Origin of the sequence: Thermodesulfatator atlanticus DSM 21156 (assembly GCF_000421585.1) — a bacterium.
Classification (GTDB): Bacteria; Desulfobacterota; Thermodesulfobacteria; order Thermodesulfobacteriales; family Thermodesulfatatoraceae; genus Thermodesulfatator; species Thermodesulfatator atlanticus.
In genome coordinates this window covers 1-55,273 of the sequence record NZ_ATXH01000016.1, presented here as the reverse complement: position 1 = coordinate 55,273, position 55,273 = coordinate 1, and the positions used below count along the sequence as shown (strand labels likewise).

Here is a 55,273-nt window from a genome sequence, read left to right as displayed (position 1 = left end):
AATCGAGGAGAAGCGGTGGCGCTAGTGGGATTAGATCCTGAGACCAAAGAATCAGGGAATACGAAGAAGGCGGCGCAGATAAGCAAGAAGGGGGACAAGAGGCTAAGGGGACTACTTTACATGGGAGCCCTTAGTGCGATAGCGAGCGGTAAAGGGGTATTGAGGGAATTTTACGACAGATTGGTGAAGAAAGGTAAGCCGAAAAAGGTAGCGGTGACGGCCTGTGCGCGTAAGCTCCTGTTATTTGCGTTTGCCAAGTATAAGAAAGCGATGGAGGAGTTGCAGTTACAAATGGCTTGACAAAATCCACAGTATCTCGCGAGGCGACTTGTATATGAGATTGATTCGCTTTGCTCGCGATGGCCGCGAAGGCGTCATCGCGAGGAGGCCCGTTAGGGCCGACGAAGCGATCTCTTGAACGATGTCGATTGTTTAGAGCATCCAGTAATATGAGAAACTTTTGCAAAATACATAGAGCCGTTCCCTTTTTGCGGAAAAAACAGGAACGGCTCCGTTGAGGCTGTGCTTGCAACACTGAGCCTGGCAATTTTTTAAAAGTCTCTTCTTAACTTAAACTTTAAATTGATCCATAATCTCTTTAAGCTTTTGAGAGAGCTTGGCCAACTTTTCGCTTTCTTGCTTGACTTTAATCATGCTTTCTTGCGTAAGTGTGGAAGCCTTCTCCATCTCAGGCACAATAGAAGAAAGATTTTCAGCCTCACCGGACACGTTGTCCATATTCTCAGAAATGCCTGACACCGTGGCAGTCTGCTCTTCAACCGCGGCAGCGATATTGTTTGAAATTTCGCTAATCTGAGAAATTACGTCCACAACTTCATTTACCGCTGAAATTACTTCATCTGAAGACTCCTGGATGGCTTTTATCTTGCGGGCGATATCTTCGGTGGCTTCACTTGTCTGGTTTGCAAGGGCTTTAACTTCGCCTGCCACCACGGCAAAGCCTTTGCCTGCTTCTCCAGCTCGCGCCGCTTCAATAGTGGCATTTAAGGCCAAAAGGTTGGTCTGGTCAGCAATAGAATTTATGAAATTTAGCACTTCGCCTATTTCCTTAGAGCTTGCCCCTAACGATTGAATAGTATTAACCACGCCTGTTACTTTTTGGTGAGCCTCTTCGGTCATGTTCGCAGCGTTAGCCGTTTGGTGAGAAATCTCTGCCACTGCGTTTTCAAGCTCTTTAATCATCTGTTGCACTTCTTCTGCCCGTAAGCGCAGGGTTTCACTTACGTGTGATATCGAATTAGTGTGCTTTTGAAGAAGTTCAACTCCTTTATCTAAGTTCGCTGAGGCCTCATCAAGATGGACGGAAGCTTTAGCTATTGAATTGGTTTCTCCTTTAATTCGGCGTACCATGCGGCGAAGTTTTTCAAGGAAAAGATTAAAAGCCTCACCCAAACGGCCTATTTCATCCCGCCCTGAAACATGAAGAGTTTTGGTTAGATCACCTTCGCCCTGAGCTATGTCTTGCATGCGACTTACTGCCTGTTCGAGATAGCGGTGTATCTCCCATCCTATGCCCAGCGCCACTATAACCGTCAACACAAAGGCGCCAAAAATCAAAATCGCAGTGTGTACCAGCCTGTTACGAATGTCATTGATGTAGTGACTGATGTCGTGTTGCATCACAAAGGCGCCTATTTCTTTGCCACGAAAATCTTTAAAAGGCCTTAAACCGATACCGTAAATATCATCAAGTACGACTTTTTTATCAGGTGAGGCAAGAAGTTTGCTGAGACCTTTTAGATCAAGGGCATCGGCCCCGGAGATGAGAACCATACTGCCAATATGTTTGGGATTTTTGAGCTTGGTCATCAAGGAAGCCGCTTCTTGGGTTACAAGAACCCCATAAAATTCATCTTCACTTTTGGCAATTTTCATTATTTCTTTAAGGGGAATGGCAGCTTCTACGCTTCCTACGTATTCGCCTTCAAAGAAAATGGGAGCAATAGCACGTACGGCAAGCCCTCCGCGCCCGGCTTCAATCCCTCTTCGGGGCTTATGGTTCTTGATAATGTCAACCACCATAAACCTGAAGCTTTTGAGATCATCACCATATTTGTCGGGCTTCCAGGTGCGCAAAAAAGAATGGCCATCAGGGGTATGAAAATGCAAGAAAAAAGGAAGCCTGCTTTCTTTCTTAGCTTTTTCAACCACTGGCAAGACGGCCTCAAGTAATACTTCACGGTTTCTGGCATCCATGGCAGCCTGGACCTCTGGCATGTTGGCCACCATGCTAACCAAAATCATCTCGCTTGTTTCAGCCTGGTCTATAAGTTTTTCCAGCGTGTCAAAACCGTCGTTAACCTGAGTTTTAGCTGATTGGTATATCAAAGAACTCGTGGTGCGTGAAAAATGCCACAATGTCACTGCACAAAAAAGCAATACCCCTGCAAGAAATGGAAGTAAAATTTTCCATTTTAAGGAAAGATTCCGCCAGATACTTAATCCGGGCATAAGGGCCTCCTTTTAGTTTTTTGACCTAAAAGGCTTTTCGGAAAATACTCCGTCGGGCTTAAATCCTGGTTTTGGGGTAGGATTAACTAGTTATTGATATTGCTTGGAGCTCAAAACAGATGAAATTTTGAACATTGTCACCGCGAGCGAAGCGAAGTAATCCCATAAGATCGCGCGAGCGTACAGGTCGCCTCGCGATAACTCTTTGTCGGATAAAATGTGCTCCCATTAATAACTTCTAGAACTTCTACAACCTCTAGAACCTCTAAGACTTAGAGCTACATATCACTGATCACAGATTACAGAACACTATTACAGCAGAACGACGTGTCAGGGTCTGGGGATAATAGGAATAAGGCGTTCGTGGCTTCCCGAGGTAATCTTCAAAATCAAGTTGTCTTCCCTAGAAGGGATTCCCTGCCAGGAAGAGAGCTCTTTTAAACCCTCCTCGGTTTTCTGGAGAATAGAGATCTTCATCCCGGGCAAATAAAATATAGGCGGGTTTGGTAAGTCTTTGGCCTCTGCTAAAAGATTGGGTGACAAACGTTTGCCCGTATAAATAAGCTCTGCGTAAATAAGGCCTTCTTTGGCATTGTGATAGATGGCAATAATTTTGCCCCCGGGGCCAAAGTTCGTAAGAAAAGCCAGGGTGTTGCCTCGAAAGGAAAAGAGCTTTCCCGAAAGCCCGCCTATGTTTACCCGGCTTTCGTCCAGGTGCTCAAGCTGCCGCCGTAGACCCTCGCTTACCTTGATAAAAAGAGCAAAGTCTTTTCCTTGCTGAAAAACCAAAAAATCTTTGGCCACCTTGCCAAATACCTGATAAATCAAAAGAAGCAGCAAGGTACCCAAAAGAAGGGTTACCAGCAGCTCAAGTAGGGTGAATCCCTTATGAGACCTTTGCAAAACGCCTTTTCTTAAGGCCCGTTCAATGCGGTTGTGCTTGCAATTACTCAAGTTCTTGTTTTTCAAGACGCTCACGAAGGGCCCTGATTTTTTCTTTAAATGCATGCATTACCGCTTCAGCTTCCTGATAATTACGCACCACCCGTGGGGTTATAGCCACTAAAAGCTCCGTGCGGTCCCTGGTGCGTTTTTGCCATTTAAAAGCATGCCCGATAAACGGTAGGTCTTTTAAAAGGGGGACTCCTGTTTCGGCAAACTCCTGGCGATTGTCAATCAAGCCGCCAAGCACAATGGTCTGGTTGTTTTTCACTACCAGAGAAGTTTCTATCTTGCGTTTGGTGATAAGAGGGGTGTTTTCAAGCCCCAGGTAATTTTTCTGAGCAGAGCTTATTTCCTGGACAATGTCTAGCTTTACCAGGCCGCTTGAATTGATATGGGGCTTTACGTCGAGAATGATCCCGGTATCTCGGTATTGCACGGTAGAGGTAATATTCGGTTCAGTAGCTGAGGTGTTGGTAACCTGCTGGGTTATGATGGGGACTTCCTGGCCAATTTGTATGCGGGCTTCTTTGTTGTCTGTGGCAAGAATTACCGGAGATGAAAGTATGTTTATCTGGGAAATTGATTCTAATAAGTTAAAAAGAGAACCAAAATCTCCTACGCGGTATAAACTTAAAGTCAATCCTTTAAGCTGCTGAGCATTTTCAAAAAATGCTGGTGTTCTCCCTTCTTGTTTAGCGAAACCAGCTCCTAAGTTATATAAGTCCCCTTGATATTTGGTGCGGTTTTTCAGAAACCACTCCACACCATGCTCAAGCTCTTTGTTAAGGGTTATTTCCATGATGAGCATCTCGATAACAACCTGGCGTGGGAGCACGTCTATCTGTTCGAGCAGGCGCTTGATGGTGAGATAGTCCTGCCTCGTGGCCTTGATAACTAATAAGTTGTTGGTTTTGTCCGGTATGATGCGGACCTCTCCGCTAACCTCTGAAGAATTTGGTTTGGTTTTTTGGGCAGGGACAATAGTCTTGCGATTGGACTTTTTAGTGGTGCCGGAGAAGGCCTGTTGCAAAATGTCTGCAATCTCTTCGGCATCGCCGTTTTCCACCTGATAGATGAATACTTCTTTTTCCGCAAGCTCACCCTTATCAAGCTCGTCAATCCAGCGTTTAATTCGCTTGATGAGCCCCTCATCCCGCGCCACAATAAGAAGGGCGTTTATTTCTTTCATGGGAATAAAATCCACAAAGGAAGTAAGCCTTCTTTCCTTCCAGGGCGTGGCCTGAAAAATGGATTTGAGATAGCCAGCAAGCGTATCGGCATCAAGGACTTTGGGCTTGTAAAGGGCAAGGGTCATATCCGCCAGCACGTCTTCGTCAAGAAGGCTTACCACCCGGCTTACCTTTAAAACGTTTTCCGGGTTGTCAAAAACAAGGAGCGTGTTAGTGGCTTTATCAATGAGGATTTTGGCCCCCTGGGAAACAAGGGGCTGCAAAAGCCCTTTTATTTCGAGAACCCTGAGATATCTGGGCCTGAGAAAGGCAAAGGAAATGTCGCCTGAAACCCCTGCGAGCTTACTTGCGGGTAAAATCCGGTATAAGTCTCCGTCTTTCACAAGGCTTAAGTTGTTAAGCGCAAGCACCTGGCCAAGCATATTGAAGATTTGATCCCTGGTGAAACTCCCGTGGATGTGAAGGGTCACCTTGGCGCGCGCGGCGTTATCAACTACGTAGTTCACTTTAAGGGTCTCTTTCAATAAAAGATCAAGAAAATCGAGTAAATCTGCCCCTTCCATGTCAAGAGAAAGCTCTATCTGGCCGTCTTTTTTTATTTCCGGGCGATATACCCTGGTAATCTTTTGGGGTTCTTTTTCAGGGGCCTCAAGGATTACGAAGCTTTTCACTTCAGGGGTTGGCTTGGCTGTGGGGGGCTCTTTTTCTTTTAAGGGCCTGGGTTTTTCGCTGGGCAGGCTTGGTTTAGCTGATAAGGTAGGGGAAAGAAGGGTTTCTGTTGCAACACGTGGCTTTTTTGTTTGACAACCTGCGAGCAATATCAAAAGAATAAGAAAAACATAGCCCCTGCGCATGATTTCCCCCCTTTTAAAAAAGACCTTTGCAAAATACAAGGGATCCGTTCCCATTTTTCGTTCCGAAAAATAGGAACGGATCCCAAGCCGATCTTGGCAGTCTTACAAAGGTCTCAAAAAGTAAAATTAAAAAGAGAATTTCTTTTGCCATTTTTATACCGAAAGATCTCTAGATATTTGAAAGATTTATCGCCTTCTTTCCGGTAAAGTTCAAGGCGATAGACGTTATCATCCCGTAAAGTTATGTCTTCATCTTCAATAGCATTTTTCGTTGTTTCAGTATAGATGGTAATCCACTGGTAAATACCCGGGGTAAACCAGAACCGATACGGGTTAAAACCGCGTACAAGGGCAATTTCAGAAAGGTCCTTAAAAGGGCCGTTTGCCGGGGAGTAGCCATAGGGAAGATAATAATCCTTTTCGGCGCCGTTTAAGCGGTGGAGGTTGTCTTTATCACGCCAGTCAAGCAGGCTGTCAACCATGATGTGAGCTTCCTCACGGGAAATGCCGTGTTCCAGGAAAAGATTTAGGAGCTCTTCTTCGCTTGCCTTGTTTACGTTGAGCCGCGAACTTTCCCTTGAAACCACAAGCTTTGCGGTGATAGCGGGGGAGCCTTCGATTTTAAGTACTATTTCGTGCGGGAAAAATCCTGTTTGTTTCATGTCTTCCAGGCCCTTTTGCCAGAGAATATGCATAAGTGATGCCCTTTTAAAGTCTTCGTTAGCGCTATTCAACGCGGTATAAATAAGGCTTTGGGCGCCCTTTTGTTGCCAAAAAAGCATCCCCACCATAAAAGAAATAGCGAGCACCAGCACCAGTGTTATGGCAAGCACGTAGCCCCTGTTATTCAGGGATCACCTCCACCAAAAACTGGCTCCGTGCCAGCCGACAGGTAAGCCTTCTTTCAGCCACGCGATCGATAATCTCCACCGAGCCCCCTGTTGAGGCGCCGTTTGCCAGAAAAAGTATGCCCCAGCACCCATCCGGGAGTTCAACAAGCCCCTCGGCCTTTATTTCTATTTCTTCTGGGATGGACATACCTTTGCCAAGGTCTTTCATTTCGCCGTTAGCAAGGCCTTTAAGGGTTAGGGTGCGCTTTTTGGCGTCAAAAACTACCATTACTGCCTCATGGCGCATAAGAGCTCGCGCCCGTGCCCCTTCGATAAAATTGGCTGCTTCCACTAAAAAGACATTCCCTTTGGGCAAAAAAGCCACTATGCGGGGCAGAACAAGCGTGGCAAGAAGCCCAATTAAAAGAATCACCACCAAAAGCTCAAGCAGGGTAAAACCTTTTTTCATGGCTGCCCGTCTTGCCATGAATAAAACTGCCAAAGAAGGTGGACGGCAAGGTCTTTATTTTGAAGAATTAAATTATATTCCTGCAAGCTGGCCTGCTTGCCTGAATTTTCAAAGAAAATATTCTTTTCTTTACGATTTATTTGCAGGGCTACTTTTCCCTCAGGTAAGGTGGTATATGAAGAAAAGGTAAGAGGGTCGTCAGAGAAGTTTTCAAGTTCGTCCAGGTTGATGGCGCCTTCTTTTAGCTCTGTTAAAAGATAAGCCCTAAAAGGTGACACGGCGTCAAAAAGTTTTAAGCGTTCAAAAAGCCTTGCTGAGGTGTAATACGAATGAGAAAGCACATAAAGAAACCAACTAAGGCTTATACCTGCGATTACCAGTGCTACCAGAATTTCAATAAGACTAAATCCCTGTGGGGGCTTTTTCATGTTCTCTGGATTTTAACAGCTTTTTTCTTTACTTCGACCCTGACCATGGCCGAAGAATATCAACCTATGGTGGAAAAAAACTTGTTTTCACCAGAAAGACGCTACGAACCATATTTTACGGAACAAAAAAAAGACATCAAAAAAGACGTGTTAAAAAGATTTATTATCCTACGCGGCACTCTTATCAAAGATAATAAACGCTTTGCGGTGATAGAGGTCCTTCCTGCAGGCAAACGCCAACTGGGGCTTGAAGACAACCAGAGGCGCTTTGTTGTTGCTGAAGGTGAGGCCCTTGGGGAGTGCCAGGTGGTGAAGGTCCGCCCTGAGGAAGTAATCCTTGGGGGTCGGTGTGAAGGGCTGGTGCTCACTTTAAAAGATTCTCCTGAGCGCCAAAAAGAAGTAAAGCCACAGGTGGCACAACCGCCCAAGGTCCACAAACCGCCTCTTCCCCAAAATCGTGAGCCAAAGAAACTTCCTTTTTTGAAGCGTAATTTTCCTAAAAAACACTTTGCGCCTAAAAAACCTCCTGTAAAATAAGCCCCATGAATTTGCGCGCTCGCTTTTTTAATTTTTCACCCCGTATCAACTTTTCCCGCCTTTTTATATACGGGCTTCCTCTGGTGCTCAGCTTATATTTTGCGTTAACGGTTCTTTGGCCTGCCTGGCAGGATTATCAAACGAAAAAGACCCTTTATGAAGAAAAAAAGGCCCTTATTTCCCGTTATCAGGAGCGCCTTACCAAAGATAAACCCAAACTTGAAAAAGAACTTGCCCAGACCAAAAACCTCGGAGAAAAAGTCTTTGTAGGGCTTGACCCTTACATAATCATTTCAGAGCTTGAAAAGGACATCAAAGATATTCCCCAGCTCAACCTGCGCAGTTTCAGAATTATTAAACGCAAGAAACTAACCCCTCAGGTGGAAAAGATTAAGCTTCTTTTAGTACTTGAGGGAGATGTAAAGGGCCTTCTCTCTTTACTTGAAAAACTAAACAAAACCGAAAAGGCTTTGCGCATCAGTCGTATGACGATTTCAAGCAGATTTTTTAGAAGGGCCTATATCATAAATCTTAACCTGGAAATCGAAGCCCTTTATTCCCAGGAGGCTCTCTAATGAAAGGGCTTTCTCGGCAACTGGCGCTTTTTCAGGAGTGGCTAAGGCCAGCTACGGTAGGCGCTTATTTTGACGGTGAGGCGTTTTACCTGGCCGAGGACGAACGCTCCCCAAAAAGGCGCCCTGCCCGGGCTTTTTTGGCTTTTTCCCATAAGCTGCTTATGTTTCATACCTTCAAAGTCCCGGAGAACCTTTCTCCTGATGCCTTAAGATCCGCGGTGGCCCTTGAGGCGCAGCGGATTTTTAGTCTGCTTTACGAAGAAAAACCAAAAGACCTTACCAGTGCCTATTTCTTTCGTAATGCCAAAGAGCTCCGGATAATCTTTCAGGAAAAAGAATTTTTTGAAAAAGCCTTTGAGAGACTTCCTGAAGGCCTAATCCCCTGTGGGGTTGTGCCCGCGGGCATAGCTCTTCTTTCTTTTTTTTATCACCAGCAAAGGCGCTTACCAGACGGGGCCTACTTTGTAAAAACTCCTGACACTTACGAAGGCGCCATAGTCGCAGATGGTCGTCTGGTGGACCTTCTTCCTTCATCGCCAAAGGCAGCAGAGGCCTTTTTAGAAGAATGGGAAGGCGAGGTTTTTGAAGCCAAGGGCACTCCAGAAGAAGTACTTGCTCAAGGGGCACGTCATCTTACAGGCCTTCCCAGGAAGTATCTGGTCACTTTTGATGCCTTTCCCCTTAAACCGCGCCCCAAGCCTTCTATCGCACTTTTAATTATCTGGCTCCTGCCTTTTATGATTTTTGTCTCTGGAAAGACCTTTGAGTATAAAACAAATGAACTTCAAAGAGAGCTTGCCTCTCTTAATGTGGAATTAAAAGACCTTAAAAAATCACTGGCCGAAATAGAGGCCTTTCAAAAGAAAAAAGAATCCTATCAGAAGATTAAAGAAGTCATTACCACCTGGGAAAAAGAAAAAATAGACCTTGTTTCTGTGTTAAATAAGCTTGCTGAGCTTATTCCAGAACATACCTGGGTTAGGCGTCTTGAGTTTCGCGCACCAGACGAAATCCGCCTGTGGGCAGAGGGGGACAACGCCCTTGAAGTGTTAAAAATACTCAACACTGAGCCCTTATTTGCCGAGGCCAAGTTCATGACTACGGTCACGAAAAATACCCGCACAGGGAAAGAAGTTTTTTCAATAACCCTTAAGATTAAACATCAAAATGCGTTATAAATATGTTGCCACTACAGGAGACGGCCTTTTAAAGCGTGGCGAGATCGAAGCGCCAGAGCTTGCCGAGGCCCTTGAAGCCCTGCGCGCCCAGGGCCTTATTCCCCTGGAAGTAAAACCCACCAGACGAAGCCTTCGCCTAAGGATTTTTGCCTCTAAAAAACAAGAAGACCTGCTTCTTTTTACCGAACAACTGGAACGCCTGCTGGCTTCGGGAGTTTCGGTGGATAGGGCCCTTGGCATTCTGACCCGCGTCTTTAAAGCAACAGGCAAAGTCTTTCTTGCTGAAATAACCGAAGACTTAAAACGCAAGCTTGAGCAAGGGGAAAGCCTTTCCACAGCGCTTGCTGAAAGTGGAGTGTTTCCGGAATTTTACGTGAGCCTTGTAAAAGCCGGGGAGATAAGCGGTGCCCTGCCAGAGGTGCTAGCTGATCTCTGTCGGTATTTAAGAGAAGAACGCAACTTTCGCCGGGAGCTTCAGTCGGCCCTTCTTTATCCGGCTTTTCTGGTGATTTTTGGCCTTATCGCCGTGCAAACAGTGCTTGTTTATATCCTTCCGCGTTTTGGTGTTATTTTTGACGAAATAGGGGTAGAACCCCCTTTGATAACACGAATACTCTTAAAAGTGGGCTCATTTTGGCATGATTGGGGCTGGCTTTTTTTGGTTGCCCTGTTGGCGCTGTTTTTCTTCCTGAGGTGGTATGTAAGAAAACCTGAAGGCCGTAAAAAGACCGAAAAAATCCTTTTGCGGCTCCCTTTTTTTGGGCCTCTTTTCTTTTTGGCGGACATGGCGCGCACTTTCCGTGGCCTTGCCGTGATGGTAAAAGGCGGGGTCTCTATCCCTCAGGCCCTTTCACTTGCCGCGCGCATTCCCAGTTTTCACATTCTTAAGGGCTTTTTCCTGAACGCAGCCCAGGAATTAAAAGAAGGCGCACGCCTTCCGCGGCTTTTTTCCCATTTTCCCGGCAATTTTGATTTTGTGGTAAACTTTATAAGCCTTGGTGAGGAAACAGGCGATATGGCCCAGGCCTTTGAAGACATGGCTTTTCTTTGTGAAGAAGAAGTAAAAGTTGCCTCTAAGAGATTTCTCACCATAATCGAGCCGGTAACCATTCTCTTTTTCGGGCTTTTGCTTGGGGGTATGATTATCTCAATACTTCTTGCAATTTTTGATATCCGTTTGGGGGTTTAAAGGAGGCTTTATGAAAACCAAAGAAAGACGCGCTTTTACTTTGCTGGAATTATTGGTAGTTCTGATTATTCTTGGCCTTTTAGCAGCCCTGGTTGGCCCGCGCATAGTGGGCAAGGTTGGCAAGGCCAAAAGCGAAATAGCCAAAAGCCAGATTGCTCTGCTTGAGTCTGCTCTTGACCAGTACCGCCTTGATATGGGGCGTTATCCCACCACGGAGGAAGGCCTTAAGGCCCTGGTTGAACCACCAGCCAACGAAGAGGAAAAGGACAAATGGCAAGGGCCTTATCTTAAAAAACGGAAAGTTCCCAATGACCCCTGGGGGCGTCCTTATCATTATCGCTCACCCGGGGAACACGGTGATTATGACCTCTGGACATACGGGGCTGACAATCAGCCCGGGGGCGAAGGCGAAAATGCCGACATCACGAGTTGGGACTAATGCGGCGTTTTGACAAAGCCCTTTTTGAAGAACGTGCAGAAGGCCCTGTGCCTGTTGAAGGTCTTAAGGCCGCTTTTTTGCGTGCGGTAAAGGGCTTCCCCTTTTACCTTGGCGAAGATTTTTATTTGCTGATCCCAGGGGAAGACCATCTCTTTTTAGCTGATATGCTTACCCGCCAGCTTGGTCGTGCCCCTGAGGTCTTTCTCGCCGATGAAGACTACATCTTTGAGCTAATCCAGAAATATTACGAGGCCCCACCTGAGATAGAAAAAGAGCCCCTGGAAGATGAGCCTGAAGACCTTGAGCTCTTAAAGGATCTGGCCTCAGAGGCACCGGTTATCCAGCTTGTTAACCGCACTATCCGCGAAGCAGTGGAGATGCGGGCCACTGACATTCATTTTGAGACCCTCCGCCAGGGGCTAAGGGTACGCTTTCGCATTGACGGCATCCTGCACGAAAGAGGCATGCATCCGCGCAAGCTCGCTGCCCCTGTTATTTCCCGCTTAAAACTCATGGCAGGGCTGAACATTGCTGAGCACCGGCTACCTCAGGATGGGCGTATTCGTTTTCGGGTTGGGGGCGAAGATTTTGACATTCGTGTTTCCACTATCCCCACGGTTAATGGCGAAGGGGTGGTTTTAAGGCTTTTAGTGCGTGAAAAGGGGCTGCTTTCCCTTGAAAAACTTGGCCTTGAAAAAGACCATTACGAGCTTTTCCGCGAGCTCATAGCCCAGCCAAACGGCATTATTCTGGTAACCGGACCTACTGGTTCTGGAAAAACCACTACGCTTTATGCGGCCCTTTCCATTTTAAACCAGCCTGACAAAAAAATTATCACCATTGAAGACCCGGTGGAATATCAATTGCCTGGCATAAATCAAATTCAGATTAAGCCTGACATAGGGCTCACCTTTGCAAGGGCCCTTAGGTCTATCCTGCGTCATGATCCGGATATTATCCTGGTGGGAGAAATAAGAGACCTGGAAACCGCAGAAATAGCTATTCAGGCTGCCCTTACCGGGCACCTTGTTTTTTCTACCCTTCACACCCGGGATGCCCTGGGAGCTGCCGTGCGTCTTACCGACATGGGGGTTGAGCCCTATCTTATTGCGGCTTCTACCGTTGGTTTTGTGGCCCAGCGCCTGGTACGGGTGCTTTGTGACGCCTGTGCTGAAGAAGCTGAACCCCCGCAGGTTTTTCTGGAAGAGATAGCTAAACTCCCTTCACGGCCTAATGGGATTCGTTACCGTAAGGCAGTGGGATGCTCCCGCTGTGCAGGTACGGGTTTTTTAGGGCGCATTGCCATTTATGAAATTTTTCCCATTGATAGCGCTTTAAAGCGATTAATCTTGCAGCGTGCCACTGAAGAAGAACTAAAAACCTGGGCCAAAGAGCGAGGGTATCTTTCGCTTTTTCAAGATGGGCTGCGCAAGGTAGCCCAAGGCCTGACTACTTTTGAAGAAGTACTTCGGGTCTCAGGTAGATAAGTTTTAGAAACCTTGCTTCTATTCCAGGAACCCATTCCTATTTTTTAACGAAAAAGTAACGGACTTGTGCTTGCAATTCCGAGCTCGGTAATTTTGGAAACTCCCTCTTGGTACTTTTCTGCTTGTTACCTAATTCTCTTTCGCTAAGACTGGTTCTTTTCTTAAAGACGAAATTAAAAACGAATGTTTATCTAATTAAAAAGAAAATTTTTTCTCAAAAATGGAAAAATTTTTCTTATTTTATTTGCTCTTGAGATAACTTTGCTATTCAGGACTTTTCCTAAGTCACGTTTTTAGGGATCCGTTCACAACTTACACCTACTCTCCTTTAGCCTTTAGCCTTTAGCCTTTTGCCTACGGAAGGAAAAAGGTAGGTATCAGTTTTTTTAATTATTTTCTTCAGTTATTCTTAATATTTGGCATGCTCTTTGCATCTAAAGGCTTTTTAAACAAAGCGGGAGGGGCAAAAATGAAAAAATTTTCCTTTTTAAGTTTTGTTTGTTTGTTGGTGATGTCGGGGATGTTTTCTTTTTCCTTGGCCGGTCCCATGGACGGGGAAGAATACTTTTCCCTAGATGCTGACACCAATGGTGGAGGTGTAGTTGGTGATGTTTATTATTCAGACGAAGATGGAACTTTTGAAAAAGACATTGTCACCATAAATACTTCGCAGGACTTAGATGCTCTTAGTACAGCACAGCATCCGCCGGTCACTCCTAGAGACATTTACTGGGGAACTTTTAAAATGACCTTTTCCATAGACGGAGATTCAGACATATACGAATGGACGGTAGGTGGCACTCCTATTGATATTCAAAATAATTATTTAGGCCCAAGGGATGTTTGTATGGATGGACATTTTGCCAATCAGGCTCCGCATCAAGTCTATTCCTTGGTGCATGATGATGAAAATGATCTAGGCCTTGCCGACTACGATTTGGATGCCCTTGAGCACGGCATACACTATCCCCCATATCCTGAGCCTTTCCCCACCCATGCTTATGGTGGGGCATATTTTTCAGTGGAAGGTACAGGAAATTTTGACGAAGGAGATGTTTATTTCGATGACTTTGTAAATCCTGTTTGGCATTATTTCGACGACACCTTACTTTCGCTTTATCTTGATAGTCAGTTTGATCCCGATGAAAACCAGATAGACGCCCTGGTTGTTTTTGACATTGTCCATGCTGATAGATATTTTGAAGTCGGAGATCCCAATAATCCCTACGATGCTGATCTAATTCTCTTTTCTCTGGCGCCAGGGTCGTACGATCCCGTGGGAGATAATATTTACTGGGTAAATGCCAACGGATATGGGGGCCTTCTTTTTGATCCTGAGCTTGATTACAACGTTGATGCAATTGACGTGCACAATGTTCCTGAACCCACCACCGGCATTTTACTGTTGGCGGGTCTGGCAATTGGGTTCTGGTTTAAGAGAAAGACTTCTAAAAAAGCGCTTTCAGACTGAGGAATAAAGCGCTACTGCCTCTGCTCCAAAGTTTCGGCTAAGAACGGTGTCTCAAGATGACAAAACGAGTTGTTTATTATGGGATCATGTTTTAATCGATAATGCTTTAAGGGATCCGTTCCCATTTTTCGGAACGGAAAATGGGAACGGATCCTCCTCAACAATCTCGGGCGTTGTATGCCCGCGTGGTCCCAGCTACACCGTACGAGGCGACGCAGTCGCCGAAGTGATCTTATGAGATTGCTTCGGCACGCTCGCAATGACTGACAAAAATAGTGCTCTCGATACCCATTCAATCCAAACCTTTAGAACCTCTAGAACCTCTAGAACCTCTAGAACCTCTTGACATCGTTTAAGTGTTGCCTGTTTTGCGTCCTAGGATTCAGTTCGGTCGAGATTCTCATAAAAGACTTTGCAACGTTTTCGGATCCGTTCCTGTTTTAGTTCCGAAGATAGGAACGGATCCCTTATAATTTGCAAGTGGCTCCATAAGCATTAGCCCTTGTTTAAGGGCTTAATGCTTATGGAAAGATTTAGATTTGCAGCCATAAGGGTCACAAAGATAACTACTCCCAAAATAAGTTGAGCCTTATCAAAAGGCATATGGTGCAACTGGTAGAACTTCTTGAGCCATAAGTAGGTTTTTACCCATTCAAGGCTGCCAAGATAGAGTCCCAGGCTCAAAACAAGTCTTATTTGTCTTTTTTTGAAAAAAAGACCAAGGGGTAAACAGGCAAGTAAACCTGCAAAGATAGTTTGACCAGCCCTTAAAAAATGTGCTGCCAGAAAAATGTAGGAAATTGCTAGTAAAAATGAAGCCAAGGCACGAATCATACAAACACTTCTACTCGATTTTGATCCGCTTTTCTAGGATTGACATTTAAAGAGCTTTGCAAAATTCTCGCGCTTATAGTTGCAAGCCCAACTGCAAGCAACCATTCCTGTTTTTCGTCCCGCAAATAGGAACGGTTGCTGAAAGTAATGTGTCATTCTGAGGGAGCGAAGTGACCGAAGAATCCACAGGTCGATTAGTCATTTGTAAGCCTTGAAAGTTGTCTCATGGATCCGTTCCCATTTTTATTCCGAAAAATAGGAACGGATCCCCTAACTGAAGCGTGAGGATCCCAAAAATTTTGATTTTTTAAGGGAAAGGGCTATCATAATAGCCATGAAGTGTCCCTCTTGCCAGCATTTTGAAACTAAAGTTATTGATAGCAGGGTTACCAAAGACGGCACAGCCATTAGAAGGCGCAGGGAATGCCTTTCCTGTGGTTTTCGCTTCACCACTTATGAACGCGCTGAAATACAGCTTCCCATGATCATTAAGCGCGATGGTCGCCGCGAGCCCTTTATCAGAGAAAAAGTCATCGAAGGCCTTAAAAAGGCTTGCCAAAAAAGGCCCATTAGCATGGAGCAAATAGAAGCCTTTGTTAACCAGCTTGAAAGAGAGCTTGCAGAAACCGGCGAAAAGGAAATCCACTCAACAACCATCGGCGAGAAGGTCATGGAAAAGTTGCACGAGTGGGACGAGGTTGCTTACGTGCGTTTTGCCTCGGTTTACCGTCAGTTCCAGGACGTAACAGAATTTATAGAACAAATTCAGCAGCTTCTTAACAAGAAAAAACGCCCGGGCAATTAGCGTTTTTTCCAGACTTCCCAATTGTGTTCCGGAAAAATCGGCCTGGTGAAGATGATCTCCTGGGCAAGCCTTTCGTCAAAAGATTTCCCATCCATGCGTCTTCTTGCCATTTCGTAAAGTTGCCAAAAGCGCTCAAGGGCCTCGAAGAAAAATTCTTTCATTTTGTCCACAAAATGACCGTTTGAGATTACAAAGCCAAGGTCGCTATTCATAGCCCAGAGGACTTCGCGGCCAGCCTGGGTGAGAAGCTGGGAAAGCACCGGGTCATTATTCGGGGCTTTTTTTGCAAGCTCATGTAAAGCACAAATGGCTTCGTGAATATGGCGATACATCCATGAGACCGAGCCATACATCCATTTATCAAAGGTGCCTTTATCTCCCCAGGAAGAAGGAGGCGGCAAAATTTCCTGGTTAGTAGGATGGCGTGCCAGGTAATCGCTGGGGGTAATGAGTTCGGTTTGGTTCTGGTCATAGTAGAGTTTTTTCAGGAAATAATAGATAAAAAGTGGCCCTTCAAACCAGTGATGGCCAAAGAGCTCTGCGTCGTAAGTGGCCACAGACAAAGGCTTTTTCCAGTACCAGCCGCGCACGTACTCAAAACGGAAGTTGCGGCATTCCATAAAGTGCTGGGCGTGCCTGGCGGCCTTTTCCCGGGCCCAGTCAGGATTGTAAGGTTCTTTCTGCAAAGTATAGCGATTGGTTATGCGGCAATAGCGAAAGGGACCGCCTTTAATATGAAAATCAAGGTAGTCCGGATCTCCTGGATAGCCTTCATCTGCGCTCCAGACCTGTTTTCCCGTTTCAGGGTCGCGGCCAAAAACTGCAACGTTTGAGCCGCGTACAAATACCGGAGCATGCACCCCAAACTCAGAGGGGCTATCTCCATTTAAAACCGTATGCGTTTCGGAGAAAAAGTAGCGCAGACCGTATTCTTCAAGGAACCTTTCAAGCCCGGGCACGTATGCGCACTCGGGAAGCCAGATCCCCAGGGGCTTGCGCCCAAAGGTGGCTTCATAATCCCGCACCGCGGTTTCTATTTGTGCGCGGACTGCTTCAGGATACATGGTATAAAAAGGAAGGAACCCGTGGGTGGCGGCACAGGTTGAGATTTCAAGTTTGCCAAGATCCTGAAAGCGCCTAAAGGCTTGGGTTAGATCTTTTCCGTAGCGCAGAAAAAGCTCGCGGGCCTCTTCAAAGCGACGCAAATGCATCCAGGCCGCGGCTTCAAAATGAGGGGCCTCCCGCCTCACGCGTTCTATCTCTGCCCGGGCAAGGCTTATTAAGCCTTCTACGTATTTCAGGAACTCCTCCTGAAGCAAAGGACAGCGCATCATGTTGGTTAGGGTGGGGGAGATGTCCATGGAAAGTTTGAAGTCCACGCCCTCGTTCAACAAGTCTTCAAAAACTTTGATAAGGGGAATGTATGTATCCACCAGGGCTTCGTGATACCACTCTTCGGGGAAGCCCAAAGGCTGCCAGATGCCTGCAGCTCCATAGACCACCCGCCGTCTGATATAAGGCAGGTGGGCGTGTAAGTGAAAAATAAGGTAACCGATAGAGTGTTCGGCCGTACCCATTTTGGATTCGATGGGACGGATCGTGGGATGTTCTGCCTGAAGTTCGTGCGTGGCGTAAGAGGGTGGAGCGCCTCCAGGGGCGGTGCGGGCAGTGTGAGCCAGATTCGAAGGAGCGGTGAGTTCAAGGAGCTTTCCGTCTTCACGTACGGCTACCAACTGCACCCGGTACGCCTTATCAGGATCAACCCAGAGATACCAGTTGTCTGCGCTGGAAAGATCAACAGCCACATCTTTGTCAGGATGGTGGTAAAGATTTCCGAAAAAGTCATGGAAAACTTTGATGTAAGTAGTTATGCGTTTCCCTGCGGCAAAACGGCCAAGGCGTGTGGCAAGGGCCTCGCGATCAAGATGCCAGTAAGTAAAAAGCCTGCGTCCATCAATGGGCATGAGGACTATTTTTTCTTCCCGCCTGGGGACGTAGAGCTCCTCTGAGGCGGCGATTTCTTCTATTTTTTTATTTCTGCGCTTATCAAAGATAACGAGCTTTGCCAGGAAGTAAGTATCGTCAGGTACCGCGTTGATAATCCAGTCTTTGGCAAGGCCAATGTTTCGTTTTTCTTCCGGGCGAAAAAGGGAAAATTCGTTTTCTTCTTTTTTTCGGGCATAGACTTCAAGGCGGACCTCTACGTCATTCCAGGTAAGCTTTCTGGGTTCAAGGAGCTTGCGGGATAAATCTTCCCAGAAAGAATCTGTAAAGTCCCAGTAAACTTTGAGATTTACCTGGTCTGGTTCAATAACCTGGCGTGCTAGGAAAATGCCCGTTACTTCTTTAACTTTAAAAGACTCTTCAGAAAGGATAGCTACGGTTTCCTGAGGCAGGACTTCAACGCGCAGTATTTTTTTGAGGCTTTTCTGGCCTTTTTGGTCGCAAACGTGGAATTCAAGGGCGCGCAACGCACCAAGCACCAAAAAGTAGTCTTTGAAGTCCGCGCGCTGCCACTCCTCAAGGGGAAAGTTGGTTTCAGGATCCTCGTAACGCAAAATACGCAGAAAAACCGAGGTATCCTTCCCAAAGTGAAGCCCTTTTCCAATTTCGATTTCTCGCCTTATGTTTTCCCAGTCTATTTCTGAGATGCTGAGGTGATGACGCCTTTCGTTTTCTGAAACAAGAACAACTTTTGGGGTGTAGTGGAAACAAGAAGTAAGCTTAAGAAGCGGCTTTTTCTTGCGTAAGAGCTTTGCCTGATATGTGCCCGGGGCCAAAACTTCTTCTGTCTGGTTAAGAAAGTTTACCTTGCGCGAAAGAATGCAATTCTCATTAGTATAAACTTCAAGAAATAAATCTTCTTCTGGGTAATCTACACGACGGTGGATTTCCTCGTCCCAAGAGAAACGTGTTAAGCGGCGGGCAACTTCAATAATCATACTTCACTCCCAATTTTTGGTTTGCTTTTAATTTAGCACAATCTAAGCGAAATTATCAGCTAAAAATCCTGTCTTGATAAAGAATTGAAATCCGTTTGACCTGAAAAGGTAGTTTCATGGCTTGTTTCATGATTTTTTGCAAGGCCTTAGGGCTTATTTGAGGAATGGTATGCGGCCTTTTAGGAGCAAAAGGGCAGGGGGGCAGTTTCATTTCTGCCAGATCGCGCAGGCCAAAACGGGTAAGCTCTTCATAGACCTCTTCTTTGGTAAAGCCAAGCAGCGGCCGAAGAGGGGAGATCTCTTCTGCCACAAAATTAAGGGCAGGAAGAGTCTGGCTTGCCTGTTCCTCCAGTATGTCTCCGGTAACCAGGGCCTTGCATTTTTCTTTGTGGGCAAGGCGTTCCGCAAGCTTAAGCATTAAGCGCTTGCATAAAAAGCATCTTTCCCGCAAAGGGGCCTTTTGGACTAAAAAATCAAGAAAATTGCGGTATTTTACGCTGAAAAGTTCGACTTTTGTATCAGGAAAAAGATAAGAAAGCCCTGAGGCTATTTCACGTACCTTGGCGGCTCTTTCTTTTTCACCATCGTCAAAATAGATAAGCGAGACGTTTAGTCCGCGTCTTAGCATCAAACAGGCCGCAAGCAAAGAATCAGGCCCTCCAGAAAAAAGTACCAATACTTTCTCGGAAAAGGCACCTGGCGGAAAGCCACCAAGGCCCTTTTGAGGGTTAACCAATAGGAAAGAACCTTCTTTTTTGGCCTCAAGCTCAAGGCGCAGATGAACTGGTGGATGGTTATCCCAGTATTTAAGCCGGGCTTTTGCTTCTTTGGTAAGGAGCTTAAGCCAGGCTTTTTTTATTTCCAGGGCCTTTTCAAAAAGATTTTTTTCTTCGGCCTTGGTGACATAGATTTCAAAGGTAAAAGGCCTTTTAGGCAGAAGAGATTTGACATCAAGGTTTTCATCAAAGGGGTAAAACTCTCCAATTTTTCCCACGCCACCGTGGGTTAGCAAGCATTCTTTAAGTTTTGTTTCTCCTGAAACAAGAAAACGTGGGGAAGAAAAGGCTTCAAAAGCAAAACAGTAGCCAAGGCTTTTCAAACGGGTCTTTAAGCTTTCTTCAAGCTTTTTAAGTAAGAAATTTCGGGTAGCAGGCTTTTTAACGCTTATCTCCCCGGAGGGGCTTAACAGGAATCTTTTTTCCGCCACAGACCGTCCTTTACTTTTCTTTTGTTAGATACATCTGCCTTAAAAACATAGACAAAGGCAGAGATAGTACTTCCGTCTTCCATCGTTACGGGAAGTAGTTTGCGTTCGTATTCTTCTCCTTCGTCTTCGATTAGGTCAAGAATCATGAGTGTCTTGAGGTCAATCTCATAGACTTCGCCAAAGACCTCGCCCTTGCCAGGGACAATCCCTGGATACCAGCCAAGGTCATACATTTCAAACCCCAAAAGCTTACCATAGCCCAAAAACCTGGCAGAACTAAGATGTTTGTGGAGTGGAAAGCCTCTTTTAAGGGTTCCATAAACAAACACCCGCAAACGCATGAAGCCATATTTAACCGTTATTGTGAGATTAGTCGATTGGTGATCTTTCCCTTCGCTAATGCAGGGCTCGGAAACCAAACGGGCAAAGGCTATAAAAATTGTTTTCAAAAAGACAAACAAGCGTAAAAAAATCTTTTAAAGATTTTTACTACATAAAACCGAAATAGATTACAGATCTAAAAATTTTGAAAGGAGCTGGGCATGTTTGATAGGGCAAAGCTAAGCGAAGAAAATTATAGCAAAACTTCAGATATTATCCCCCATGCTACCGAGGCCACCGGCTTTGAGGCCAAGCTTAAGGCGGAACGTGAGGCCTTGCTTGCCGCCTGGATTGCTTTTCTTGAGCTTCAGCGGGCGAAGAAAGTCCCTTTCCCTCCACAGTATGCCGACGCCTTTTATGCGGCCACCAAGGTCAAAAAGAAAGACAACTACATTTTGAACCTCCTTTTGGAAGGCAAGGGGCTTTTTATTTCTTTGCTTGAAAAACTTGATCCCAGAATCGCAAACCGCATTGGCCTTGCGGAGGAAATAACCAAAATTGCTAATTACATTCGCAGAATAGAAGAACTGGAACGCGAACTTTCTTTCCTCAAAGAAAGTTTTTTGCGTGATAAACTAACGGCCCTTTGGAACAAGTATGCCCTTGAGAAATTTTTCAACGAAGTGGTGATGCAGAATATTTTTGAGGAAGATTACCTTCTTTGCTACTTTGACCTTGATAATTTCAAATCCATAAACGACCGGTATGGGCACAAGTGGGGAGACAGGGCCCTTATTGCCTTTGCCGAGGTGCTGAGAAAAAACCTTAAGCCCAAAGATTTTCCCTGTCGTCTCCATGGGGATGAATTTTGTGCGGTAATCGTAGGGGTAACCCTTGATAAATTTTTACCTTTTGCTGAAGAACTTTACGAACAAGGCTTTGCCCTTAAATTTCCCGACGATATCAGGCAAATCAGATTTTCTATCGGAATAACCAACATCATTGCTTCGGACAATCTGGAAAAGGTCCTTGAGCGTGCAGACTTTTCCATGTACTGGTGCAAAGAAAACGCAAGCTTAAAGCCGGTGCGCGTCTAAGAATTTCTTCGCTTCCTCCAACATTTTTTCCTTTTCCTGAGGGTGGAACCACTTTACCTCGGGGTCTTTTTTGAACCAGGTAAGCTGCCTTTTGGCGTAGCGCCTGGTGTCTCTTTTCATAAGGCGCTTGGCTTCGGAAAAGTCAAGCTTTCCCAAGAGATAAGCGGTCATTTGTTTGTAACCAATAGTTTTTAAAGGCTTAAGCTCCGGGCTATAGCCCTTGGCAAGAATAGCTTTTATTTCTTCAAGAAGGCCTGCTTCAAGCATTTTTTCAACTCGCGCGTCGAGTTTTGCGTAAAGTTCTTCCCGGGGAAGGGTAAGCCCAATTTTAAGACAAGGATAGCGCCTTTTGCGAAAGGCGTGTTCTTTGGCAAGCTCAGAAAAAGGCCTTCCTGTGGCGTAGTACACCTCAAGGGCCCTCAAAATCCGCACCCAGTCATTTTTTGAAATTTTCGCAGAGGTCTCAGGGTCGATTCTTTTTAACTCCTGGTAAAGGGTATCTAATCCTTCGCGCTCAAGTCGCTTTTTTAGTTCTGCCCTTGTCGCGCTTACGTCTCCTACTTCGAAAAGCCCGTGAAGTAGGGCCTTGAGATAAAGCCCTGTGCCTCCTACCAAAATGGGAACCTTTCCCTTTTCGGCAATTTTTGCGATAGCCTGATCAGCAAGTTCCACAAAGCGCGCGGCGTTGAATTCCTCGTCAAGTTCAAGGATCCCGATGAGGTGATGCTTTGCCCTTTTTAATTCTTCTGGAGTTGGCTTGGCGGCTCCAATATTCAAGTGTTTATAAACCTGAACAGAATCAAAATTTACGATTTCTCCGTTCAGTCTTTCGGCAAGAAAAATACCAGCTTCTGTTTTGCCAACACCAGTGGGCCCAACAATGGCGATTAAAGGGATGTTTTTCTCAAATTTTGCGGCCAAGTTTTTTGCGCACATCTTCAGGGCTTATTTTTAGGTAAAAAGGTCGTCCATGGGGGCAGTGGGTCAAATTCATCTGGCGGACTTCTTTAAAAAGACTCTTTATTTCTTGGGAGCTAATTTTCTCCCCAGCTTTTTTAGCCGCCTTACATGAAAGCCTTGAAATAATTTCCTCAAGCATATTTTCTGGGAAGAAGTTTTCTTCTTCAAGAAAAGCCTCAAGGATTTCTTTCGCTTCTTTACCAAGAAGCGCAGGATAGGCACGCAAGATCAACTTGTCTTCGCCAAAAAAGTCTATTTCAAAACCTACGGCGTTAAGGGCTGGGAGCAGTTCTTCGATTTTGGAAGACCGCACCTTAAGAACCTGAGGGATAAGGAGTTTCTGGGTGTTAAGGCCATCTTTTAATTCCTTTTTCCATTTTTCAAATAAAAGCCTCTCGTGGGCTGCATGGTAATCAAAAATATAGAGCTCGTTCTCAAAAAGAATAAGAAAGAACTCAGGGCCAAAGGGGGAAAGTACTTCCAGGTTTTCTTCCTTTTCCCAGGAAAAGCTAGTGATGGCCTCAGCAACTTTGGTGGCCAAAAAGCTCTCTTTTGTGGTTTCAGGATCAGGCGTTTTGTAGATCGGGATGTCTTCATCTACGTTTTCTAATTCTTTTTTTGTAAAACTGACCGATGGTTTAAATAGCTTTTCAAAAGTATTTTTGACGAGAGAAAAGACTTCTCTTTCACGACGAAAACGTACTTCCCATTTGGCAGGGTGCACGTTTACGTCGACAAGTTCTGGCGGAAGAAAAAGCGCCAGGACTAGGGCCGGGTAGCGGCCTTTTGGAAAAAGGGCCTTAAGGCCCTCGAAGGCTGCGCTCATCAGGAGCTTGTCCCTTACCACGCGGTTATTCACCAAAAGATAAATATAACGTGCAGAAGAAAAGAATGCTTGGGGTTTGCTAATGATGATGCTAAGAGAAAGCTCTCCTTGCTGGATTTCTTCCACTAAAAAATCTTCTGGACAAAGCCCTGCGAGTTCGGCAAGAAGCCCTAGGCGCCCTTTTCGTGCCTGGTAATTAAATATTTCTTTTCCCGAGGTTTTAAGCGTTAAGTTAACCTGAGGGTTTTCCAGGGCCAATAATTTGCTGATCTCGCTAACACGCATAGTCTCTGCGCGCGGGCTTTTTAAAAAAGCCCTTCTTGCTGGTACGTTGGCAAAAAGATTGGCTACTTCTACGATGGTTCCCGGTGCTAAGCCGCGTTCAACGAAAGATATTTCCTTGCCAAAACGCACCTTTAGCCTGGCTCCGATAAGGGCGTCTTTTTCGCGAGAAGAGATAGTAAGCTCTGATACCGCAGCAATACTTGACAGGGCTTCTCCCCTAAAACCCCAGGTTTTTATCCGTAAAAGATCGTCTTCTTTTTCAATTTTGCTGGTGGCGTGCGGCAGGTAGCAGATCTTAAGATCCTCAGGGGACATCCCGCAGCCATCGTCTCTTATTCTGATGAGACTTAAGCCTCCATCCCAGATTTCAATCTCGACAGAATTAGCCCTAGCGTCAAAGGCGTTTTCGCAAAGTTCTTTGACCACAGAGGCCGGGCGTTCGATTACTTCGCCAGCTGCGATTTTTCGGGCGACATTTTCTGGAAGGACCTTGATTTTTGGCATATTCTTTGGCAAATGTTCGTTTGTCTTATTATGCTAAATTTGAACATTTTTACGAGGAAAAATCCATGGGAAGCATTAAAAAATGGTGTGCTGAGTGGCGTACTTTAACCCTTTACGAAAAGTTCGAACAAATAGTAGCCCTTATTTTAACTACCGTTATTGCTGTTATCATTGTTTGTGCGCTTTATGACTTAGTAGTGCAGACATTTTTCATTCTGTTTAAGCTCGGCTTAAATCCCTTAGACCATAAAGTTTTTCAGACCCTTTTTGGTATGTTTATGACCGTGCTTATTGCCCTTGAATTTAAGCATTCGATTTTGAAAGTTTCCCTGCGCCAGGGTGAAGGGGTTGTGCAGGTCAAAACCGTTATTTTAATAGCCCTTTTGGCTTTGGCACGAAAGTTTATCATCCTTGATTTTAAGACAGAGCCGCCTCTTAAGCTTTTTGCCCTTGCTTTTTCAGTCCTTGTTCTTGGCGGGATTTACTGGCTGTTAAGAGAACAATACTTAAAGTACGGAAAATAATGAAAAAATGCCTCTTAGTTTTTCTTTTTTGTTTGCTTTGTGCCTGTGGTTATCAACTTGAGGGCAGACCTTCTAATTTCAATCCTTCCTGGCATACAATTTACATCCCTGTTTGGGAAAACCCTACGGCTGAAATCCGCCTGGGGGAAATTATAGCCCAGGAGCTTCGCAAACGCGTTGAGCTTGCCGGAGACTTAAAAATTGCCCCAAAAGACCAGGCAGACCTTATCCTTGAAGGTGAGATTGTATCAGTATCAGTTGGGGGCTTGTCTTACGATGTCTACACCAAAACCCTTGAACGCAGAGTTTATTTACGAGCCAAAGCCATCTTAAAAGACCGGGAAGGCCGTATCATCTGGCAAAATAGCAATATCTCTCGCTATGAGGACTATCCGGTAGAGTCAGAAAATGTAGGCGAAGAAGTTGATCCGGGACGAGAGATTGCCTTAGAAAAAATATGCCGCGATCTAGCAGAAATTATCTATCACCAAATTATTTCTTCTTTTTAGGTAAGGTAGGAAGCCCCGCGAAAGCGGGGCTTTTTTATTAACCAGCAAAGGCCTTTTCAAGGTTGGGTACTACCTGTTTTTTTCGACTCATAACGCCAGGGAGCCATACTGAACGCCCCTCGGGCTTAACTCCCCAGGCTACTTCTACTACAGCGGGATTGTCAGAGACAATGAGAAGTTCGGTTCCTTCTTTCATGATGTCCGTGAGCATGAAGAAGATGCTGTGGTAGCCGCCTTCCTGCTTAATTTTCTGGAGTTCTTCATAAAGAGCATCTTTAATGGGCTCTACCAGAGAAAGATCAACTACTTCAAGCTGACCAATGCCTACTTTGTTGCCGCTCATATCAAAGTCTTTGTAGTCACGATACACAAGATCGCGGATCGGAGTGCCTTCAATGGCACTTTTTACTTTAAACATTTCAAGACCAAGAGCTTTGAGGTCATCAATGCCGGCTATCTTTCCAAGGGCTTCGGCTGCTTCCACATCCTGAGGGGTGCAAGTAGCAGATTTGAAAATAACGGTATCACTTAGAATTGCGCAGCACATGATGCCAGCTATTTCTTTGGGAATCTCAACCCCGTAGAAATCATACATTCCTTTTAAAACAGTGCAGGTGCAGCCTACCGGCCAAACCCAGATTTCAATCGGGTTGGGAGTGGTGATGTCTCCGAGTTTGTGGTGGTCAACAATGCCGAGGATTTCACCTTTTTCAAGGTTATCAAGGCTTTGGGCCTTGTCGCTGTGGTCCACGAGAAAGATTTTTTGGTCAGTGGCGTCGGTTACGATTTCTGGTGCAGAAAAGCCAAATTTTTCTAAAACAAACTTTGATTCAGGATTAATTTCGCCTTGAGCTACGGGTTTGGCTTCCACTCCAAGTTTGCTTTTGAGGTAGGCCAAAGAGATTGCGGCGCAGATGGAGTCGGTGTCGGGATTTTTGTGTCCTACTACGATTGCTGCCATTTTCTCCTCCTTTAAGAGTTATTTTTTGTCTTTTCAGTAAAAGTCGTTTAAACATAGCCCAACTAAAAAATTTTTGCCAAGTAGTAATATTCAGGAACTCTAAGAGAAAAGGGCATTTTAAGGTAAAAATCTTTTTTAAACCTGAATTTTTGGTATTATACGTGTAAAATTCTAGCTAAAGAGGTCTTTATGAACAAATTTTTGCGCGAGGATTTTCGCCTAGAGCCGGCTTCTTGCTATGTAGATATGCGCTGCCCGCGCTACCGGGCTGTTATCCCGGCAGAAGAAGACTTAAGCCCTCTTATGCCTTATATCAACCGTAAAGCCCAGGTTGTTTTTTATGACCCAAAAGAACCCGTGATAATTTTCAAGTTGGAGGGCAAAAAAGTAGCCCTTAGGACTTATGAGGCTCAAATTGCAAACATCAAAGACATCGAAGAAGGTAAAATTTATCGCGAAAAACTTGCCGAATACCTTGATAATATTTGGCTATTAAAAGATAGCATTTCCCCTCTTTATGAGCCTAAAGAAAGGCCTCCGGCACTGACTATTTATAAATTGCTTCCCAAAACAAATTGCCGTGCCTGTGGCGAGGCAACTTGTTTGGCCTTTGCCAGCAGGCTTGCCACAGGTGAGGCCGAACTTAGCGCCTGCCGTCCACTTTATGAGGATAAGGCCCATGCGGCGACCAGAGAAGAACTCGAAAAGATTCTTTAAGGCAGAGATATAACAGGAGCATTAAAAGCCTGACGTAGTAAGGGATCCGTTCCAATTTTCACGAAAAATGGAAACGGATCCCGGGTGTTTTCAAAGGTTTTATCTAGTCTATAAAATCTCCATTCTTAATAGGAACCAATCCTACGGTTGCTTTTTCAACTTTATGAATGACCCTTGTAGAAACACTTCCCAATACGATTTCTCGAAGGCCAGATTTCCCAGTTCGACCCATCATTATCAAAGGGAATCCTTCCTCGTCTGCAATGCGGGCGATTGTTCTTCCTGGATCGCCAAATTCTAGGTAAGAGTTTATTTGGCCATCATTAAGCCCTTCGTCTTTTAAAATTTGGCGGGCTTTTTCTATGATTTTGTGTACTTCTTTTTCTTCATCTGAATTTTGATCAAGATAAATGGGATCTAGCACAGATATTATTGAAACTTGTACCATTCCTTCAGGAAAACAATTGGCAATTGCAGCAGCTTCTTTTACCGCACGATAAGAAGGCCTTGAGCCATCAACTGGAACCAGTATTTTATTTACCGGGCAACCTTCTTCCCGCACTTCCTGTCCCACAATAAAGATGTTTTGCTTTTTAGCGCGATGAATTACAATATGGCTACAGCTGCCTAGTAGTGTTTCCGCCGTATGAGAGCGTTTTCTCCTTCCCATAATGATGCTTTCTATATTATTTTTTTCGGCGAAGGTTACGATTTCTTTGCCAGGTTCACCTTGGGAAATATGCTTTTCAAGTTCTCCTGAGAACTTGTTTTCCTTGAAAATTTTTGCGAACTCTTCCAGGAAGGGATTTACTTCTTTTTCCACGTGCTGTTCAAGAATGCGCTTAAAAAGAGGGCTTTCTAGAATATTTTTAAACCTAATGTCTATGTTTGAGGCCATTTTTTCTAGATAACTATAAGCAATTATGTGAATAAGGGTAACTTTTTTGGTTATTTCTGGAGAGATAGGGGAAACCAGCCTTGCAGCAAATTTGACCGCCCTTTCTGAATGTTCCGTTTTATCAACGGGGATTAAAACACTTTGTAAATGAGGACGAGTTTTGGTGTGCATAAATCCTCCTGTTATTTAAGGAAAAATATGAGCCAGAGATTAGCTATCAATACGCTAATTATAGTGAAAGGCGCAGCCACTTTCATGAATCCGAAAAAGGTAGTCCGGTGTCCAGTGGCTTCTGCGATTCCAAGGGTGACAACATTAGCGCTGGCACCGATCATGGTTCCGTTTCCACCAAAGCATGCTCCTAAAGCAAGGGCCCACCAAAGAACACCAGACTCTGCGCCGGGGATTACTTTAGTCAAATAAGCCGTGATAGGGAGCATCGTAGCGGTAAAGGGAATGTTGTCAACAAAGGCGCTCATAAAAGCAGACACCCAAAGGATTAAGCAGATAGCAGCTATAAGATTGCCATGGGACAAATGCAACACCCAGTCAGCCACAATATCTAATAAGCCTACTTCTTCAACAGCTCCTACAAGCATAAAAAGAAAGATAAAAAAGAGAAGTGTTAGCCATTCTATGTCTTTTTCTACTAGATGGGCAATATCGACTTTCTTAGTTAAGGCACTATATGTAAATATGATACTTGCTCCAAATAGAGCTGCAATGCTTACTTCCATGTGAAGTACACCATGGAGCAAAAACATGAGAATAACAACTCCCATTACTAAAAGACCAAAAGAAAGAAGTGTTTTGTCAGTAATTTGATATTCTTGCCTCAATTTTTCCATAAAAGCATCGATGTCTTCGATATGAGATTTATTGTATTCCTTCTGATAGACAAAACGGTTGTAAATAGAAAGCACTATCAAGGAAAGCACGCACACAGGAGCTAATTTTTCTACAAATTGCAGAAAAGTAAGCCCTGCATAGGAACCAATCATGATATTAGGAGGATCACCAATAAGAGTGGCAGTTCCGCCGATATTTGATGCTAAAATTTCAGGAATAAGCAAAGATAAAGGATTAATTCCCAGGGCAAGGGCAATTTCAATGGTTACAGGGGTAAGAAGAAGCATCGTAGTAACATTATCGAGAAAAGCAGATGAAAACCCCGTAAAGATCATCAATACAACCGAAAGTATAAAGACATTTCCGCGCGAGAGTTGATAGCATTTGTAAGCGCACCATTGAAATACCCCTGTATTTTTTAAAACACCGATAATTATCATCATACCCATCAAGAGAAAAATTACGTTCATATCAATAGATTTGATAGCGCTATCATAAGAAAGAATGCGATAATCAGGATTAAATACGCCTATGGTGTAGGTAATAACGAGCATAGTGGCAGCACCAAGCATGGCTGCAAGGGTACGATGTAGCAGCTCAAAAGAGATGAGAACATAAGCCAAAATAAAAACACCTGTAGCAATCCAAAAGGCTGGACTCAAAGCTCTTTTTAAAGTTATGTTTAGTTTGGCATAGTATTTTCCGTCTTTTTCAGCAAAATCATTTGCTGTAAGAGAAACATCTTCTTTTTTGTAAGCAGATTTTGAAAAGACAATATCAATTCGTGATTGTTTTAGTTCTTCAGGCTTAAGCAGAAGGTCGATATAAAAAGAACCATCTAGTTCCGTAAGAATGTGGGTCTCATGGTAGGGCTTTCCGTTAACGTATACTTTTACTTCGGCCTCTGGCACGGGCTCTTTGTGGGTATCGATAATTTTGCCAAAAATATATACATTACCCTCAGGGGTATGTGCTTTGTGGATAGCTCCTCCCCCTGCCCAGCTCGATACAGAAAGTCCCAAAACGAAAAGAGTGATTAGCCAAAACCGCGGTAAAAAGGCCGTTTTTAACATATGGCACTCCTCTTAAAGGAACTGGTCTCCAATTTATTTCGTAACAAAACGATTTTTTCTTTAGTCAATTTTGGGGGATTTTGGAAGAGCAAAAAAGACAAAGGGGGAAAACAAAGCTTCCCCCTTTAGTGCAGTTAGTGGCCGGCTTGGAGGATACCAGAGGCAGCCAGAATAAGAATAATTATTTCGGCAACGGAGATAATGCCAACTGCATAAGCACCAGATGAAAAAAGAAAAGGTAAAATGGCTACGTACCCAACTATGGTAAGGCCTGCAAGAAAAGCAATTCCCACGTAATTTAAAATATCACCATAATTCAAATAGTGGATCCAATCCCAGCCGCTTTTAAGTCCTATGTGATGAATAAATTCATAAGCTGTCATGTGCCAGAGACTTGGAAGTTTTTCAGGGGGAACAAATGAAGGCAAAATTTGAAAAATATAGATGATAAAAGTAAGGATCATGAGCACGATGCCAAATAAGGAACCGTACTGTAATATTTTGGCATAAATAATGGCCTCTGGGGGGGTTTCTATTTGGGTGTTAGGGTCAAGTCTTTCTGCCATGGCTTAAACCTCCTTTAGTTTAAATTCCTAGTCCTTTTAGAACAGCCCTTACTCCTGCAAAAAGAAGCATACCGATAACAATCCAGCGCACCATTGCAGGACGTGCGATGGCAAGAAGCCTTACACCAATGAAAGAACCAAGCATAATGCCTACTAGAGAGGGGATTACTATTAAGGGGATAATGCCGCCGCTATTGATGTAAATCCAGGCAGCAGAGGTGTCGGTGATTGAGAGCAAAAACTTACTAGTGGCAACAGAAATTTTTATAGGGGCACCCATTAATAAATTCAAAACCGGGATGTTAGCCCAACCAGCCCCCAGGCCAAACATTCCCGCCATAACACCTATGACAATAAAGAGAAGTAGTCCCAAGGGAGTTCTGTGGACGTGCCATTTGTAAACTTCGCCGGTGGATTCTTCGCGATAAATTCCCCACATCCCCAAGGCTAGCCCTAGGCGATCGGGATTTTTTACTTCGGGGAATTCGCTTTTCTTAGAAAAGAACATAAGCGCTACTATGAAAAGAATAGTAACACCAAGAAGTATTTGGACGATGTTTCTTGGTAGCGCAAGACCGATCATGGCACCTATAATAGAAGCTGTAGAAGCTATCAAAGCAATGGGAATAGCAAGACGTAACGAGGCGAGATTCCTCATAAGAAGCCCTGGCCCAGCAGCCAAGGCCCCTGAAAGAGCCACCAAAAGCCCAGCGGTACGAACAAAATCTAAATTAAAAGGAAAAAAACCGCTAACAATGGGGACAAATAGCACTCCTCCTCCTACTCCCCCAAGCACTGCTACGATTCCTATCAAAAAAGTCGTAATAAATAGAGCTAAGGGCCAGAACCACCAGGGTTTGCTGCTAACTGCAGCGGCATTTTCCGCAACGGAACTAATGGCTTCTTTAGCTGCTTCTGGAGAGGCTTGGCCCCACGAATAATAAAAGATGACACCAACAAGAAGACAGACAAGTAGGGTTACCTTCCTCCAATCAAATTTATCCATAAATAAAGCCCTCCTTTTGAGGTAACTTGTTAACATTTTATGTGTTTCAATTATGAAACATTTTTAGAGGAAATAAGAAGGGGGGTCAAAAGAGGCTAGACCTTAAAAAGGCGCTATAATCTTGTAATTTCTGTTACAAAGTTAAAAAATTCTCAAATTTTTTCTTTGTTTCTTCTAAATTTTTGAATGATTAACAAAAATATTAATAATAAGTGAATTAATTCTTAAGTTTTGCTTATTTATTAATCGCGGACAACTAATACCGGACAAGGGGCCTCTTTAAGAACGCGTTCTGTACAACTACCAATAAAAAATTTTTCAATACTACCTCTACCATGGCTTCCCATAATAATGAGATCACAACCTAACAACTTAGCTACTTCAATGATTTTTTCATATGGTTTGCCTTCTGCAATACGAAAAGAGGGGGAGATATTTTTTTCTGTGGTAATTTTTCGTGCTTTTTCAAAAAACTTTTTGGCTTCTTCTTCAAAAGCCTTTGTGACTGTTTTTATATTGAATAAGTCTACAAACTCGCCACCTTTAGGGATAACAAAAAGGATTGTCATTTTGGCATTGTATTGTTTTGCTAAATCAGCTGCTTGTTCAATTGCCTTAAAACCTATGTCTGACCCGTCGATAGGAACTAACAAATGTTTGTAGGCCATAGTCTTCTCCATTTTTGAGCAGAGAGGGGAGTTCCCCCCTCCCTGCTCCTGTTATGCAGACAGAGATTTTTCTCCTATAGAGATTAATCCATATTTTTTCACCAAACGCTGTTTTTCAATGTGCCCCTTAAGGGTCCAGTAAATAATTAGAAGAGTTGCTATTCCACCGCTGGCGAACAAGAAGAATTTGCTACCGAGTTCAAACATTTGAGCACTTCTTTCCGAGAGGCTGATGATGTTCAGCTTATGTAAATACTCAGGAATTGCAAGGCCGCGAGACACACAGCAAAGAAGAATTAAAATAGCGGTAACCATGCGGATATATAATTCTTTTACAAGCTTAGTTCCAATAGCACCAAAGTAAATGCCAACAAGAGAACCAGCGTAAAGGAGAAAAGTAAGCCTCAAATCGACAAAGCCTGCCAGGGCATAGTTAAAAGCTCCCCAGGCTCCCATGAACATGGCCAAAAAGAGCTCTGTTCCAGCAGCCACAACCGTAGGGACGCCGAAAACGTAAATCATAGCAGGAACACCGATAAAGCCACCCACGCCAATGGTTCCCGCCATGTAGCCCACGGCGGTTCCTACGAAAAGAATTGTCCAGAGAGATATTTTAACACCAGCCACGGGGAAATTAATCATAGGTGGAATTCGGAGCTTACTTGAAAGGTTGAGCAACGCTTTAGATGGTCCAACAGCAGTTCCTCTAGCGGTACGCAAGGCATCACGCAACATAGAGCCGCCGATGACACTAAGAGTTAGCACAAAGAAAGCACTAACGTATAAGCTTGATCCAGCCTTACCTAGATGGTGAAACATATAACCATTTACCCAGACAGCCAGCTTAATTCCTATTAATGCTGTAATGAGCAGGAAAACAGCAAGTTTTTTGTCCACATGGCCCATTTCGCCGTGTTTGCGAGAGCCCATCATCGCTTTACCAAATTTATGCGTAATATTAGCACCTACAGCCATGACCCCTGGTACCCCTAGGTTCATCATGCCGGGGGTCATTAAAAAGGCACCTCCTGAGCCAATAAATCCAGAAAGAGTGCCACCCATGAATCCTAACAAGGCTATCCACAAATAGTTTAAAGGATCTGATGATAATATCTGGGTGACGATTTGCAGTTGTTCTGGGGATACATGTCCTGTAACAGGTCCTCCTGCCATTTTTATCCTCCTTGAAATTATTTTCTTTTAATTTAATGGTTTAATGGTCTCCACCTGCTGATTTTTCTAGCCCGAGCAATTTTGGGAGACACTCAGCAAAGCTTCCGTAGATGTAAGCGTGAATAGGAACAGTTAGAAGTACTGCGATAGCTCCGTAAATAGTGCCAGTCATAAAAATTTTGTAATTTAATTTGTCGATCATAGGGAAAAAGCCAAAGTAACTCAGAGCCGATAAGGAACCAAAAATAGCCATACGCGTAAAAATCTTCTTTTTGGAAGCTTTTTCTTGGGGCAAAAGAGTTTTTATCGATAGAACCGGGCAGCGCATCCTAATACTTAAGTCTTCAAGATGTTTGATGCCTTCGCCTGCTAGAGGGCTTAAGTCTAAGTCGCCGGTGATAATAAGATCTGCAGGGGAAAATTCCTTCATGGCTAAAAGAAAGGCCCGCGGAAGATATTCTACTATCTTGTATTCAAGTTCTACTCCTAGTTTTTGGGCCTCCTCTTTAATTTTAGATGCTACAGTTTCCAGTTTTTCCTTCTTTTCCTTGATTTGCTTTTCTTGAACATCTATCCAGTCGGCTGTTTCTAATGCTACGGGGACAAGGAAAAGTACTGACAACTTTGCTCCTTTTTGCCTAGCGATTTGCAAGGCATAAGAAATGTTTTTTGGTTCTCGTTCCACTTGTTCTATGAATACTATTCTTTCCATAAAAACCTCCTGAATTATTTTTTAGGTGGCCAGCAGAAAAAGGAATCCTGTTGGAGGAAAGGGTGGATCAGCCTTTTTGCGAGAATCCTTTTTCACCAGGTTCTTACGTACTAAGTAACTGGCCATTTTGGTTTCACCGCCATGGGCAAGACCGGCGGCGGCCATGTACAAACTAAAAACTTTTAAGCAGGTAGACAAATTAGCTTTCATCTCCTAATCACCTCGAATTCTTTTTGTAATCAGATATAAGCAAAGGAGATGCCAAAGAAGCCCTTTCCCCTTTCTATCCCTTGGGAATAAATGAATACACGAGATAGGAATGGAAACTTTTTGTTACAAAAGCTTAAAAATTTTGTGTAGCGAAGGTGTTAAGTGTTTAAAAATGAAACACCACGTTGCATTTTTTTAAATGAAGGTTACTTTTTAACTAAAAAGTTTTGATAGCAAAAAATTTAGCGTGTGTTCAAAATAACTCTTGAGACCTTTGCAAAACGGTGGGATCCGTTTTTCTTTTTTGTTCCGAAATGGGAACGGATCCCCAAAGATGCCGGGAATTTAATATTCCGATTAATATCAATGGGAGCTTGTTTTATTCGACAGGGTGTCATCGCGAAGCGACGTTACGCCCGCGCGATCTCATGGGATTACTTAGCTTCGCTCACATGACAATACTTAAGTGTCGCCTGTTTTACGCTCCTAGTAATATCTGGTTGTAAAAAATGTTTGCTTTTATTCAGAGAAGTCTAAAATTAAAGATTCAGATGGGATATCTCATCTTATTATTGCCACTTTTGGCATCATTAGTTGTATCTTATCTGAGTTTAAATTCGATTTGGAAAAGAATTCATGGCCTTGAAACTATCGACTATTTTACACAGAATCTCTTAGAGATAAGAAGATACGAAAAAAACTATTTTCTTTATCATAAAATTCAAGATCTTGATAGAGCTTTGACCTTATCTAAGAATGCCCTTAACATACTAGAAAACCATCGCAATACCTTTCTTAAAATTGATGAGCAACTTTTTAAGGAATTAGAAAAAAGTCTTTTGTTATATTATTCCGCTATTTCTTCGTTAAAACAGCATGAATTGGATCTTTACTCAGCAGGATATATTCGAAATCTCGGTAGATCTTTGATTGAAACTAGTAAAAAGATTAGGCAAAAAGAAGTTGCTTTTATAGATGACGTTTTTCAAAAAATGATGTCTTTAGTTTTTATTTTAGGGTTAATATCTGTTGGAACCATTTCTGGTGTTGGTTACTTTATGTCGAGAACAGTTGTTTCTCCACTTGAAGAACTGGAAGATACTATGAGAAATATTGTATTAAAAAAAGATAATTTATTAGATACTCCTAAGTTTCCTAAGTCAAAAGACAAGGAAATTGTTTCTGTATTTAAGACTTTTAACTTTATGATTAAAGAGCTTGAGGCTAGGAAAGAGCAACTAGTTCAGTCTAAAAAGTTAGCGGCGTTAGGTACGCTTCTTTCGGGTGTTGCTCATGAATTAAATAATCCTTTGTCTAATGCTTCTTCTACTTGTCAAATATTATTAGAGGATCTAGACGAATTTGATAAAGAAACACTTCGCAACTTTATTAAACAAATCGATAATGAAATATGGAGAGCCCGGGATATTGTGAGAACATTATTAGAGTTTTCTAGAAATAGACATTATGAACTCAAAAGATGGCCGTTAGAGGATTTGGTTAATGAAGTAATTTTTATGCTACGTAATAAAATTAGGGACAACATAAAGATTCATTTATACATATCTGACAATTTGGAAATCTATGTAGATAAACAAAGATTTCAACAAGTTTTAATCAATCTTTTATCTAATGCTATTGATGCTATCGAGGGAGAAGGGGAAATTTTGATAAAAGCTTGCGAAGATCCTGACCGTAGAGGGGTTTTTATTGCTATAGAAGATAATGGTAGTGGCATCCCTCAGGATATTTTAGAAAAGATTTTTGATCCATTTTTTACTACTAAAGGAGCTAAAGGATCAGGTTTAGGTCTTTACTTAGTCAATGAAATAGTATATAGGCACGGTGGAACTATAGACGTAGAAAGTGAACAAGGTAAAGGAACAACTTTTTATCTTTTCTTCCCTTATGAAAGAGAAAGTTCTAATAACCAAAAAACTGTTAAATTCCATCAAAATAATGAGGGCAAAAAATGTCAACTGAATCAGAAAAAGATAAATTAAAAAAAGGAAAAATTTTAGTAGTAGATGACGAAGAAGTTGCTCTCAATAATTTGAAGTATATTCTTAAAAAGGTAGGTTTTGAAGTCACAGCCACTACTCAAAGTACCAAAGCACTGGAATTGATAAAGAAACAGGATTTTGATGTTTTATTAACAGATCTTAGAATGGATCAAGTTGACGGTTTACAGCTGTTACAAGCAATGAAATACTATCAACCGGAGTCAGAAACTGTTATTATTACTGCATATGCAACGGTTGATTCGGCAATTGAGGCTCTTAAATTGGGAGCTTTTCATTATATTTCTAAACCTTATAAAATAGATGAAGTTAGAAAAATTGTAGCCGAAGCAGCTGAAAAAGCTATTTTAAAAAGAGAAAACAAACTTCTTAAAAAAGAATTGGAACATTTAAAGGGTAAAGTCAAAATTATCACTCATAGTCCATATATGCAGGAACTTCTTAAAACTGCTGCTCAAATTGCTACTACTGATTGCACAGTATTAATCACTGGTGAGTCCGGTACTGGAAAAGAACTTTTTGCTCGTTTTATACACGAAGCCAGTAACCGAAAAGATAAGCCTTTTATTGCTGTTAATTGTGGTGTTTTTTCTGAGGAGTTACTTGCTAGTGAACTTTTTGGTCATGAAAAAGGTGCTTATACCGGGGCTGTTCAAACTAAAAAAGGTCTTGTAGAGCAAGCTGATGGAGGAACACTTTTTTTTGATGAAATTGCTGAAATGTCTCCAACTATGCAAGTTAAGTTGCTTAGACTATTACAAGAACATGAGTTTTATCGGGTAGGCGGTACGGTACCGATAAAAGTGAACGTAAGATTTATTGCAGCTACGAATCGCAATTTAAAAAAGATGGTTGAAATGGGATCTTTTCGTCAAGATTTATATTATCGCTTAAACGTGGTTCACTTGCATATTCCTCCTTTGGCTGAAAGGAAAGAAGATATTCCCGTTTTGGCTTATTATTTTTTGCATCGCCATGCTTCTCAAATGAAAAAACAAGTAAAAGAAATTGATCCCGAAGTACTAAGGGTTCTACAACAATACGATTTCCCAGGCAACGTACGAGAGTTAGAAAACATAATAGAAAGAGGGGTAGCTCTGGCCCAAGGCGAAGTGCTAGATTTAAGTTGTCTGCCTGAAGAACTAAAAAAACTTGAAATACATACTTTTCGACGCAAAGATGGCCGCTATCCTACTTTAGAAGAACACGAAATCGCCTACATTAAATGGATCCTCAAGGAGACAGGGGGGAATAAAACTAAAGCAGCTAAAATTTTGGGTATTGATAGAGTTTCTCTCTGGAGAAAACTAAAAAAATACGGTTTGGAAGAAGACGTTTCTTATTGAAATCATACCTTTGCATTTTGCAACACAAGCCAAGTTTCTTGAAAAAAATATTTAGAGAGAATTTTGCAAAATACCATTTCTGAGGGGTTGCCTAGGATCCGTTCCCATTTTTAGAAACGATTTTTAGAAACGAAAAATAGGGAACGATCCCTGCGGTAATTTTGCAAAGGTTTCTTAAATTTCCTTTGATCGTAATTACTTATGTTCTTATGTTTTTCTCTTATCGTTGCTCACACCGGCAAAAACAGGCTAGATTATTTTTGGCATGTTTTTTGTATAACAAAGTCGTTGAGGAGGTTGCGGAATGAGTAAGTGGGAACGCTTCAAAAGAGAGTGGGAAAAATCTTTTGCCGCAGCTACGTTTGCAGAAGCTGGAGATTATGAAACCGCCCAAAATATTTTGGGGACAAATGGGTGGGTTGTTTTGGCGGGTAAGGGGAAAAATATCTCGGACAGAACAGTTTCTTATGTAAAAAACTTATGTGTAAGTTCTAAAAGTGCTTTGAGGATTGTGTGGCAAGGTTCTTGCTCTGAAGAGTTATTCAAAAAGAAGTGCGAGGAAATTCCTCATTGTATAGACATAATAGAAGAAGATTTAAGAAAGGCTTTGCCAGCTTATCTTAGGTCGTTAAAAAAAATCAATATGATTATTTTTGCGTGTGATAGTCCAAAGTTTAAGAGTTTACTAAACAAGATAGGTAGGGAGTTTTCGTGTCCTATTGTTTTGGTTTCAGCAAAAAATAAAATTTAAAAAAGAGGTGAAGAGATATGGCTTTAGCTAGTAGTTTATGGCGACGTTTATGGGATAGTTTTGTAGTGTCAACCTTTGCAGAAGCGGGCGAATTAGAAGAAGCCCAAAAGATGGCCCGCCGCTGGGGACTGGCTCCCTCCACTCAAGTTTCTCCTTTTTCGCGCACCATGGCAGCAGTTGCCTTTGCAGAGGCAGGAGAGTTTGAGGAAGCCCAACAGTGGCTTGATATTAAAGAAACCAGTGATGTTAAGATCCGCTCTAGGGCGTTGGAAAACATTTTGGAAAATTCTATCGAGGCCGCAGCAGCAGCAGCTTTTGCTGAAGGAGGCGAGCCATACCATGCGGTAAAAATTGTAGCGCGCTTGAGAGGTAAAAAAGTTCTTGCGGTGTGTGAGGGGGCAAATTTTTCCGAAAGACTTATGACTCAGGCGTTTGATTTAGCAGAAAAAATGCAAACTGAATTGTATGTTTTAAATATTTTTGTACAGACAACTCATGCTAAAGATACAGAACACCGGAGAAAATGGAGAGAAAAATTTCAAAAAAGAGCTGCTCAGGGATTATCCCCCTGGAAAGAACGTTATCCCAACGTGAAAGTCACCCAGGTGGTTGAATTTGGAGAGCCTGAAAAGGTATTGAAAAATTTCCTTTCCCAGCATCGAGGCGTTAAGTATATCCTTACTTTAAAAGAAGTTTTTGCAGAAGAAAAGTTAGCTCATCATCATTCATTAGCACACTTTATCAGACACTAATTATCTTTTAAGGTCCGGCTAGGATCCGTTCCTATTTTGCGTTTCGAAAAATAGGAACGGATCCCCTCTGCAGTTTGGCTTGCAAAACATATCTTGGCAATTTTGCAAATACCTCAGAAATATTGATAATCCGTTCTCGGTATAAGGGAATAATTAAAGCCATTTAACTTCGTGAGGTAGAGACACATAGCATTTTTTGCCAGGTAAAAGGCTTAGTTCCGAGATCTTTTCTCTAGTTAAACTGAGCGAGAGAGAAAAATCTTCCAAGCGAAGAGATACCAACACGCTCTTGCTATCAGGACCAAGGCTTATTTGGGATACTTCAAGAAAAAGGCTATTTGAAACTTGCGAAGGTACTATTTTAATTTTTGTTGTTTCTATCACAGCGATATCTTTCTCGCTAGAGTCTAGGGGTTTTTGAAACGCCACTTCTTGGCCATCTTTAAATCTTTTTACCAGCTTATTTTTCTTTTTTATCCACGGGCCAAAAATGAAGTTTTTTTGTTCTCCTGCAAAAACGTGTCCTTTTAAAACGTGCCAAGTCTCTTTGCATATTTCATTCAGCCAAGGACGATCATGGCTTGCGATAACCAATGTGGCGTCCCAAGATTTGACCGCCTTAAGAATTGCTTCTTTTATTAGTTGCGCACTGTAAAGGTCAACGCTTGCGGTTGGTTCATCAAGTAGCAATATTTTTGGCTTTAATATGAGCCTGCTAGCCAGAGCCACCCTTTGGGCCTCTCCGCCTGAGAGGGCATACCAAGGTCTTTTAGCAAAACTTTTATCAAGGCCTACCAAGTCAAGGGCTTCATAAACTCTTTCTTCCAGGTGCTTTTTTAGGCCGCGTATTTTTAGCCCGTAGGCGACATTTTCAAAAACTGAGCGCTTAAGTAAATATGGTTGTTGGGTAAGGAGCGTTATTTCGCGCGCTTCTTTAGAAAAAGGAAAGACCTTTTTCCCTTTGTAAATTACTTCGCCACTTGAAGGTTTCTCAAGAAGGGCCATGATACGCAGGAGAGTGCTTTTACCAGCGCCGTTTGGTCCGTAAAGACCTATAATTTTGTTTTGGGTGAGCGCAAGGTATGGAACGTTAATTACAGTTCGGTTTTTGTATTTTTGGGTTACATGTTTTAATTCAAGGATGTTCATACACGTCTTCTAAGATAAGCCAGCGAAAAATTTACGGCAAAAGCAATAAAAAGCAAAACAAAGCCAAGGGCAAGTGACATCGCAAATTCGCCTTTAGCAGTCTCAAGGGCTATAGCCGTGGTGATGGTGCGGGTGTGCCATTTGATATTGCCACCAACCATGAGAGAGATACCAACTTCTGTGAGCACGCGCCCATAAGCGGTTACAGCCGCAGCAAGGATGCCATAACGTGCTTCCCAGAGCGAGGAAAAAAGCAACTGCCTTTTGCTGGCACCCAAAGTCATAAGGGTTAAACGAAGCCCTTTGTCAAGAGATTCAATTGCGGTAGAAGTTAAGGCAATGACTATGGGGAGTGCTAAAATAGTTTGTCCAATAGCAATGGCAGGGACAGTGAAAAGAAGCCCCAAATTCCCCAAAGGACCACTTCTACTGAGAAGAATATAAAGCATTAAGCCGATAAAAACCGTTGGTAATGCAAGCAGGGTATGGACCAAAGTGCGGCAGAATTTTTTTCCTCGAAAATCGAAATATCCCAAGGCAAAACCCAAGGGCACACCGATTAAAAGACTTGCTATCATGGAATAGCTCGTGGCTCTAAGGGTGGTATAAATAGCAGAGTAGGTTTCTGGGTCTTTACTAAGTAAAAGTTCGAAGGCCTTGATAAAACCTTCCCAGATTTCTTGCGTCATGTAGTGTGCCTGTTTTTTGCTTACTTATCATAGCGGGCGGGCTTAACGCCCGCCAACTTTATTTAGCGTTAGGGATAAAAAGTTTCTTACCCATGAGGCGGAAATTTGAAATGGCTTCTTGCCCGCGCGGGGATGTTATCCAGTCTGCAAACTTTTTTGCCAAATCTACTTTAACATTGGGGCATCTCTCAGGATTTATAATGATTACACTGTATTGATTTTTGAGAAGAGGATCTCCTTCTACCAGAATGCTCAAAACGGGCTTTGTTTTTAAATAGGCTTCATATTTGATGAAAGTTCCTCGATCGGTCAGAGTGTAGCCCTTTTTTTCAGCAGCAATGCGCAAAGTAGCAAGCATTCCTTGGCCAGTTTGAAGATACCAGGGTTCTTTTTCAAGGGATTTTGGGTCTATTCCTGCTTTTTTCCAGATCAATTTTTCTTTTTTGTTGGTGCCAGAGTCATCACCACGGCTTACAAAAAGTGCTTTTTTCTGAGCTATCTTTTTGAAAGCGTCTGTCACAGGCAGCCCTTTGATGCGGGCCGGGTCGTCTTTGGGGCCAACCACGATAAAATCGTTATACATAAATTCTCTGCGGTCTATACCGTATCCTTTGGCCATAAACTTTTTTTCTGCAGGGGGAGCATGCACCATGAGAATATCCACATCACAGTTTTGCCCCATACGCAGGGCTTTTCCAGTTCCCACGGCGATCCATTGAAGTTCAATGCCTGTGTCTTTTTTGAACAAAGGGGCCAGATAGTCGAGAAGACCGGTATTGTCAGTGCTGGTGGTAGTGGCCATGCGCAGGACTTTATCTCCAGCCCAAACTGAGCTTACCAAAAAGACACACAAAAGAAATAAAAACAGGCTAAACTTTCTCATAAATGCCTCCTTTTAAATTTTGGCAGCAATGTAGAGTATGTAAAAGTTTATGTCAAGGAATTAAAGTCATGTTTATAATATATGAACAATTGGAGGGAAGAAAATGATAAAAAATAACCTAAAGACTTATTTAACAACCAAAGAAGTTGCAGCTTTACTTGATGTCAATGAAAAAATTGTCTATCAGCTAATCAATGAAAAAGGGCTTCCAGCCACCAAAGTTACCGGCAAGTGGCTCTTCCCACGCCATCTCGTAGAAAAATGGTTAGAGAAGCACGTTGTAAATCATCCTGGGAAGGCCTTAGATTTTGAGGGGGAGTTAGTCATAGTTATTGGAAGTAATGATTTGTTACTTGAAAGAACTTTGAGTCTTTATAACAAACGCTACGCCAAATCGGTGGCGGTATTTGGTTCTGTGGGAAGCCTTCGGGGGATCGGGGCCTTAAAAGATGGGCTTTGTCATATCGCCACCGCCCATCTTTTAGAATCAGATGAAAAAAATTATAACTTCGCTTACTTAAGAGAGCATTTTGGTGAGTTTTTACCCGTGGTGGTTAATTTTTGTTTCAGGGAGCAGGGGCTTTTGGTGGCTCCGGGAAACCCCAAAAACATTAAGTCATTAAAAGACTTAACAAGAGACGACATAACGTATGCCAATCGCCCTAAAGGCACAGGGACGAGGGTTTTGCTTGAACACGAGCTTAAAAAACTAGGTGTATCCTTTAAAAAGATTTGCGGTTTTGAAAACGAATTTAACACGCATCTCGAAGTAGGCCTTGAGGTTCTTTCAGGGCGTGCTGATACAGGTCTTGCTATCAGGGCCATAGCAAAACTTTTGGGGCTTGATTTTATTCCGATTAAACGCGAGCGCTACGACTTACTGATACCCAAAGATACTTTTTTCCAAAAAAATATTCAGAAATTACTCGGCCTGCTTCAGGAGGAAGACTTTAAACTTTTGGCAGCCGAACTCACGGGTTATGACGTAAGTCAGGCCGGAAGAATAGTTTTCCCTCAAGACGACTAAATAACCTCACTTTGCAATGGGTCTCTTCCAGGATCGGTTCTTTTTTCGTTTCGAAAAATAGGAATAGATCCCCTGCGGTGGTGCTTGCAACAATGCTAATTTCCTTCATTTTACAAAAGGTGCTACGAGCAAATTTTTTTCTTCTGGTGATAGAGTTTGTAAAAAATTATGTTTTAAAAGTGCTGCTGGTTCTTTTTCTCCGTTTATGTTTTTTAAGTGTATTCTGCCAAAACCCTTCCCATAATAATTGGAAAGATCATATATAAGGCCTATTATCGCTAATTCATTGGCTTTTACTAAAGCAGTATATCTTTCCAGCGCCCAACTTACCTGAAAATCAACATTTGCTTCAACTGCTTTTTGCCAGAGAAATGGGGAAAAGTCAGCTTTGAAATTTTTAAGAGGCAGTTGCAAAGAATTCAATTCTGATACTATCCCTGAGGTTTTCTTTGAATAATCTGTCAAAGCAGTTTTAATGGCACCGCAATTGGTGTGCCCGATAATTAACAAATAAGGTGTTTTTAAGTGAAGTACACCATAATCTACTGAGCCCTGATTATTCATTATTTGGTTGCCGATATTTCGTACCACAAAAATTTTGTTGATTGTCTCTGAGAAAAGTATCTCAAGCTGCAAACGTGAGTCCGAACACATGACCACGGTTGCTACAGGACTTTGGTTTTCTCGGTAAGCTTCAAAAGTTTTAACATTTGTTTTTTTTCTAAAATTCTGGTTTGCTTCTAAAATTTCCTGTAAGAAACTATTTCCGGCCATTTTTCCTCCTAATATCCTACTTTAGAAATATATATTTTCCTTGACAGTCTTTTTCAATTTTTGATATTTTAGATTAAAAATAACATATTTGGAGGGTGCCATGAGATATTTGTTTGTTTTTGGCTGGCTTTTTTTATTGGTTGCTATTTCACAAGCAGGTGAAGGCTTAAAGTTTCCCTCTGAGCCCATTGATGATCTAGATACTTTCATTAGAACCTATGATGCTAAACGATGCGCCGAGTGTCATGAGGACGTCTATGAACAGTGGAAAGAATCCTATCATGCGCGCTCTATGGTTTCATCTATCAAGGGAATAACCAACTTTTTCCTGGTTGGGGTCCCCAAAGAATGGGAGAAAAAACTCGACAAAGAAGAAATTATGAAATGTCTTGATTGTCATTTGCCCCAAATAAAGTACGCCACGGATCGCCTTGCGGGAGAGATAGCGGATCTCATGATAACCGCCCGCAAGGCAACTGGTGCAGAAAAGGAAAGGGCCTTGGCAAAGCTGAGTCAATTAAATGTTTCCTGTTACGGTTGCCATAATATAAAAGTAGCGGGAACCGCCCCTGGAATTACAGGCCATATTGACCCAAACGTCATATACACTGCTAATGAAGACGTAGAAGCCGATCATGAGACAGAGTACCATCCTTCTCTTAAAAGGGCGTTTTTCTGCACCCAATGCCATGGTGAATACATTGCTCCAGACGGTGAAAGCATAATGTGTAACACCCTCTCTGGCAGTTATGTCCACAACTACCTGGGACAAGGTGGAAGAAAGACTTGTCAGGATTGTCATATGCGTGCCAAAGACCGTGGCCATCGCTTCCCCGGTGGGCATGATCTTGAGATTGTAAAAGAAGGTATTGAACTGCAGGCGGAAATAACAGGTTTTCGATACGGCGTAGGGAAATGGGTACTTGCGATAAACGTTGAGGCCTTCTTAACTAACAAGGCCGGACACCGTGTCCCTGACGGCTGACTCTGGTCTGGCAAAGTGGTCCTGGAAGTGACCGCTAAGGATCTTTCTTCTGGCAAGGTTTTGTACAAAGATTCCCGCACTTACTTTGAAATTGGCTTAGACCTTGACGGCTTCATGCGCTACGGTGCCTGGCAAATCAAAGAAATAGTTGATCTAACCCTTCAGCCTCTTAAGACACAACATGAAAGATTTTTTATAACTCTTGATAAAAACGTAGAAAAAGCCGAGGTAAACGTTAACGTCTACTATTACATAAGTGGCAAAAAAGGAGATCTTATACATCAGGAAAAGAAGATCATTGTTTTTCCGGAGATGCCTTAGACAGAAAAGAAGGGGGCATGTGCCCCCTTCTTTATTTTTCATTAGTTAGTTTTTCGGCGATGAGCTCTGCAGCCCTTTCCCCTGAAAGGAGCATGCCTCCAAAGATAGGCCCCATGCGGTAAGCCCCAAAGGTAGCATTGGCCGCCATGCCAGCCACAAAGACCCCAGGGTAAACTTCGCGGGTATAATTAACTGTAAGACTTTCCGCCACCTCAGCCCACATGGATTTTTCACCCATGATTTTTCCTGTTTCAGTGTTTAGTTTGGCGCCAAGTTTTTCTTGCATAACGCGAAGAACTGCGGTCTCGTGCCCGGTGGCCTCGATAACATACTTGGAGCGTACGGCAAGGGGGTCAACGTGAAGGCCAGCTATTTCGGTGGCACTCCAATTAAGCACTAGTCCCACCACACGGTTATCTCTAACCATGACGTCCTCAACCATGATGAGGTTAAAGATTTTGGCTCCTGCCTGAAGGCATTTGGCTGCAAGCAAGCAAGCCACTTCTACCGAGTCAGCAGTGTAGTAGGTTCCGTCATCCCAGGGCTCCGTGCGCACGCCGATTTCTTTTAAAAGTCTTGCCCCTTCTTCCTGGACGACGATTTCGTTAAACATCATTCCACCGCCCCAGATGCCCCCACCAATACTCATCCGCCTTTCAAATACTGCCACCTTAAAGCCCTTGGTGGCTAACTTGTAGGCAGCCATAAGCCCAGAGGGGCCTGCACCAACCACCGCTACGTCCATCTCAAGATAGTCAGTAAGTTTTTTGAAATACCTTTCAACGATGGCTCGGCTAATTTTTATCTCATCAAGCCCCATTTTTTCCTCCTTTTCATAGTATTTTGGTAGAGTTACGTTAACATAACTAAAATTTTGAAAATCTCAAGAAAGAATTTTGACTATTTTCAAATTCAGGTCCATGGCGCGCGCTGAGTGCGTAAGCCGTCCTACTGAGATAAAATCGACCCCGCTTTTAGCAACTTCACGCACGTTTTCAAGGGTTACCCCTCCAGAGGCCTCAAGGAGGATCTCTGGCTTTAAGTTGCGGGCCACCTGGACTGCTTCTTTTAAAGTCTCATGGTCCATATTGTCAAGCAAAAGGGCTTCTGCGCCTGCTTTGATGGCTTCTTTTAATTCTTCGATGTTTCTTACTTCAATTTCTATGCGATAGACATGGGGTAAAAACTCTCGGGCTCTTTTTACAGCCTCTGCCACAGACCCACAGGCTTTGATGTGATTGTCTTTGATTAAAACCCCGTCAGAAAGACCAAAACGATGATTTCTTCCGCCACCACAAAGAACGGCATATTTTTCTAGCACACGAAAACCCGGAAGAGTCTTTCTGGTATCTACGATTTTGACTTTTAGGTCCTTGACTTTTTCCACAAACTTTCTGGTAAGGGTGGCCACGCCTGAAAGATGTTGCACAAAATTAAGGCATACTCTTTCACCTTTTAGAATAGAAGCCACTCGTCCCCTTACTTCTGCCACCACTTCGCCTTTTTTAACTTCTTCGCCGTCTTTTTTAAGGGGGACGAAAACAACTTGCGGATCTACTTCAGTCCAGACGGTTTGGACTATGGGCAAACCACAAATCACAAGGTCTTCCTTGGCACGCAAAAGACCTATGCCTTTTTCCTCTGGCGGGATTAAAGTGTCAGTGGTGACATCACCATGGCCAAGGTCTTCTTTCAAGGCCTGGCGCACCAAATCCTGATAAAGCAGAGGATGCGGGGGCGGATAGTTCATTTGGACCTCCGTCAATTTTATGACAGAAAAAAATTGACACACTTTAACCTTCAAAGGTATTTTCTTTGGGGAATTCTGCAAGTCTAAAAGGTGGGTTTATGCGTGAATCAATTCTGGTCATTGAAGATAATCCCGCAGAAGCGGAAATCGTCAAGGATTTCTTGCTGGAAAAAGGTTTTGAAGTGGAAGTAGCCCATGATGGCGAAGAAGGCATAGCAAAATTGAGTGAGTCTTTTTACGATGTCGCCATTACTGATCTTGCCATGCCCAAGCTGACCGGGCTTGAGGTCCTGGAGTATATAGTCGAGCATACGCCTGAAACCATTTGTATCATTCTTACTGGCCACGGCAGCATCAAAAGCGCGGTAGAGGCCATTAAAAAAGGTGCCTACGATTTTCTAACCAAGCCTGTTGCCCTAGATGAGCTTATGCTCACCCTTGAAAAGGCCCTTGAGACGAGGCGTCTGCGTCGAGAAAACGAATACCTGCGCCGCAAGCTCTGGCAGCAATGGGGCTACGGAGAAATCGTCGGTAAAAGCAAACCCATGCGCCAAGTATTTTCCCTTATTGAGAAAGTCGCCGACACCGAAGCAACAGTTTTGGTGCTTGGAGAATCAGGAACAGGGAAAGAACTTGTGGCAAGGGCTATTCATGCCGCAAGCAGCAGACGTGATGGGCCATTTGTGCCGGTTAATTGTGGGGCTATTCCTGAAGAACTCCTTGAGTCCGAACTTTTTGGTCATGAACGTGGCGCTTTTACCGGTGCGGTGAAAACACGTATCGGCCGCTTTGAGCTGGCCCATGGGGGTACCATCTTTCTTGATGAAATCGCTGAGATGAGCCCCAAGCTCCAGGTAAAGCTCTTGAGGGTGCTTCAGGATCATGCTTTCGAAAGGGTAGGGGGGACGCGCTCTATCAAGGTCGATATTCGGGTCATTGCCGCTACCAATAAAGATCTTGAAAAAGAAGTAAAAGAAGGTCGTTTTCGCGAAGATCTTTATTACCGTTTGAATGTCATCCCCATCAAACTCCCCCCGTTAAGGGAGCGTAAAGAAGATATTCCACTTTTGATTGACCATTTCTTGGCACGTTTTAACCGCCAGAAAAAAAGAAACATAAAAGGCATTACCAAAGAAGCCCTTTCCTGCCTTATGGGCCATAATTGGCCGGGAAACGTGCGTGAGCTTGAAAACGTAGTCGAACGCATGGTGATTCTTTCAAACGGAGAATACCTTGATTTAGAAGACGTGCCGGAATATATCCTTGAAAAGGTTCAAGGGAGTTGTTCGCCAGGTGTCCAGGATTTTGACATCCCTGAGGAAGGCATTTATTTACAACAAATGGTAGCAGAGTTTGAAAAAAATCTCATTATCAAGGCCCTTGAGAAGACGGGATGGGTTAAAAATCGCGCGGCAAAGCTTCTGCATATCAATCGTACCACCCTTATCGAAAAGATGAAAAAACAAAAAATCATGACCCCCAAAGCGAATTAGTGTCAAAATTTTGGCTAAAATTTAGTTTAGGCCTTCCGTCCTCTATGTAACCTTCAAATATAACGTCGATTTTCGAGCTACTCTTTTCAGGCACAAGCTTTGCTATCTTTAGCTCCACGATGAGTTTTTTGTTATTGGAGACCTTTGCAAAATTGGCGAGATTTGTGTTTGCAGCACAGCCGCAAGGGATCCGTTCCCATTTTTCGGATCGAAAAATAGGAAGGTATCCTAGCACAGACCTCAGGAAAAGTGTTTTGCTAGGGTCTCTATTGGTGTTTCTTACATTGGTATTTTTTACCCCTGCTTTCGCCACCGAAGGGGCAAAATGGTGGTATGAGCAGGCCAGGACCTTTTACCAAGAGGGTGACCACGACCGTGCCCTTGCCCTTCTTGAAGAACTTGAAAAACGCTTTCCCAAAGAAAGGCCCTTGGTGGCCAAGGCGCGACTCCTTGCCGCTGAAATCTATTTTGAACGAAATGATTATCAAAAAGTCCTGGATCTCTTAAGGCCATTAATAAAGGAAGCAGATCTTCCACCAAGGGCATACATCTTGCTCGCTGCAAGTGCGGAAGCCCTTGGTCTTTATGAAGATGCCCTGACTTATGTCAGGTTTCTAAAGACCAAGTTTCCGGAATGTCCGGAAATTTGTGAAGGCAACTTAATCGCGGCACGCATTTTTCTTGCCCGCAAAATTCCTGAAAAGACCAAACGTCTTGCTGATATGGTCTTTTCTTCTGACAAGTGCAAGCTTGAAGAAAAGGCAAAGGCCATTTCGATCTTGCTTAAGGCAGGGGAGTCTCCTGAAAAATTTTTGGCTTTTTTGGAAAAAAACCCTTCTGCTAAGACCAGGGCCCCTCAAATCTTAAAAACCCTTGCCCTTTACCACTTAAAACAAGGCAATATTAAAAAGGCTGAAGAAGAAATTTTTGAGTATTTAAATCTTTCTGGTCAAATAAAAGAGACCCCTTCTTTGCTTTTTAAGCTGGGCGAGGCCTATTTTTCCCGTAAAGACTACCGGGCTGCCCGGCGCATCTTTGAGCTTATTTATACTTCCTGGCCGCAGGAGCCTGAAGGCACTTACGCCAAATTCAGACTCTATCAGATGCGCTATCTCTTTGAAGAAAAAATTGGCATAAAAAGACCGGAAACCAGGAGGTTCCTTTTAAATCTCTGTCGTTTGCTTAAAAAAGATTATCCCAATGCCCCTATCACCGAAGAAGCCCATGCCTTTGAAATAAAGCTTCTTTTAGAGGACAAAAACATCGAAGCCTGTCTTAAAAGCGTCTGGGATTTCTTAAAGAAATATCCCAAATCTTCATACTTATCAGAGGTTTATCCGGTTCTTTGTCGCGCAGCTTCCCTTTGGGAGCAGGCCCTTTTGGGAGAAAAACGCTACCAGGAAATCATTACGTTTTTTGCTGAGCACAAAAATGCTTTGACAAAGGCCAGCTGTGCTATGAGTTTTTACTGGGCAGCCCAGGCCTATCTTAAGCTTGGCCTTGACACCAAAGCGCGCCTAATCCTTCTAGAAGGCTACTTCCTGCCCATCCCAGCTAATTGGAAAGCTGACTACCTTCTCAGTTTATGCGAGCTACTCCTTAAAGGCGATAAAGAGGCTAAATCCCTTTCCGGGAAGATACTTGAAAAATATGCAGAAAAAGATGAAACTGCGGGGGAAAATCCTTATTATCGTTATTTGCTTGGGCTTTATAAAGAATCACAGGGGGCTTTGGTATCAGCCATTCCTGACTTTGAATTCGCATACCAAAAAACCCAAGACCCTGAACTCAAAAAAGATATTCTTCACAAAATTCTCTATCTTTATGTCCAGGTAGGCCGCTACGAGAAGGCCCTTAACCTTTTGAAGAAAGCCCAAAAGGTTGACGCTCTTTTAGGTAAAACCCTGGCTCTTAAAACCCTTTCAGAGGAAAAATACAGTCTTTGTGCCCAGGTTCTTTCTTTTCTTCAAAAGAAATTTCCAGATGACCGGGAACTTCTTTGGATAAAAGGCCTTTTACTTGAAAGACAGGGTGAGGCTGAAACCGCCCTTGCGCTCTGGCAAAAGTTATCCCAGGAAAAAGATCTCTACGGGCGCCTTTCTTCTACCTTGGTCAAGGCGCAAGAACTGGTAGATGCGGCAAGAAGTGAGATTTACTGATGAGTAAAGAGATCCTGATACTTGATACCAAAGAAGGCGATTTAGGAGAGCTTGTTCAAAGGCTCCTTGAAAAAGGTGCCTCTTTGGCCTTTGCTCATGACAAAAAAGACGCCCTTTCTCTGATTGAGGACAGGGAGTTTTCCCTTGCCCTTGTAAACCTTGAAAATGAAACCACAGGAAGGCTCGCCATTTTAAAAGAATTATCAACCTATGATCCCCTTCTTCCGGTTATTTTGTTTACCGCAACAGTTGATCTTGAAGAAGCGGTGGCTGCGGTGAAACAAGGGGCCTTTGATTATCGGCTGCTATCTACTGATCCGGATCTCCTTTGCGAGATAGCCTTAAAAGCCGCGCGCGAAACCGATCACTCTTTTACAGAAGGGAATTTTCTTACCGCAAATAAAAGGCTTAAGGCACTTCTTACTCGCCTTAAAGAGATTGCCAAAAGCAAAGCCACTGTGCTTATTACCGGTGAGTCTGGGACAGGCAAAGAGGTTCTTGCTCGTTTTATTCATCAGGAAAGTGATCGCGCAAGAGGGCCTTTTATCGCCATAAACTGTGCGGCCCTTCCTGAGAATCTCCTGGAATCAGAGCTTTTTGGTTATGAAAAAGGTGCCTTCTCTGGAGCTTTTACCAGAAAGCTTGGCAAATTTGAGCTGGCAAACGGGGGGACCATTCTCCTTGACGAGATCACTGAGATGCCCCTTGCTCTTCAGGCCAAGTTCCTGCGCGTGCTTCAAGAAGGCGAAGTTGACCGCCTTGGCGGGGCTTATCCCGTAAAGATTGACGTGCGTGTTATCGCCACCACCAATCGTGATATAGCCGCAGAAGTTGCCAAAGGTAATTTTCGTGAAGATCTTTACTTTCGCCTTAACGTCATACCCGTTGAGCTTCCGCCTTTAAGGGAGCGCCCAGAAGATATCAAGCTTCTTGCCCAAAAATTTTGCGAAGATTTTGCCAAGAAATACAGTCGCGAAATAAAAGGTTTTGACCAGGGAGTTCTTGAAAAACTTACCCAGTACTCCTGGCCAGGAAATGTCCGTGAATTGAAAAACCTTATTGAACGCGGGGTGCTTCTGGCCAAAGGTCCCTGGATTAGGCTTGAGGACTTATTTCCGGGGAGCTTCAAACGCAATGGTAAAGAGATTCCGCTTAAACCCTTAAAAGAAGTGGAAAGGGAAATGATTATGAAGGCCCTTGCCGCAGCCAACGGGAACCGAACAAAGGCTGCGGAAATCCTTGGTATCAGTGTGCGCACCCTGCGTAACAAACTCCAGGTTTATAGAGAAGCCGGGCTTTTTTAGGAGGGGGATATGATAGGAGAAAAACTTTTTGGAAAGACCTGGCAGGTGGTAACCCAGGCCCTTAAGGTGCGCCTGGCACGCCATGATGTTATTGCGGCAAACATTGCCAATGTTGACACCCCTGGCTACCGGGCCAAAGACATTCCCTTTGAAAAGGTCATGCAGGCATATCTTAAAGGAAGCCCTCCTCTTAAGCTCACTAACCCGAGGCATATTAAGCCAGGGCTTTCGCCAGATGGTTCTTACCCACTTGAAGAAGAGAGCCCTCCTGTGGAAGGGACCCCTAATAATGTTTCCCTTGAAGCGGAGATGGCCAAACTTTCTGAAAATAACCTCATGTATCAGGCCACCATCCAGGCCCTGATGAAAGAAATAGCTCTTCTTAAAGAGGCAATTACCGAAGGAGGTAAGAGATAATGAAACTTCTTACGGCTTTGCGTTTGGCTTCAAGTGGTCTTTCGGTGCAACGCACCCGCCTTAACATCACGGCTATGAATCTTGCCAACGCAAACGTAACCCGCACGCTAACAGGTGAACCTTATCGTGCGGAAAACGTAATAGTTGAAGCAACACCTTTTGCCCAAGATCTTGAAAAAGAACTGGGAAGCCTGGCAGATAAACTTTACGCCCCAAAGGTCCTTACCATAGTGGAAGACCAAAGCCCATTTCGCGAAGTTTATGACCCCGGGCATCCTGATGCCGATGAACGTGGCATAGTGCGTTATCCAAACGTGGATGTATTCACCGAAATGGTAGAGCTTCTTTCAGCCTCAAGGGCCTATGAAGCCAATCTCTCGGTAGTTTCTACCACCAAAACTATGGCCATGAAGACTTTGGAAATTCTGAAGTAAGGAGTTCGCTATGAAGATAAACAGCCTTGGTAATCCTTATGGTCTTAACAGTTTGCCAAAGAAGCAAACCCAGGAGGCGCAAGAAAACTTTTTAAACTTACTCAAACAGGAAATAAAAACCGTTGACGCCGCACAGAAAGTGGCCGCGGAAAACTTAAAGGCCTTTGCTTCAGGGGAAAACCCTGACCTTGCCGGTCTAACTCTTTCCCTTACTAAGGCGGACCTTTCTTTTCGTTTCTTGCTTCAAGTGCGCAACAAGGTGCTTCAGGCGTACGAAGAAATTATGCGCATGCAATTATAGCTAAGGAGATAAGCGATGGCCTTTCCGGCGCCTAAAGATGTAATCACACAGCTTAGAGACTTCTGGGCAAGTCTTTCCAAAGAACAGCGCATTGCAGCCATTGGTACAGTTTTGCTGGTCACCGTAGGCTTGCTTGGGCTTATTTATTACGCCAACCGCACAGAATGGGGGCTCCTTTATCGCGGCCTTCCTGAAGAACAGGCCGCCAAAGTTATTGATTTTTTAAAGCAAGAAAAGATTCCCTATCAAGTTTCTCAGGATGGAGCCATTAAAGTCCCACGGGACAAAGTCCCCGAGGTGCGCATGGCCCTTGCTAGCCACGGGCTTTTAAGCCCTGATCTTGCCGGCTTTGAGATTTTTGACAAAAACCAGCTTGGAGCCACGGACTTTCTTGAGCGGGTAAACTACCAGCGGGCTTTAGAAGGTGAGCTGTCTCGCACGATAATGAGTCTTTCTGCGGTGGAAGCCGCAAGGGTCCATCTGGCCCTTCCCAAAGAAAGTGTTTTCATCGAGGAAGAAAAGCCGCCCAAAGCCTCTGTTTTTGTAAAGTTAAAAGAAGGAAAAAGGCTTACCCGCCGGGAAGTAGAAGGAATAGTGAACCTGGTGGCAAGCGCTGTACCAGGGCTTAGCCCGGAAAACGTAACAGTGGTTGATACTAAGGGCAAGGTGCTTTATCGCGCTGAGACCCCTGAAGAACGCCTTACTTCCGAGCAACTTGCCTACCGCAAACAACTTGAGTCTTCTTACCAGGAAAAAATCGAATCTCTTTTAGCCCAAGCCCTTGGGCCTGGACATGCTATTGCGCAGGTCTCCGTGGATGTAGACTTTACCAAAGAAGTTAGAAACGAAGAAACTTATGATCCTGAGGGCACCGCGGTAAGGAGTGAGCTAAGCGAAGAAAGCACGAAAGAAGGGGTTTCAGAGGGGGGGATCCCTGGGGTAAAGGGGGCTCTTGCCAACAAGGTAGAAGGAAATACCAAAAGTCTTTCCCAAACCCAGCGCGAGACCAAGCGCAGTATCACCAGAAATTACGAAGTAAGCAAAGTGGTGCGGCACCAGGAGTTTATGCCCGGCACGATAAGGAATATTTCTGTAGCCGTTTTGGTTGATGCTGCCGTTCTTTCTCAGGGGGCTAAAAAAGGCGAAGCCCAGGCTGCGGAAGACCAGCTTGCGCAGGTAGAAAAGCTGGTCAAGGGAGCTATTGGCTACAACCCCGACCGGGGGGACCACGTAGAAGTTACCATGCTGCCTTTCAGGGGGTTTGAGGAACTTAAGCCTGAGGCCAGCTGGCTATCTTATGCGGAACGCTTTAGCAGGCCTATTATTGAATTTCTCCTGATTGTGCTTTTCTTGCTCCTGGTGATAAGGCCGGTGCTTAAGACCTTTCTCAAGCGCCTTGAGCCTGAACCCGAGCCAGAGCCTCAGGAGGCCTTAACTGAAGAAGAAAAAGAGGCCCTGGAGGCTGAAGAGCCCACTCCGCTTCCGCAAGAGATTGCCTTAAACATCATTCATAACCAGCCTGAGCGGGCGGCAGTGCTCGTAAAACGCTGGTTAGCAGAAGAATCAGAAGAAGAAAGACAAAAAGCCTTAAAGGAGGCTGAGGCCCATGCCCGTTAAAATAGACCCTGAAAACCTAACTGGCCCTCAAAAGGCCGCTATCTTCCTGCTAACCATGGGAGAAGAGTTTACCGCTGAGGTTTACAAATATCTCTCAGAAGAGGAGATAAAACGTATTGGCGTTGAAATGGCACGCCTTGACTATATTCCTGCAGAAGCTGTTAAAAAAGTGCTTGACGAAGCTAACATGGAAAGCAGAGAGTTACTTGCTGATCTTACGGTTTCCCCTGACGACTTTCTGCAGCAGAGTTTGCTTAAGGCCTACGGTGAACGCGGAAAAGAGATATACGAAGAAATACGCCAGGAGCTTGGCCCTAAAGTTTTTGAAAAACTCCGCCGTCTTGATCCGCGCACCATTGCCAATTTCTTGAGAAACGAACACCCCCAGACTATTGCTATTATTCTGGTTCACCTTGATCCTGACAAAGCCGGCCAGGTAATAGCCCATCTCCCTGAAAATTTGCGTAGTGAAGTGGTTTACCGGGTAGCAGAGCTGGATAAAGTTGACCCTGAGATCATCCAGGAAATTAGCGCTGCCCTTGAAGAAGAATTAGAAGCGGTGGGTGGAACCTTCAGCAAAAAACTTGGCGGTGTTGAACGTGCGGCGGAAATCCTTTCTCATGTAAGCCGTGACCTTGAAGAAGAAATTCTTTCTGAAGTGGAAGAAGAAAATCCACACCTTGCCGAAGAAGTACGGAAATATCTCTTCACCTTTGAAGACCTTCTTAAGGTGGACGATACCGCTATCCAGGCCATCTTGAAAGAGATTTCCACCGAAGACCTAAAGCTTGCCTTGAAGACTGCCTCAGAAGAGCTACGTGAGAAGTTCTTGAGCAATATGAGCTCAAGGGCTGCCCAGTTGCTTAAAGAAGACCTTGAAATCATGGGCCCTGTGCGGGTAGCTGACGTAGAAGCAGCCCAGCAAAACATTATCAAAGTGGCCAAACGCCTTGAACAAGAAGGAAAAATTGTGCTGGCCGTAGGGGAGGATGAATTTGTCTAAGATAATCAAAGGCGGAAAAACCAAGGTTTTTAATTTCTTTCTCCCTGAAGAAAAAGAAGAAAATTTCAGTGCCTTTTGCGAACTTTTGCCCGAGGAAGCCTGGCAAGAAATCGAAAGAAAAAGAGCTGAACAACAAAAAAAACATGAACAGATAGATCAAGAAAATGTTTCAACCATTGAAAATAACGTATCTTCTGAAGAGATCATAACTGAAGAAGAAAATAAAAATCTCCCTGAAGAAACAGAGAGCGAGGCTGAAAGCTTTGATATTTCCCAATTAAGCATTGAAGATTTGCGTGCTCATCCGGAAGTATCCCAGCGCATTGCCCTTATTGAGCAAGAGGCCTATGAAAAAGGCTTTGCCCAGGGGCAAAAAGACGGTGAGG

Annotated in this window: 55 protein-coding genes; 28 read left to right on the top strand and 27 right to left on the bottom strand. The window is 43.7% G+C overall.

Annotation, left to right across the window (positions count from 1 at the left end):
* A partial coding sequence (locus H528_RS13140) for a transposase (RefSeq protein ID WP_157608196.1) occupies positions 1–300 on the top strand: 300 nt, incomplete at its 5' end.
* Positions 301–570: 270 nt separating this feature from the next.
* Here H528_RS13140 and H528_RS0107600 read toward each other — a convergent pair.
* From H528_RS0107600 to H528_RS0107575, 6 genes are all read right to left on the bottom strand, one after another.
* Positions 571–2,472 carry a methyl-accepting chemotaxis protein gene (locus H528_RS0107600; protein WP_022853732.1) on the bottom strand — a complete coding sequence of 634 codons (1,902 nt, stop codon included), beginning with the start codon at positions 2,470–2,472 and terminating at the stop codon, positions 571–573.
* Positions 2,473–2,802: 330 nt separating this feature from the next.
* Positions 2,803–3,426 (bottom strand): prepilin-type N-terminal cleavage/methylation domain-containing protein, encoded by a 624-nt coding sequence (locus H528_RS0107595; RefSeq protein ID WP_028845852.1) that lies wholly within the window; start codon positions 3,424–3,426, stop codon positions 2,803–2,805.
* A complete protein-coding gene (gspD, locus tag H528_RS0107590) occupies positions 3,419–5,461 on the bottom strand; it encodes a type II secretion system secretin GspD (protein ID WP_169352783.1) in 2,043 nt (680 codons plus the stop codon). The genes H528_RS0107595 and gspD overlap by 8 nt, the downstream gene beginning before the upstream one ends.
* A 113-nt stretch (positions 5,462–5,574) precedes the next feature.
* The gene (locus H528_RS14085; protein ID WP_022853729.1) at positions 5,575–6,294 is read right to left on the bottom strand and encodes a type II secretion system protein GspK; all 720 of its coding nucleotides are present in this window, start codon (positions 6,292–6,294) and stop codon (positions 5,575–5,577) included.
* Between the two features lie 10 nt (positions 6,295–6,304).
* Positions 6,305–6,778 (bottom strand): prepilin-type N-terminal cleavage/methylation domain-containing protein, encoded by a 474-nt coding sequence (locus tag H528_RS14080; protein ID WP_084677680.1) that lies wholly within the window; start codon positions 6,776–6,778, stop codon positions 6,305–6,307.
* The gene (locus H528_RS0107575) at positions 6,757–7,188 is read right to left on the bottom strand and encodes a prepilin-type N-terminal cleavage/methylation domain-containing protein (protein ID WP_022853727.1); all 432 of its coding nucleotides are present in this window, start codon (positions 7,186–7,188) and stop codon (positions 6,757–6,759) included. The genes H528_RS14080 and H528_RS0107575 overlap by 22 nt, the downstream gene beginning before the upstream one ends.
* A gap of 45 nt (positions 7,189–7,233) precedes the next feature.
* On the opposite strand from H528_RS0107575, the gene H528_RS0107570 reads away from it, so the two are divergent.
* From H528_RS0107570 to H528_RS0107535, 7 genes are all read left to right on the top strand, one after another.
* The gene (locus tag H528_RS0107570; RefSeq protein ID WP_022853726.1) at positions 7,234–7,725 is read left to right on the top strand and encodes a hypothetical protein; all 492 of its coding nucleotides are present in this window, start codon (positions 7,234–7,236) and stop codon (positions 7,723–7,725) included.
* 5 nt (positions 7,726–7,730) lie between these two features.
* Complete coding sequence (locus tag H528_RS0107565) at positions 7,731–8,300, top strand: hypothetical protein (protein ID WP_022853725.1); 570 nt, start codon at positions 7,731–7,733, stop codon at positions 8,298–8,300.
* On the top strand, positions 8,300–9,478 hold the full coding sequence (locus H528_RS0107560; protein WP_022853724.1) for a PilN domain-containing protein: 1,179 nt from the start codon (positions 8,300–8,302) through the stop codon (positions 9,476–9,478). The genes H528_RS0107565 and H528_RS0107560 overlap by 1 nt, the downstream gene beginning before the upstream one ends.
* Positions 9,468–10,667 (top strand): type II secretion system F family protein, encoded by a 1,200-nt coding sequence (locus H528_RS0107555; RefSeq protein ID WP_022853723.1) that lies wholly within the window; start codon positions 9,468–9,470, stop codon positions 10,665–10,667. The genes H528_RS0107560 and H528_RS0107555 overlap by 11 nt, the downstream gene beginning before the upstream one ends.
* A 10-nt stretch (positions 10,668–10,677) precedes the next feature.
* Complete coding sequence (gspG, locus tag H528_RS0107550; protein WP_022853722.1) at positions 10,678–11,106, top strand: type II secretion system major pseudopilin GspG; 429 nt, start codon at positions 10,678–10,680, stop codon at positions 11,104–11,106.
* A complete protein-coding gene (locus H528_RS0107545; RefSeq protein ID WP_022853721.1) occupies positions 11,106–12,593 on the top strand; it encodes a GspE/PulE family protein in 1,488 nt (495 codons plus the stop codon). The genes gspG and H528_RS0107545 overlap by 1 nt, the downstream gene beginning before the upstream one ends.
* 469 nt (positions 12,594–13,062) lie before the next feature.
* Positions 13,063–14,064 (top strand): PEP-CTERM sorting domain-containing protein, encoded by a 1,002-nt coding sequence (locus tag H528_RS0107535; RefSeq protein WP_169352782.1) that lies wholly within the window; start codon positions 13,063–13,065, stop codon positions 14,062–14,064.
* A gap of 495 nt (positions 14,065–14,559) precedes the next feature.
* Here the strand turns inward: H528_RS0107535 and H528_RS0107530 are convergent, their stop codons facing one another.
* On the bottom strand, positions 14,560–14,898 hold the full coding sequence (locus tag H528_RS0107530) for a hypothetical protein (protein ID WP_022853718.1): 339 nt from the start codon (positions 14,896–14,898) through the stop codon (positions 14,560–14,562).
* 334 nt (positions 14,899–15,232) lie between these two features.
* On the opposite strand from H528_RS0107530, the gene nrdR reads away from it, so the two are divergent.
* The gene (nrdR, locus tag H528_RS0107525; RefSeq protein WP_022853717.1) at positions 15,233–15,703 is read left to right on the top strand and encodes a transcriptional regulator NrdR; all 471 of its coding nucleotides are present in this window, start codon (positions 15,233–15,235) and stop codon (positions 15,701–15,703) included.
* Here the strand turns inward: nrdR and H528_RS14315 are convergent.
* Genes H528_RS14315 through H528_RS13125 form a run of 3 tightly spaced genes read right to left on the bottom strand, consistent with a single transcriptional unit; the run spans position 15,700 to position 20,193 of the window.
* Positions 15,700–18,645, bottom strand: a complete 2,946-nt coding sequence (locus tag H528_RS14315; RefSeq protein ID WP_022853716.1) for a 1,4-alpha-glucan branching protein domain-containing protein — start codon at positions 18,643–18,645, stop codon at positions 15,700–15,702. The two genes, nrdR and H528_RS14315, sit on opposite strands and share 4 nt — an antisense overlap.
* A 55-nt stretch (positions 18,646–18,700) precedes the next feature.
* A complete protein-coding gene (locus H528_RS0107515) occupies positions 18,701–19,852 on the bottom strand; it encodes a tRNA sulfurtransferase (protein ID WP_022853715.1) in 1,152 nt (383 codons plus the stop codon).
* Complete coding sequence (locus tag H528_RS13125) at positions 19,828–20,193, bottom strand: gamma-glutamylcyclotransferase family protein (RefSeq protein WP_028845850.1); 366 nt, start codon at positions 20,191–20,193, stop codon at positions 19,828–19,830. The genes H528_RS0107515 and H528_RS13125 overlap by 25 nt, the downstream gene beginning before the upstream one ends.
* Before the next feature lie 201 nt (positions 20,194–20,394).
* Here H528_RS13125 and H528_RS0107505 point away from each other — a divergent pair, with 201 nt between their 5' ends.
* A complete protein-coding gene (locus H528_RS0107505; protein ID WP_022853713.1) occupies positions 20,395–21,270 on the top strand; it encodes a GGDEF domain-containing protein in 876 nt (291 codons plus the stop codon).
* On the opposite strand, the gene miaA is transcribed toward H528_RS0107505, so the two are convergent.
* Both miaA and mutL read right to left on the bottom strand, forming a co-directional pair.
* Positions 21,250–22,191 (bottom strand): tRNA (adenosine(37)-N6)-dimethylallyltransferase MiaA, encoded by a 942-nt coding sequence (miaA, locus tag H528_RS0107500; RefSeq protein WP_028845849.1) that lies wholly within the window; start codon positions 22,189–22,191, stop codon positions 21,250–21,252. The genes H528_RS0107505 and miaA overlap by 21 nt on opposite strands.
* A complete protein-coding gene (gene mutL, locus H528_RS14075; RefSeq protein WP_022853711.1) occupies positions 22,175–23,845 on the bottom strand; it encodes a DNA mismatch repair endonuclease MutL in 1,671 nt (556 codons plus the stop codon). Before mutL ends, miaA begins: the two co-directional genes overlap by 17 nt.
* A gap of 65 nt (positions 23,846–23,910) precedes the next feature.
* Between mutL and H528_RS0107490 the strand changes: the two genes are divergently transcribed.
* Both H528_RS0107490 and lptE read left to right on the top strand, forming a co-directional pair.
* The gene (locus tag H528_RS0107490; protein ID WP_033396406.1) at positions 23,911–24,369 is read left to right on the top strand and encodes a phosphate-starvation-inducible PsiE family protein; all 459 of its coding nucleotides are present in this window, start codon (positions 23,911–23,913) and stop codon (positions 24,367–24,369) included.
* Positions 24,369–24,878: an LPS assembly lipoprotein LptE gene (gene lptE / locus H528_RS0107485; protein WP_022853709.1), complete on the top strand. Its 510-nt coding sequence runs from the start codon at positions 24,369–24,371 to the stop codon at positions 24,876–24,878. The genes H528_RS0107490 and lptE overlap by 1 nt, the downstream gene beginning before the upstream one ends.
* Positions 24,879–24,915: 37 nt before the next feature.
* Here lptE and H528_RS0107480 read toward each other — a convergent pair whose 3' ends face one another.
* Entirely contained in the window at positions 24,916–25,839 is a 924-nt protein-coding gene (locus tag H528_RS0107480; protein WP_022853708.1) for a manganese-dependent inorganic pyrophosphatase, read from the bottom strand.
* A gap of 189 nt (positions 25,840–26,028) precedes the next feature.
* Between H528_RS0107480 and H528_RS14070 the strand changes: the two genes are divergently transcribed.
* Positions 26,029–26,556, top strand: coding sequence for a (Fe-S)-binding protein (locus H528_RS14070; protein ID WP_022853707.1), 528 nt, complete (start codon positions 26,029–26,031; stop codon positions 26,554–26,556).
* 103 nt (positions 26,557–26,659) lie between these two features.
* On the opposite strand, the gene H528_RS0107470 is transcribed toward H528_RS14070, so the two are convergent.
* The 8 genes from H528_RS0107470 to H528_RS0107430 form a co-directional block, all read right to left on the bottom strand.
* Positions 26,660–27,625, bottom strand: a complete 966-nt coding sequence (locus tag H528_RS0107470; protein WP_022853706.1) for a universal stress protein — start codon at positions 27,623–27,625, stop codon at positions 26,660–26,662.
* Between the two features lie 11 nt (positions 27,626–27,636).
* On the bottom strand, positions 27,637–29,376 hold the full coding sequence (locus H528_RS0107465) for an ArsB/NhaD family transporter (RefSeq protein ID WP_022853705.1): 1,740 nt from the start codon (positions 29,374–29,376) through the stop codon (positions 27,637–27,639).
* 134 nt (positions 29,377–29,510) lie between these two features.
* Positions 29,511–29,942 carry a hypothetical protein gene (locus tag H528_RS0107455; protein WP_022853703.1) on the bottom strand — a complete coding sequence of 144 codons (432 nt, stop codon included), beginning with the start codon at positions 29,940–29,942 and terminating at the stop codon, positions 29,511–29,513.
* A 19-nt stretch (positions 29,943–29,961) separates the two neighbouring features.
* Complete coding sequence (locus tag H528_RS0107450; RefSeq protein ID WP_022853702.1) at positions 29,962–30,948, bottom strand: sulfite exporter TauE/SafE family protein; 987 nt, start codon at positions 30,946–30,948, stop codon at positions 29,962–29,964.
* A 242-nt stretch (positions 30,949–31,190) separates the two neighbouring features.
* Positions 31,191–31,616 (bottom strand): universal stress protein, encoded by a 426-nt coding sequence (locus tag H528_RS0107445; protein ID WP_028845847.1) that lies wholly within the window; start codon positions 31,614–31,616, stop codon positions 31,191–31,193.
* A 51-nt stretch (positions 31,617–31,667) separates the two neighbouring features.
* Entirely contained in the window at positions 31,668–32,789 is a 1,122-nt protein-coding gene (locus H528_RS0107440; protein ID WP_022853700.1) for a sulfite exporter TauE/SafE family protein, read from the bottom strand.
* A 40-nt stretch (positions 32,790–32,829) separates the two neighbouring features.
* On the bottom strand, positions 32,830–33,501 hold the full coding sequence (locus H528_RS0107435) for an adenine nucleotide alpha hydrolase family protein (RefSeq protein ID WP_022853699.1): 672 nt from the start codon (positions 33,499–33,501) through the stop codon (positions 32,830–32,832).
* A 21-nt stretch (positions 33,502–33,522) separates the two neighbouring features.
* Positions 33,523–33,711 (bottom strand): hypothetical protein, encoded by a 189-nt coding sequence (locus tag H528_RS0107430; protein WP_022853698.1) that lies wholly within the window; start codon positions 33,709–33,711, stop codon positions 33,523–33,525.
* A 551-nt stretch (positions 33,712–34,262) separates the two neighbouring features.
* Here H528_RS0107430 and H528_RS0107425 point away from each other — a divergent pair.
* The 4 genes from H528_RS0107425 to H528_RS0107410 all read left to right on the top strand — a co-directional run bounded on the left by H528_RS0107425 (position 34,263) and on the right by H528_RS0107410 (position 38,581).
* Entirely contained in the window at positions 34,263–35,714 is a 1,452-nt protein-coding gene (locus tag H528_RS0107425) for a sensor histidine kinase (RefSeq protein WP_169352781.1), read from the top strand.
* Positions 35,684–37,078 (top strand): sigma-54-dependent transcriptional regulator, encoded by a 1,395-nt coding sequence (locus H528_RS0107420; RefSeq protein WP_022853696.1) that lies wholly within the window; start codon positions 35,684–35,686, stop codon positions 37,076–37,078. Before H528_RS0107425 ends, H528_RS0107420 begins: the two co-directional genes overlap by 31 nt.
* A 304-nt stretch (positions 37,079–37,382) precedes the next feature.
* Positions 37,383–37,829, top strand: a complete 447-nt coding sequence (locus tag H528_RS0107415; protein ID WP_022853695.1) for a hypothetical protein — start codon at positions 37,383–37,385, stop codon at positions 37,827–37,829.
* Between the two features lie 17 nt (positions 37,830–37,846).
* Positions 37,847–38,581: an adenine nucleotide alpha hydrolase family protein gene (locus H528_RS0107410; RefSeq protein ID WP_022853694.1), complete on the top strand. Its 735-nt coding sequence runs from the start codon at positions 37,847–37,849 to the stop codon at positions 38,579–38,581.
* Positions 38,582–38,734: 153 nt separating this feature from the next.
* On the opposite strand, the gene H528_RS13110 is transcribed toward H528_RS0107410, so the two are convergent.
* The 3 genes from H528_RS13110 to H528_RS0107395 are packed head-to-tail and all read right to left on the bottom strand — an operon-like array spanning position 38,735 to position 41,302.
* Positions 38,735–39,730: an energy-coupling factor ABC transporter ATP-binding protein gene (locus tag H528_RS13110; RefSeq protein ID WP_022853693.1), complete on the bottom strand. Its 996-nt coding sequence runs from the start codon at positions 39,728–39,730 to the stop codon at positions 38,735–38,737.
* Entirely contained in the window at positions 39,727–40,419 is a 693-nt protein-coding gene (locus tag H528_RS0107400; protein WP_022853692.1) for an ABC transporter permease, read from the bottom strand. The genes H528_RS13110 and H528_RS0107400 overlap by 4 nt, the downstream gene beginning before the upstream one ends.
* 58 nt (positions 40,420–40,477) lie before the next feature.
* Positions 40,478–41,302 (bottom strand): ABC transporter substrate-binding protein, encoded by an 825-nt coding sequence (locus H528_RS0107395; protein WP_022853691.1) that lies wholly within the window; start codon positions 41,300–41,302, stop codon positions 40,478–40,480.
* Positions 41,303–41,405: 103 nt separating this feature from the next.
* Between H528_RS0107395 and H528_RS0107390 the strand changes: the two genes are divergently transcribed.
* Positions 41,406–42,329, top strand: a complete 924-nt coding sequence (locus tag H528_RS0107390) for a helix-turn-helix transcriptional regulator (protein ID WP_022853690.1) — start codon at positions 41,406–41,408, stop codon at positions 42,327–42,329.
* Between the two features lie 105 nt (positions 42,330–42,434).
* Here the strand turns inward: H528_RS0107390 and H528_RS13105 are convergent, their stop codons facing one another.
* Positions 42,435–43,103, bottom strand: a complete 669-nt coding sequence (locus H528_RS13105) for a carbonic anhydrase (protein WP_022853689.1) — start codon at positions 43,101–43,103, stop codon at positions 42,435–42,437.
* A gap of 100 nt (positions 43,104–43,203) precedes the next feature.
* Here H528_RS13105 and extKL point away from each other — a divergent pair, with 100 nt between their 5' ends.
* Positions 43,204–44,409 carry a multiheme c-type cytochrome (seleno)protein ExtKL gene (extKL, locus tag H528_RS0107380; protein ID WP_281167628.1) on the top strand — a complete coding sequence of 402 codons (1,206 nt, stop codon included), beginning with the start codon at positions 43,204–43,206 and terminating at the stop codon, positions 44,407–44,409.
* Between the two features lie 31 nt (positions 44,410–44,440).
* Here extKL and H528_RS0107370 read toward each other — a convergent pair whose 3' ends face one another.
* Positions 44,441–45,229, bottom strand: coding sequence for a sulfide-dependent adenosine diphosphate thiazole synthase (locus H528_RS0107370; protein ID WP_022853686.1), 789 nt, complete (start codon positions 45,227–45,229; stop codon positions 44,441–44,443).
* A gap of 63 nt (positions 45,230–45,292) precedes the next feature.
* Positions 45,293–46,159: a carboxylating nicotinate-nucleotide diphosphorylase gene (nadC, locus tag H528_RS0107365; protein WP_022853685.1), complete on the bottom strand. Its 867-nt coding sequence runs from the start codon at positions 46,157–46,159 to the stop codon at positions 45,293–45,295.
* A gap of 98 nt (positions 46,160–46,257) precedes the next feature.
* On the opposite strand from nadC, the gene H528_RS0107360 reads away from it, so the two are divergent.
* From H528_RS0107360 to H528_RS13100, 9 genes are all read left to right on the top strand, one after another.
* Positions 46,258–47,652, top strand: a complete 1,395-nt coding sequence (locus H528_RS0107360; protein ID WP_022853684.1) for a sigma-54-dependent transcriptional regulator — start codon at positions 46,258–46,260, stop codon at positions 47,650–47,652.
* A gap of 272 nt (positions 47,653–47,924) precedes the next feature.
* A complete protein-coding gene (locus H528_RS0107350) occupies positions 47,925–49,811 on the top strand; it encodes a tetratricopeptide repeat protein (protein WP_022853682.1) in 1,887 nt (628 codons plus the stop codon).
* Positions 49,811–51,115, top strand: coding sequence for a sigma-54-dependent transcriptional regulator (locus tag H528_RS0107345; protein WP_022853681.1), 1,305 nt, complete (start codon positions 49,811–49,813; stop codon positions 51,113–51,115). The genes H528_RS0107350 and H528_RS0107345 overlap by 1 nt, the downstream gene beginning before the upstream one ends.
* 9 nt (positions 51,116–51,124) lie before the next feature.
* Positions 51,125–51,532: a flagellar basal body rod protein FlgB gene (gene flgB / locus H528_RS0107340; RefSeq protein ID WP_022853680.1), complete on the top strand. Its 408-nt coding sequence runs from the start codon at positions 51,125–51,127 to the stop codon at positions 51,530–51,532.
* Positions 51,532–51,966, top strand: a complete 435-nt coding sequence (gene flgC / locus H528_RS0107335) for a flagellar basal body rod protein FlgC (protein ID WP_022853679.1) — start codon at positions 51,532–51,534, stop codon at positions 51,964–51,966. Before flgB ends, flgC begins: the two co-directional genes overlap by 1 nt.
* A 10-nt stretch (positions 51,967–51,976) precedes the next feature.
* Complete coding sequence (gene fliE / locus H528_RS0107330; RefSeq protein ID WP_022853678.1) at positions 51,977–52,267, top strand: flagellar hook-basal body complex protein FliE; 291 nt, start codon at positions 51,977–51,979, stop codon at positions 52,265–52,267.
* Between the two features lie 15 nt (positions 52,268–52,282).
* Positions 52,283–53,884: a flagellar basal-body MS-ring/collar protein FliF gene (fliF, locus tag H528_RS0107325; RefSeq protein WP_022853677.1), complete on the top strand. Its 1,602-nt coding sequence runs from the start codon at positions 52,283–52,285 to the stop codon at positions 53,882–53,884.
* Entirely contained in the window at positions 53,874–54,887 is a 1,014-nt protein-coding gene (gene fliG, locus H528_RS0107320; protein WP_022853676.1) for a flagellar motor switch protein FliG, read from the top strand. The genes fliF and fliG overlap by 11 nt, the downstream gene beginning before the upstream one ends.
* Positions 54,880–55,273 (top strand): hypothetical protein (locus tag H528_RS13100; protein ID WP_033396405.1); only part of this gene is annotated, 394 nt, incomplete at its 3' end. The genes fliG and H528_RS13100, both read left to right, overlap by 8 nt.

Excerpts from the sequence above, each read along its gene's own strand:
- H528_RS0107570 (WP_022853726.1), top strand. The coding sequence starts at position 7,234 with ATGGCCGAAGAATATCAACCTATGGTGGAAAAAAACTTGTTTTCACCA.
- H528_RS0107535 (WP_169352782.1), top strand. The coding sequence starts at position 13,063 with ATGAAAAAATTTTCCTTTTTAAGTTTTGTTTGTTTGTTGGTGATGTCG.
- H528_RS0107505 (WP_022853713.1), top strand. The coding sequence starts at position 20,395 with ATGTTTGATAGGGCAAAGCTAAGCGAAGAAAATTATAGCAAAACTTCA.
- flgB (WP_022853680.1), top strand. The coding sequence starts at position 51,125 with ATGATAGGAGAAAAACTTTTTGGAAAGACCTGGCAGGTGGTAACCCAG.
- lptE (WP_022853709.1), top strand. The coding sequence starts at position 24,369 with ATGAAAAAATGCCTCTTAGTTTTTCTTTTTTGTTTGCTTTGTGCCTGT.
- H528_RS0107470 (WP_022853706.1), bottom strand. The coding sequence starts at position 27,625 with ATGCACACCAAAACTCGTCCTCATTTACAAAGTGTTTTAATCCCCGTT.
- H528_RS0107450 (WP_022853702.1), bottom strand. The coding sequence starts at position 30,948 with ATGGATAAATTTGATTGGAGGAAGGTAACCCTACTTGTCTGTCTTCTT.
- H528_RS14315 (WP_022853716.1), bottom strand. The coding sequence starts at position 18,645 with ATGATTATTGAAGTTGCCCGCCGCTTAACACGTTTCTCTTGGGACGAG.
- H528_RS0107430 (WP_022853698.1), bottom strand. The coding sequence starts at position 33,711 with ATGAAAGCTAATTTGTCTACCTGCTTAAAAGTTTTTAGTTTGTACATG.
- H528_RS0107410 (WP_022853694.1), top strand. The coding sequence starts at position 37,847 with ATGGCTTTAGCTAGTAGTTTATGGCGACGTTTATGGGATAGTTTTGTA.
- H528_RS0107455 (WP_022853703.1), bottom strand. The coding sequence starts at position 29,942 with ATGGCAGAAAGACTTGACCCTAACACCCAAATAGAAACCCCCCCAGAG.
- fliG (WP_022853676.1), top strand. The coding sequence starts at position 53,874 with ATGCCCGTTAAAATAGACCCTGAAAACCTAACTGGCCCTCAAAAGGCC.
- H528_RS0107555 (WP_022853723.1), top strand. The coding sequence starts at position 9,468 with ATGCGTTATAAATATGTTGCCACTACAGGAGACGGCCTTTTAAAGCGT.
- H528_RS0107415 (WP_022853695.1), top strand. The coding sequence starts at position 37,383 with ATGAGTAAGTGGGAACGCTTCAAAAGAGAGTGGGAAAAATCTTTTGCC.
- H528_RS0107480 (WP_022853708.1), bottom strand. The coding sequence starts at position 25,839 with ATGGCAGCAATCGTAGTAGGACACAAAAATCCCGACACCGACTCCATC.
- mutL (WP_022853711.1), bottom strand. The coding sequence starts at position 23,845 with ATGCCAAAAATCAAGGTCCTTCCAGAAAATGTCGCCCGAAAAATCGCA.
- gspD (WP_169352783.1), bottom strand. The coding sequence starts at position 5,461 with ATGCGCAGGGGCTATGTTTTTCTTATTCTTTTGATATTGCTCGCAGGT.
- nadC (WP_022853685.1), bottom strand. The coding sequence starts at position 46,159 with ATGAACTATCCGCCCCCGCATCCTCTGCTTTATCAGGATTTGGTGCGC.
- H528_RS13110 (WP_022853693.1), bottom strand. The coding sequence starts at position 39,730 with ATGAACATCCTTGAATTAAAACATGTAACCCAAAAATACAAAAACCGA.
- H528_RS0107445 (WP_028845847.1), bottom strand. The coding sequence starts at position 31,616 with ATGGCCTACAAACATTTGTTAGTTCCTATCGACGGGTCAGACATAGGT.
- H528_RS0107545 (WP_022853721.1), top strand. The coding sequence starts at position 11,106 with ATGCGGCGTTTTGACAAAGCCCTTTTTGAAGAACGTGCAGAAGGCCCT.
- H528_RS0107560 (WP_022853724.1), top strand. The coding sequence starts at position 8,300 with ATGAAAGGGCTTTCTCGGCAACTGGCGCTTTTTCAGGAGTGGCTAAGG.
- H528_RS0107395 (WP_022853691.1), bottom strand. The coding sequence starts at position 41,302 with ATGAGAAAGTTTAGCCTGTTTTTATTTCTTTTGTGTGTCTTTTTGGTA.
- H528_RS0107370 (WP_022853686.1), bottom strand. The coding sequence starts at position 45,229 with ATGGGGCTTGATGAGATAAAAATTAGCCGAGCCATCGTTGAAAGGTAT.
- H528_RS0107530 (WP_022853718.1), bottom strand. The coding sequence starts at position 14,898 with ATGATTCGTGCCTTGGCTTCATTTTTACTAGCAATTTCCTACATTTTT.
- H528_RS0107565 (WP_022853725.1), top strand. The coding sequence starts at position 7,731 with ATGAATTTGCGCGCTCGCTTTTTTAATTTTTCACCCCGTATCAACTTT.
- fliF (WP_022853677.1), top strand. The coding sequence starts at position 52,283 with ATGGCCTTTCCGGCGCCTAAAGATGTAATCACACAGCTTAGAGACTTC.
- flgC (WP_022853679.1), top strand. The coding sequence starts at position 51,532 with ATGAAACTTCTTACGGCTTTGCGTTTGGCTTCAAGTGGTCTTTCGGTG.
- nrdR (WP_022853717.1), top strand. The coding sequence starts at position 15,233 with ATGAAGTGTCCCTCTTGCCAGCATTTTGAAACTAAAGTTATTGATAGC.
- H528_RS0107345 (WP_022853681.1), top strand. The coding sequence starts at position 49,811 with ATGAGTAAAGAGATCCTGATACTTGATACCAAAGAAGGCGATTTAGGA.
- H528_RS13125 (WP_028845850.1), bottom strand. The coding sequence starts at position 20,193 with ATGCGTTTGCGGGTGTTTGTTTATGGAACCCTTAAAAGAGGCTTTCCA.
- H528_RS0107360 (WP_022853684.1), top strand. The coding sequence starts at position 46,258 with ATGCGTGAATCAATTCTGGTCATTGAAGATAATCCCGCAGAAGCGGAA.
- H528_RS0107575 (WP_022853727.1), bottom strand. The coding sequence starts at position 7,188 with ATGAAAAAGCCCCCACAGGGATTTAGTCTTATTGAAATTCTGGTAGCA.
- H528_RS0107600 (WP_022853732.1), bottom strand. The coding sequence starts at position 2,472 with ATGCCCGGATTAAGTATCTGGCGGAATCTTTCCTTAAAATGGAAAATT.
- H528_RS0107390 (WP_022853690.1), top strand. The coding sequence starts at position 41,406 with ATGATAAAAAATAACCTAAAGACTTATTTAACAACCAAAGAAGTTGCA.
- H528_RS0107435 (WP_022853699.1), bottom strand. The coding sequence starts at position 33,501 with ATGGAAAGAATAGTATTCATAGAACAAGTGGAACGAGAACCAAAAAAC.
- H528_RS0107425 (WP_169352781.1), top strand. The coding sequence starts at position 34,263 with ATGGGATATCTCATCTTATTATTGCCACTTTTGGCATCATTAGTTGTA.
- gspG (WP_022853722.1), top strand. The coding sequence starts at position 10,678 with ATGAAAACCAAAGAAAGACGCGCTTTTACTTTGCTGGAATTATTGGTA.
- H528_RS0107420 (WP_022853696.1), top strand. The coding sequence starts at position 35,684 with ATGTCAACTGAATCAGAAAAAGATAAATTAAAAAAAGGAAAAATTTTA.
- H528_RS14070 (WP_022853707.1), top strand. The coding sequence starts at position 26,029 with ATGAACAAATTTTTGCGCGAGGATTTTCGCCTAGAGCCGGCTTCTTGC.
- H528_RS13105 (WP_022853689.1), bottom strand. The coding sequence starts at position 43,103 with ATGGCCGGAAATAGTTTCTTACAGGAAATTTTAGAAGCAAACCAGAAT.
- fliE (WP_022853678.1), top strand. The coding sequence starts at position 51,977 with ATGAAGATAAACAGCCTTGGTAATCCTTATGGTCTTAACAGTTTGCCA.
- H528_RS14080 (WP_084677680.1), bottom strand. The coding sequence starts at position 6,778 with ATGGCAAGACGGGCAGCCATGAAAAAAGGTTTTACCCTGCTTGAGCTT.
- H528_RS0107400 (WP_022853692.1), bottom strand. The coding sequence starts at position 40,419 with ATGACGCAAGAAATCTGGGAAGGTTTTATCAAGGCCTTCGAACTTTTA.
- H528_RS0107440 (WP_022853700.1), bottom strand. The coding sequence starts at position 32,789 with ATGGCAGGAGGACCTGTTACAGGACATGTATCCCCAGAACAACTGCAA.
- H528_RS0107465 (WP_022853705.1), bottom strand. The coding sequence starts at position 29,376 with ATGTTAAAAACGGCCTTTTTACCGCGGTTTTGGCTAATCACTCTTTTC.
- H528_RS0107490 (WP_033396406.1), top strand. The coding sequence starts at position 23,911 with ATGGGAAGCATTAAAAAATGGTGTGCTGAGTGGCGTACTTTAACCCTT.